The following is a 55,796-nucleotide window of genomic DNA, read 5'->3' as shown; positions in this document are numbered from 1 at the left end:
CGGCCGCGCGCTGCACCTGTGGAACCCGCAGGCCACCGCGGGGGAGCTGCAGAACCAGGCGTACGGCTACCTGTTCCCGATGGGCCCGTTCTTCGCGTTGTGCCAGGCCGCCGGCGTGCCGGCGTGGATCGCGCAGCGGCTGTGGGGCGCGATCCTGTTGTCGGCCGCGTTCGGCGGCGCGCTGCTGCTGGCGCGGGCGATGAAGATCGGCTCCGAGCGCACCCGGCTGGCCGGCGCCCTCGGCTACGCGCTCGCGCCGCGCATGCTGACCGAAATCGGCGGTCTGTCCGCGGAAATGCTGCCCGCGGTGCTGCTGCCGTGGGTGCTGGTGCCGCTGGTGCGGGCCGGCGTGACCGGTTCGCCGCGGCGGGCCGCCGGGCTGTCCGCGCTGGCCGTGCTGTGCATGGGCGGCGTCAACGGCGCGATGGTGGTGATGGCGCTCGTCCTGCCGGGACTGTGGCTGCTGACCCGCCGGTGGACGCGGGCGCACGTCGAGCTCGTCCTGTGGTGGTTCGTCTTCGTCATCGGCGCGACCCTGTGGTGGATCCTGCCGCTGCTGCTGCTCGGCGAGTACAGCCTGCCGTTCCTGGACTACATCGAGTCCGCGACGAACACGACCGCGCCGATGTCGCTGTTCGAGGTGCTGCGCGGGACGAACCAGTGGGTCGCCTACGTCGTGCAGGGCACGCCGTGGTGGCCCGGCGGCTGGTCGCTGATCGACAACCCGGTGCTGATGCTCGCCACCGGGCTCGTCGCCGGTGTCGGCCTGCTCGGGCTGACCCGCCGCGGCCTGCCGGAACGCCGGTTCCTCGTGCTGGGCGTGCTGACCGGGCTGACCCTGCTGACCGTCGGGTACGTCGGCACGCTCGACAGCCCGCTGGCCGAGCAGGTCCGGCACCTGCTCGACGGGCCGCTGGCCCCGCTGCGCAACGTGCACAAGTTCGAGCCGGTGCTGCGGCTGCCGCTGATGCTGGCGTTCGTGCACGGCATCGCGAGCCCGGCCGGGCTGAAGTCCGCGCGCCGGTTCCTGCGGCCCGCACTGGGCCTGCTGCTGGTGCTGGTGATGGCGGCCCCGGCGTGGCTGCTGAACCTGCGGTCCGGTCCGGGCTGGGACGCGGTGCCCGGCTACTGGTACGACGCGATGGGCTACGTCGCCAAGGCCGATCCGGACGCGCGGACCCTGCTGCTGCCGGCCACCGGGTTCGGCGAGTACGGCTGGGGCCGCACGGTCGACGAGCCCGCGCAGGCCATCGCGCGGAGCCCGTGGGCGGTCCGCAACCAGGTGCCGCTGGGGTCCGAAGGAAACACGCGGCTGATGGACTCGGTGGACGCGGCGCTGGCCGACGGCCGCGGCGATCCCGGGCTCGCCGCGCTGCTCGCCCGCTCCGGCTACCGGTTCCTGCTGCTTCGCAACGACATCGACCGCGAGCGGACGGCGGCGCCGCCGGTCGCGACCCTGCGCGCCGGCCTGGCCGGGTCGCCGGGGATCGCCAAGGCGGCGCAGTTCGGGCCGCTCGAGGTCTACGAGGTGGGCAAGCCGGTGCCGCTCGCCACCGCGACGTCCACAAAGGACGTCCCGACGGTGAGCGGCGGCCCGGAGAACCTGCTGCCGCTGCTCGACTCGGGCCAGCTCGACCCGGCAACGCCGACGGTGCTGACCGGCGACGGCGGGTCGCCCGGCGGCCCGCGCCTGGTGACCGACGGCCTGCGCCGCGCCGAGCGGAACGTCGGCGGCGTCCGCGACAACCTCAGCCAGACGCTGACCGCCGGCGAGGCCTACCGCCAGCAGCGCGCGGCGGGGGACCTGCTGCCGTTCCCGGGGCAGGAGCACCAGACCGTGGCCGCCTACCGGGGCATCCGCTCGGTGACGGCGTCGACGGCGGCGTCGTTCGCCGACGCCTTCGGCGGGTCCGATCCTTCGCACCAGCCGTTCGCCGCGATCGACGGCGACCCGCGCACGGCGTGGCAGTCCTCGACGTTCACCGGGCCGATCGGCCAGTGGCTCGAGGTCGAACTGGACACCCCGCGGCTGGTGAACTCGGTGGCCCTGCAGCTCGTGGACGACATCCGGGTGGGCTGGCCGGCCACCCGGATCCGGATCACCACGGACAACGGCTCGGTCGACCAGCAGGTGATCCGCGGCACCGGGCCGCACGACTACCCGGTGGCCGCCGGCCTGACCCGCAAGGTGCGGATCACGCTGCTGTCGCTGGTGGTGGGCCGTCAGGACGGCAACTTCGGCGTCGCGGAGCTGAACATCCCGGGCACCGAGCCGCAGCGTGCGCTGGAGGTGCCGGCCGACCTGCCCGCCGGACCGGCGCCCGGGTTCGCGTTCACCCGCGGCGCGCAGCCGCGGTACGCGTGCCTGCCGGTGGGTGACGCCGTGCGGTGCGACGCCGCGACCGCCCGCGACGGCGAGGAACCCGACGGCCTCCGGCGGTTGTTCAGCACCCCGGCCGACGAGACGTACGTGGTCGGCGGCTCGGTGCTGCCGGCGGGCGGCGGCCAGAACCCGGTGACGCTGCCGGGTGTCACGGTGTCTTCGACGTCGCAGCTGGGCGGCGACCCCGCGGCCGGCGGCTTCGCGGCGGTGGACGGCGACGCGGGCACGACGTGGCGGCCCGACGTCACGGACCTGCGCCCGGCGCTGACCCTCGGCTGGCCGTCGCCGAAGCGGATTTCCGGGCTGCACATCGGGGTTTCGGCGGCCGGCGGGGCCCGCGCGCCGCGGGAAGTGCAGCTGGTCGGCCGGTCGGTGACCCGGGACGTGCAGCTCGACGCGGGCGGGTCGGCGTCGTTCGAGCCACTGGACACCGACCAGCTGCAGATCGTGCTGCCGGGCGACGACGACGATCCCACGGCCCGGTCGGTGGTGGGCATCGGCAGCCTGGCGCTGTCCGGCAGCCCCGACCTGCTGCCGGGGCCGGACCCGGCGTTCACGGTGCCGTGCGGTTCGGGCCCGAACGTCCACCTCGACGGGCTCGACTACCGGACGTCGGTGCAGGGGACGCTGGCCGACATCACCGCGCACCGGCCGCTGGAGCTGCGGATGTGCCGCGATTCCGAGGGTGGCATCGCGTTGCCGGCCGGCGGGCACGAGCTGCGCACGGACCGGTCGGAGTCGTTCGTGGTCCAGGACCTGTGGCTGCGCCCGGGGGGTCCGTCTTCGCCGCCGGGGCACCGCGCGGTGCAGGTGGGCGCCTGGGACGCGACGTCGCGGTCGGTGACGGTGGCGCCGGGCGAGGAAGCCGTGCTGGCGGTCCCGGAGAACGCGAACGCGGGCTGGGTGGCCACTTTGGACGGCCGGCAGCTGACCCGCACCCGCGTGGACGGCTGGCAGCAGGCGTGGATCGTCCCGGCAGGCCCGGGCGGCGTGGTGTCGCTGTCGTTCACCCCGGACGAGCACTACCGCCTGAGCCTCCTGATCGGCGCGGCGGCGGTCCTGGCCCTGCTGGCAGGCGTGTTCTGGCCGGCCCGCCGCCGGCGCTTCACGGTGTCACCGGGCGGCGGGGTGGTGGTGCCGGTGGTGCTGATCGGGCTGCTGGTGGCGCTGGGCGGGATGCTGCCGGTGGTGCTGCTGATCGCCTGCCTGCTGGCCCGCCAGTTCTCGGAGCGGGCCCCGAGGTACGTGGCGTTCGGCGGCATGGCCCTGGCGGCGGCGGTGTCGGTGGTGGGCCGGGTACTGGGCCACGGCCAGGAGTGGGCCTACGGCCCGGTCACCCAGGCCGCCCTCCTCCTGGCCGCGGCAGCCATGGTGGCAACCTGCGTGGACTGGTTCACCCGCAAGGAAACCCCCACCCAACCCACAACATAGCGGCTCACACCCGAACCACAACCCGCGTGCCTGAACCCGTAACTCGCGTGTCTGAACCCGTAACTCGTGTGTCTGAACCCGTAACTCGCGTGATCGGGGCCGGAACACGCGAGTTCCGACTTCAATCACGCGAGTTCCGGCTTGGATCACGCGAGTTCCGGGTCTGGTCACGTCGGTTCCGGGTCTGGTCACGTGAGTTGCGGGCTCGCGGAACTGTCGGTGGTTGGTGGTAGCGTCGAAAACGGGGGCCTGCTCAGGCCGGTTTGCGGGGCCGGAGCTCCAGTACCGCGCCCGCCGCGGCCAGCGCGCCGGCGGTGACGGCGGCCGCCGTCACCACCTGGGTGGCCGAGCCGTGCAGCCACGTCGTGATCAGCACCGCCTCCACCGCGACCGCCGACCACATCAGCACCGTCACGCGGCGGTCGCCGTCCGCGAGACGGGCGTACAGCAGGATCTGGACCAGCGCCAGCATCGAGCCCGCCAGGGCGAACGGCCACACCGGCATCGTGGCGCCCGCGTACCTCACCCCGCCGATCAAGGTCAGCAGCGAAGGGCCGAGCACCAGCGAAACCAGCAGCACCACCGCGTCCAGGCCGGCGCACACAGCCAGCGCCACCGGCAGCACACGGCGACGACGGGAGGACACGGCGAACCGCGGCAGGACCAGCACGCCCACGCCTGCGGCAGCCAGTACGCGATCTTCGTGACGATCGCCCCGAGCGCGTATTCCCCGGCCGAAGCCGACGGCAGCGTGTGGCGCGCCAGGACCAGGTCCAGGTTCACCAGCAGGACCAGCGCCAGCATCGCCTGGGCCGTGTGCAGCACCTCGCCGCCGTGGCGGTCGGCCCAGCGGGGACGCGGGCGGCCGCACACCTGCCAGCCCGCCACCACCGCCGCCAGCGAACCGATCGCCGCCCCGGCCAGCGCGCCGGTGGGGGACTTCGCGACCACCAGCCCCACCACCGAACCGCCGACCTTGCCCAGCCCCTCCAGCGCGATCAGCCCGGCCAGCAGGGCGAACCGGTGGCTGCCCTGCAGCAGGCCGTGGAACACGCCCAGCAGCGTCAACGGCCCGAGCGCGGCCGTCACCAGCAGCGCCGGGGTCAGCGAACCCAGGTGCAGCAACAGCACCAGCAGCGGGCTCAGCGTCAACGCCGCCGTCGCGACGATCGCGCTCGTCACCAGCCCGAGCGCGAACAACGAATCCCGCGCCAGCGACGGCGACCGCGCCACCCGCAGGGCCACCACGGTCTGCAGGCCCATCGCCGGCACGACGCCGACCACCAGCACCGCCAGCAGCGAGCTCAGCTCCCCGAACGCGCCCGGCGCGAGGATCCGCGCCGCCGCCAGGCTCAGCACGTAACTGGCCGCGTTGTTGCCCGCGAGCGCGAGCGAGACGAGGATCGCCGCGACCCGGTTGCCGGTCCGGGCCGGGACTTCGGTGTCTACGCTCAACGGCGGGCTCCCATTACCGGCGGGTAATGACCTGGGACCCTAACCGCGCCGGCAACGGAAAGGAAGGCCCGTGGACGCACCGAGCAGGCGGCTGGCCCTGCCCGTGCTGTCCGCCGCGCTGGCGTTCGCCGTCTGCGCGCCGCTGCTCGGGCGCGGGTTCGTCCTGAGCTACGACATGGTCTTCGCGCCACGGCAGTACTTCGTGCCGGACGCCTTCGGGGCCGGCAGCACGCTGCCGCGGTCCGTGCCCGCCGACGCCGCCGTCGCGCTCGCCACCACCGTCCTGCCGGGGGACGTCGTCCAGAAGATCGTCCTGCTCCTGGCCGTCTTCGGCGCCGCGCTGGGTGCCGGCCGGCTCGTGCCGACCGAGCACACCGGGACCCGGCTCGTCGCCGCGACCGCCTACGCCTGGACGCCGTACGTGGCCGAACGGCTCTTCATCGGGCACTGGCCGCTGCTGCTGACGTACGCGTGCCTGCCCTGGATCGCCGCCGCCGGGCTCGCCGCCCGCGAGCACGCGCCGAATTCCCTGCCCCGGCTGGTGATCGCGGGCGCGCCCGCCGTGCTGACGCCGCCGGGCGGGGTGCTCGCCGCCGCCGTCATGGTCGCCGCCGCCGGGTCCCGCCGGCTCGGGCAGACCGTCCCCATCGCCGTCCTGCTCAACCTGCCGTGGCTGGTGCCGACGTTGCTCAACGCCGGCGGGACGTTCTCCGATCCCACCGGCGTCACGGCGTTCAGCGCCCGCGCCGAAAGCTGGGCGCCGGCGCTGGTCAGCGTGCTCGGGCTGGGTGGCATCTGGAACGCCGAAACCGTGCCCGGCAGCCGGGCCATGCCGCTGGTGCCGGTGCTGACGCTGGTCGTCGCGGCCGTCGCGGTCGCCGGGCTGTGGCCGCTCGCGAAGCGGTGGGGCAAGGCGCCGGCGCGTTCCCTTTCCCTGCTCGGCTTGCTGGGCGTGCTGCTGGCGTCGCTGGCGACGTTGCCGGGCGGCGACGCGCTGCTCACCGCGGCGACGCGGCACCTGCCCGGCGCCGGACTGCTGCGGGACGCCCAGAAATGGGTGGCGTGGTGGGCCCTGCCGCTTGCGCTGGGGCTCGCCTTGGCCGCCGAAACCGCCGCCGCGCAGCTGAAAACCGCGACGGGACGCGCCGCGCTGGTGGCCGCGGTGGCCGTCTTCCCGCTCGTGACGATGCCCGATTTGGCGTGGGGCGGCTGGGGACGGCTCGGCACCGCGCAGTACCCGGCCGACTGGCGGACCGTGTCCGAAAAGCTCGGTGACCGGCCCGGCGACGTGCTGGCGTTGCCGCTCTCGGCGTTCCGCGGGTTCGCCTGGAACGACGACCGCACCCAGCTCGACCCGGCGCCGCGGGCCCTGCCGAGACCGGTGCTGGTGGACGACACCCTGCAGGTCGGCACCGAACGCATCGCCGGCGAGGACCCGCGGATCGGCGACGTCCGCGCCGCGACATCGGCGCGGGAGCTCACCGACGCGGGCATCGGCTGGATCCTCGTCGAACACGGCACACCCGGTGACGTCGACCCGCGGTTGCTCGCCGACGCGACACCGGTGTGGTCGGGTGAATGGCTGACGCTGTACCGGACCCCGGGTGTGCCGGCGGTGAAAGCGGTTGCGTGGGCGCCGGTCTTGCTGGCGAACGGAGTAGCGCTGACGTTGCTGTGCGTCGCACTGTTGTGCCGCATGTTACCGATGCGTACATTGGGCCGCGGCAGGAATTCCCCGCCGCGGAAGGAGTGACACGTGGGCACGGTCATCGGCGCGGTCGTCGCCGTCATCATCGGCGGCGGGGTGGCGACCGGGGCGGGGTTCGCCCTCATCAAGGGCGCGGACCCGGACACGTCCGCCCCGGTGCAGGAAAAACTCAACGCGCAGGTGAAGTACAACCCGGCGGACCACCCCCTCAAGCTCTACGGGGACCGCTGAGGCGCGTGACCCGGCTCGCCTCCGACCACGCGCACCGCGTCGTCGGGCTCTACGGCGACCCCACCGTTTCGTGGAGCATCCTCCTCGAAGCGGGCCTCGGCGTGGCCGCACCGGAACCGGAAAAGCTTCGCGCGCGGCTGGCCGCCGCCGTCCAGCAGTACCCCCATCTCGGCGCCCTGCCGGAGATCGAGCGGATCACCGACCTGCCCGCCGTCCGGGACCGGTTCGCGTCGGCGCCCTACGAACGCGCCGCGCCGCTCGTGCGCGTCGCCGCCGGCGACGCGACGCTCCTGATCGCCGCGCACCACGGCGCCCTCGACGGCCTCGGCCTGCTGGCCCTGCTCGGCATCCTCCTCGACGTCCCGGTTTCCTCGGCGGCGACCGGGATCGGCGCGCGGCCGGGCGGCACATCCTTTGCCCGGTCGGCCGTCCAGCGGCTCGCTGAGGCGCTTTTGGCGCCACCGGCCCGGATCACCCCCGATCGCGGGCGCGAAGCGTCGGGAGACGTCTTCGTGGCTTCGCACGAACCCGGGCTGCGGCTGGGCGCCGCGGGGTTCGTGACGGCGGCCGCCCACGCGACCGGGCGCTGGAACCGCGCGCACGGCGCCCGAACGGCCCGCGTGGTGGCGGCGCTGGGCGCGTCACGCCGGTCGGGCGCGGCGCCGGAACCGGTGCACGACAGCGCGTTCTTCCGCCTGCGCCTGAGCCCGGCGGCCGACGTCGCCGCGCTGCTCGGTGCACAGCCACCGGAACCGGATTTCCCGGCCCGCAGCAGCCGCCTCGCCCGCCTGGCGACGCGGCTGCTGGCGAGCCGGCTCGGATCGACGTTCCTGGTCTCGAACCTCGGGCTGGTGTCCACCGGGGACACGGTGCGCTCGCTGGCGTTCTACCCGGCGGCGAGCGGCCGGTCAGGCGTGGCGTTCGGCGCGGCCACCACCGGCGGCACCACCACGATCACCGTGCGCGCCCGCCGCAAGGACTTCGACGCGCCCGCCGCGGCCCGGTTGCTGGGCGAGTTCCGGGATGCGGTACGGGACCAGGCGGCGCGGCCTCGGCGCGGGCAGCCCCGAGACGTCCCGCACCAATGACTCGAACTGCCCCACGCTCGCGTCCCAGCTGAACCGGCCCGCCCGATCCGCGCCCGCCAGGCCCATCTCCGCGCGCCGCAGCCCGTCGGCGAGCAAGCCGTCGACCCGGTCGGTGAAATCCTCGAAACCGTCCGCCAGCAGGCCGGTCCGGCCTTCCACAATGGACTCCGTCACGCCACCGGCCGCGCGGTAGGCGATCGAAGGCACGCCGTGGGCCGCGGCCTCCATGATCACGATGCCCCAGCCCTCCTTCACCGAGGGGCACAGGTGCAGCCACGAGCGCGCCAGGATCTCGTGCTTGGCCTGCTCGTCCACCCAGCCGTGCAGGACGACGCGGTCCGCGACGCCGCGCGAGGCCGCGTGGTCGCGCAGCACCTGCTCCCACGGTCCCTGGCCGACGACCTCCAGCCGCAGGGACGGCCAGCGCCGCGCCAGGCGCGCCACCACGTCGATCGCGTGCTCGATCCGCTTGTGGGGCACCAGCCTGCTCACCGCGACCAGCGTCGGCTCGCTGTCCCGCTCGGACGTGCACGGCGGCGGCGCGTCGAGGCCGTTCGGGACCACCGTGACGCGCTCGCCGCCGACGCCCAGCTCCGCCAGTTCCGCCTTGGTGACCTCGGAAACCGTGACGTAGCGGCAGTGGCGGAACAGCCACGGCGCCAGCCGCGACTCGATCCACCAGCCGATCCGGCCCAGCGTCTCGCCGAGCGCGCTGATCCACTGTTCCTTGTGGACGTGGTGCACGAGCACCAGCACCGGGCAGCCGGCCACCAGCCGGGCGAAGAACGGCATCCCGTTCTGCACGTCCACCACCAGGTCGGCGCGGGCCCGGCGGATCGCGCGCAGCGCGTGCGCGTAGACGCCGAACTTGTTGCCCCGCCGCCGGTAGCGGACGCCGTCGCGCCACTCGCCGGGCGCCGCGCCCGGGTACTCGGCGCACCGGATCTCGACCCGGTAGCCCGCTCTGGCCAGGCCTTCGGCCATGCGCTCGACGTACCGCTCCGAGCCGCCGCCTTCGGGGTGGCCGGTGTCGCGCCAGTTGACGAGGAGCACACGAGGACGTTCCATCGGGTTATCCAAACTGTAGCGACGATGCTAGGTTACCGGTGCGTACACAGTAGATGAACGTATTCGGGAAAGCGACGGTTCAATGGTAGGTAATCCGGTCATCGAGCGCCCGCACCGGGCCACGCTCGGCCGTTCCGTGACGCTGTTCCGGACATTCCTCACCGAGCAGGCGGATCCGGACGGCTTCTATTCCGCGCTGGCCGCCGACTCGGTCCGGCAACTGGCGGCGCACACTCCGCTGTCCGGGTGCACGGTGCTCGACGTCGGCGGGGGTCCCGGTTATTTCTCCGACGCGTTCCGCGCGGCCGGCGCGGTCTACCTCGGCCTCGACCCGGACGTCGGCGAACTGTCCGCGCGCGGCGAGCCGGGGGAGAACATGATCCGCGCCAGTGGCACGGAACTGCCGGTGCGCAGCGGTTCCGTGGACGTCTGCTACTCGTCCAACGTGCTGGAGCACGTCGCCGAGCCGTGGGTGATGCTCGACGAGATGTGCCGGGTGACCAAGCCCGGCGGCACGGTCTTCGCGTCGTTCACGCCGTGGTATTCCCCGTGGGGCGGTCACGAGACCGCGCCCTGGCATTTCCTCGGCGGCCACTACGCCCGGCAGCGGTATGCGCGGAAACTCGGGAAGCAGCCGAAGAACAAATTCGGCGAAAGCCTGTTCCCGGTTTCCGTCGGCGCCGCTCTCCGCTGGGCGAAAACGACACCGCTGGCCGAGCTGGTGGCCGGGTATCCGCGTTACCACCCGAGCTGGGCGATGTGGATCGTGCGGATTCCCGGCCTTCGCGAAATAGCGTCCTGGAACCTCGTCCTGGTGCTGAAGCGGCGCTGATGCTCAGCGGTCGGCGCCGACCGGCACCCGGTGCCGCCGCTGCGGCGGGGCCGGCGGCTCGGCCGGGCGGCGGCGGATCAGCAGGAAGATCGCGGCGACGATCAGCACGCCACCGCCGATGCCCAGCCAGAGCGGGCCGGTGCTGGAGAGGAACTTCAACCGGCCGCGGTTTTCGTCGATCTGGTCGACCATCCGCGCGATCGTGTTGCCGTTGAAGGCCAGCGTCCCGTCGAACACGACGACCGGTGCGGTGGTGGCCGACCGCAGCTCCTGGTGCTGTTGTTGCTGCTGCTTCACCTCGATCCCGGTGACCGGCTCGACCCACATCGTGGTGACACCGCGGTAGTACAGGTCCGCCTCGACCGTCGGCTCGGTGGAGCCGAGGAGTGAACCGGGGACCGGCTTCTTCGTGGCGATCCGGGTGTCCGGGATGTTCTGGACGAACTTGTAGGTCTCGACCCCGCTGACCGTCTCGGTTCCGGCGTACCGGGCGGTGACGGCCTTGCCGGTGTTGTCGTCGTAGACCGGGTAGTCCTTCTGCTCGGTGCCGAACGGGAACTTGAAGTTCAGGCCGGGCTGGGGCTTGTAGTCGTTGACCTCGGGCGGCTTCTGGTTCGCCTTCTCGGCCTTGTCGCCGAGTTCGGTGACGTAGCTGCTTTCCCGGGTGCACTTCGGGTCGGTCGCGCCCCGCGGGTCGTAGCCCTCGGCGGTACGCCGGTCGAAGCAGACCTGCCGCTTGCTCGCGCTGAGCACGGTGTCGTCGGCGTCGTCCTTGACCTGCACCGCGAGCAGCCAGACCGCGTAGTCGGTGTCCTGGTGCATCTCGGGCCGGGCGAAGTTCGCTTGGACGCGCGCGGTCGCGGTGAGCTTCCGGTTCTCGCGGATCTCGGTGACCGGGCCGGTGCCCTGGTCGGTGACGGCGAGGACCTTGCTCGCGGTGCCTTCGAGCACCGACGTCGAGTCCTGGTCGAGGGGCACCTTGGCGAGCTTCGGGTACACGTACGTGGGGAGGAGCACCGCCCCGGCGACGGCGAAGACGCCCAGTGCCAGCAAGATCAGGCCGAAAGCACGTCGCAACGGTCCTCCTGGGTCGGTTTCGCCGCCACGCAAATTACCCGGCGGTAATCAAGGTGCCCGGATAGTGGCCCGCGCCACGCCGCGCGTCAAAGTGTGACCTCGGGTCACAGACACCCGGTGCGCCCGGAAGGCCGCATGCGCACCGCCGTTCGGCCCAGGCGACCAAACATGTTTGTTCCCGGGCACAACGGGCGCAGGCCCACCATCGGACGATCCCCCCCGCCGCCGCGCCGGAGCCGCAGAGGAGAAAATCCCTTTTGCCCCAGGACTCTTCGATGGTCGCCATCGCGGCGACCGCGCGCTGGCGGGCCCGGATCGTGGCGGCCGCCGCGAGCGCGGGAATCAGCATCGCCGACCCGCAGGCGGGCGTGCCCGGCATCCGGGTTCTCACCTGCGCCCCGGGCCACCTCGGCGCGATCGTGCCGCGGCTGGCCCGCGACGCCGAGCCGCCCCGCCCGGCGATCGGCGCGCACTCGGACTCGATCGCCGACCGCGAGCTGCGAGACGCGGTGGCGGACGTCGCCGCCCTGCTTTCCCTGCACGGCAACGTGGTCCTGGACCTGGACGCCGGCGGCCGCAAGCACCGCCCGGCGCGCCCGGACGTGGTGGTTTCGGCCGGTGTGGACCGTCCGCAGTGGACGGAACCGGCGGTCCGCCTGCCGATGGGCAGGGACCGCCGCGGCGGCCCGCTGACGGTGGCCCTGACGGCCGGCCCGGGCTTCGAGGGCACGCTCCTGGACCTGGCCCGCCTGGTCACCATCGACGCGGCTTAAGCCCCCAATGTGGCGTTGGGTGCGCTGGATGCACCGAACGCCACATTGGGTGCGTTGGATGCACCGAACGCCACATTGGGTGCGTTGGATGCACCGAACGCCACATTGGGGCGCTTGGGCCCGCTGGCGCGGCTTGGCGCCGGCTCGGTCAGAGGTCGTCTTCGACCCACTCGAGCAGGTCGCCGGGCTGGCAGCCGAGGACCCGGCACATCGCCTCCAGGGTGCTGAACCGCACCGCCTTCGCGCGGCCGTTCTTCAGGACCGCCACGTTGGCCGGTGTCAGGCCGACCTTCTCCGCGAACTCCCCGACGCTCATCTTCCGCTTGGCCAGTTCGACGTCGATGCGCACGACGATCGGCATCAGATGACCGCTTCCAGGTCGGACCGCAGCGCCGTCGCCTGCCGCAGGAGGGCGCGCATCACCAGCATCACCAGGCCCAGCACGGTGACCGACACCGTCACCAGGAACAGCAGCATCGGCATGCCCGGGTCGTCCGCGTTGAAGCCGACGAACAGCAGCATTCCGCCGAGTACCAGCCACGCCGCGCCGATCGCCCAGACGATCGCGTCGACCCACTTCAGGGACGCGGTGGTGAAGATCCGGTCCTTCTTGACCAGCGTCAGGAGCTTCCAGGTCGCGACGAGCACCACCTGGACGCACAGCACGAGGAAGACCGCGATGGCGGTCAACGGCCAGCGCAGCGGCGCGTCGTGCGGGTTCTGCTGCGCGTGGTAGGCGATCCCGCCCGGGAGCGAGAGCGTCTGGAACACGACGAGGACGCCGAACAGCACCACGAGGAACACCCGGAGCGCGGCGACGGCCCACTTCTCGGTAACCATGCGCCGACTATCGCGCGCTGCCTATCGAAAGTCAATCGATGGTGATCGAAAAGCGATCATTCCGGTTCCAGGCGCACCGACTCCAGCGCGACGTACAGCTCGCCGATGTCGACCGGGTCGGTGAGGTCGCGCTTGGTCAGCTCCTGCACCCGGCGCAGCCGGTAGCGGACCGTGTTGGGGTGCACGAACAGCCGGTCCGCGGCCTCCTTCGCCGAGCCGTGGCCGGCGAACCACGCGAGCAGCGTGTCGAGCAGGACCTTCCGTTCCGCGGCCGGCAGCGCGAGCACCCCGGCCAGCGCCGCCCGCACGACGTCGCGGGCCATCCCCGGCGCGGCGGCGACCAGAGTCGTGACCGGCGAGTCGCCGAACACGACGACACCCGCAATCGCCGACGGCAGTGAGCGGCGGGCGATCCGGGCCCGGTGCAGGGCGTCCGGGACGTCCGGGAAACCGCTGAACGGCCGGCTCATCCCGGCCGCCACGGGCAGCGAACCCAGCACTTCGCGCAGCCGCCGGACGTCCTCGATCCGGTCGATCGCGACCAGGCCCGCCTCGCCGCCGGGCCGCCACGCCGACCGCCAGCGCCGCGCCCGCAGCAGCGCCTCGACGCTGTCGTGCTCGTCGGGCTCGACGCGTTCGGTGACCACGGCGACGAACATGCCGGCGGTCGGCAAACCCAGCTCGCGAGCCGCGGCTTCCATGTCCGCCTGGCCGGTGAGCCGCCCGCGCAGCAGATCGTCCAGCAGCCGCGCGTTCGCGTGCGACGGCTCGGCCGCGACCTGGTCGTACGCCGTGGTCAGGGCGTCGGAGTAGAGGTCGATCGCCTTCCAGACGTAGGAGTTGATCTCGATCGTCCGGGTCGGGTTGAGGAATTCGGGGCCGGCGAGCTCGAGGAGCCCTTCGTAGACGAAGGTGCCGCCGATCCGGAACGCGCGCAGCACGGCGGGCAGCGGGATGCCCTGGCGCGCCTGGGCCAGCCCGGTCTTGCGGGCGGCGTCGAGCGCGAGGCCGCGCCCTTCGGCCAGCGCGGTCAGCGCGCGTTCGAGGTTGGCCCGGCAGACCTGCCGGAGTTCCCCGGGGGCGACGTCCTCGACCTGCCGGTAGAACTCGTCCTGCTCGCCGAGCAGCCGGGCCAGCCGGTCGGCGAACTCGGGCAGCCGGGCCAGCATCTCGCGCACGAGCTCGCGGTGTTCGCGAGGTACCGGCCTGGCCAGAGCGTCGATGCCCATCCCTCACTTTAGCTCGGGTCCGCCGCGCGGGACATGCACGAAGTTGAGCAAAATTCAGGTCCGTCGGGTGATCGACGCCGGGAGGTCTTGACGGCTCAGCCCGGCTTGCGGGCGGTGAGGTAGACGTGCGGTTCCGGCCCGGCGCCGGGGTGGTCGGGGACGAACTCGGCCTCCTCCACGCGGACGACCTCGAGCCCCGCGGCCCGCAGCAGCTCCTTGAGCGCGCCGGCCGCGAAGCTGCTCGCCCGGACCGGGTGGCCCATGAACACGATGTCGACCCCGTCGACGTCGGCCGGCACGGTGGCGAACACCAGCACGCCGCCGGGTTTCAGCCAGGCCGCCACGCGGGCGAGCATCGTCTCCTGCTCGGCCCGCGGGAGCTGGAGCATCGAGAAGAACGCCGTGATCGTGTCCCAGGTGCCGTCCGGGAAGGACAGTTCGCGCATGTCGCCGAGCTCGAAGCGGGCGGCCGGCACCTGGCTCCGGGCGATCTCGACCATCTTCGGCGCGACGTCGTAGCCGGTGACGTCGTGGCCGGCCGCGACCAGCAGCTCCGCCGTCGGCCGTCCGGTGCCGGAACCGAGGTCGAGGACCCGGGCCTCCGGTGGCAGCGCGTCGAGCAGGTCGGTGAGCGCGGCCCGGTGGGCGGTCGCGGTGCGGAACGCGTGCTCGTAGGAGAGGCCGAGCGCGTCGAAGACCTCGGCGGCGGTTTCGGGGCGGATCATGCCCGGCACCTTGCCAGACCTAGGATCACGCCGTGGCCGGTTTACGGGGTGTCTTCGCCGGGTTCGGCAAGAGCCGGGCGTTCGCGGTGCTCGGGCGCGCGCTCGTGCCCGCGGACCGGGTACTGCTGCGGGTCAGCGGCGGCCGGGTCGGCGTCGGCGCGGCGGTCGGGCTGCGGACGTTGCTGCTCACGACCATCGGCCGGCGCAGCGGCGAGCCCCGCCAGGTGCCGCTGCTGTACGTCGAGCGCGCCGGCGGGTACGTCGTGATCGGCTCGAACTGGGGCGGCGAGGCGCATCCGGCGTGGTCGGCGAACCTGCTGGCCCGCCCGGGAGCGACGGTCGCCGTGCACGGGCGGACCGTCGACGTCACCGGGCGGCTCCTGACCGGGGACGAGCGTCGGGAGATGTGGGACGCGGTGGCGGCGTACTGGCCCGCCTACGACCGGTACGCCGTGCGGGCCGGGCACCGCGAGATCCGCGTCTTCCTGCTGGAGCCGGTCAGCCGATGAGGTCGGTGTGCCGGATCCGGTACACCTGCAGCCGCAGGTTGTAGTACTTGTCGGTCTCGCCGACCCACTGCATGCCGAGCCGCTTGGCGACGGCGATCGCCCGCGTGTTGTTCGGCCGTGCGACCGCGAACAGCTCCTCGGTGTCCTGGGTGAACGCCCATTCGATCAGCGCGGTCGCCGCCTCGGACGCGTAGCCCTTGCCCCAGACGCCGGGGGTGAGCTGCCAGCTCAGTTCGAGGTCCTCTTCGAACGGCGGCAGCAGCCGGATGCCGAGCCCGCCGATCACCACGCCGTCTTCCTTGCGTTCGACGGCCCACCGCCCACGCGGCGGCGGCAGGTTCGGCTGGGCCTCCTGCCAGGCGTGCAGCACTGCGCGCATCGCGTCGACGTCGCCAACGCGGTTCATGGCCGGGGTCAGCCAGTGCGTGACGTCTTCCGCGCCGTAGATGGCGAACGCGGCTTCGGCGTCGGCAGGCGTCCAGTCCCGGATCACGAGCCGGTCGGTGCTCAACGGGGTCTCCATACCAGGACGTTACGCCGGGAGGACGCCGGTTGTTCCCGCCGGAAAGGATCGCGGTGCTGGAGGTCACGTCGGCCGGTGAGTGGCGAGCGTGGCTGGCGGCGCTGTGTTTCGGGTGGATCCACAGCAAGGCGCTGCGGCGTGACGCGGAGAGCACGTACTTGTGCTGCACGCCGCGGAAGCCGGCGAGCACGTGGAGCCGGGTGAACCGCGACCGGGTGGCCCGGCTGACCGAGGCCGGGCTGATGACCCCGGCGGGGCAGGCGGCGGTGGACCTGGCCCGGCGGACGGGGACGGGGGATGTACTGGCTGAGGCCCAGGACGGAGTGGTACCGGCGGATCGCGGCGACGGTCGAGCTGGCGCGGGAGAACCGCCGGGCCGCCCACCCGTCCGTCGTGAGCGGCAAGGCGGGTCAGAACCGGCGTTCCACCCGCCCGTCGTGAGTGGCAACGCGAGTCAGCACCGGCCTTAGCACTCACGACCACCGCAGGAGAGCCGGCGGAAGCCCGGATGAAATTCCGCCGTACCCCTCGGCGGAACCGGCCTACAGTCGGCGCGTGGACGAACTGCACGCTCTCCTCGCCCGCGCCGCCGAGCTGGCCGCCGGGTACCGGGCCTCCCTTGCGGACCGGCCCGTCGCCCGGCCCGTCGATCCCGCCGCCCTGCGGGCCGGGTTCGGCGGTTCGCTTCCCGCGCACCCGACGCCACCGTCCGAAGTGCTCGAACACCTCGCGCGCGCCGCCGAGCCCGGGCTTGTCGCCAGTGCCGGGCCGCGGTTCTTCGGCTTCGTCGTCGGCGGTGCGCTGCCCGCCGCCACCGCCGCCGACGTGCTCGCCGCCGGCTGGGACCAGAACGGCTTCAACGCCGTCCTCTCGCCCGCCGCGGCCGCCGCCGAGGACGTCGCCGGAACGTGGCTGAAGGACCTGCTCGGCATCCCGGCCACCGCCTCCACCGGGTTCGTCACCGGCGGCCAGGCCGCGAACACCGCCGGGCTCGCCGCGGCCCGCCACCACGTGCTCGCCGAAGCGGGCTGGGACGTCGAACGCGACGGCCTCGCCGGTGCTCCGCGCGTCCGCGTCGTCGCGAGCGAAGAACGGCACGCCACCATCGACCGCGCCCTGCGGCTGCTCGGCTTCGGCACGCGGGCCGTCGAGCCGGTCAAAACCGGCCCGCAGGGGGCGATCGACGTCGAAGACCTCCGAAGGGTGTGCGAAGCCGGGAGCGGGCCGCTGATCGTCTGCCTGCAGGCGGGAAACGTCAACACCGGCGCGTGCGACGATCTGCGCGCCGCCCGGGAAGCCGCCGGCCGCGCCTGGCTCCACGTCGACGGCGCCTTCGGGCTCTGGGCCGCCGCCGGCCCGGCCACCAGAGCGCTCCTCGACGGCGTCGAACTCGCCGATTCCTGGGCCTGCGACGGGCACAAGTGGCTCAACGTGCCGTATGACTCCGGGTTCGTCTTCTGCGCGCGCCCGGACGTCCACGCCGCGGCGATCGCCTACCGGGCCGCCTACCTCACCGGCGCCGGGGAGGTGTCCGGCATGGGCGACCTGACGCTGGAGTCGTCGCGCCGCGCCCGCGGGTTCGCGGTCTGGGCGGCCCTGCGGGAGCTCGGCCGCGACGGCGTCGCCGAGCTCGTCGGCCGCTGCTGCCGGCTGGCCCGCCGCTTCGCCGGGAAACTCGCCGACGGTGACGCGGAAATCGGCAACGACGTCGTCCTCAACCAGGTCCTGGTGTCCTTCGGCGACGACACCGACGAGGTCATCCGGAAGGTCCAGGACGACGGCACCTGCTGGCTGGGCGGCACGACCTGGCGCGGCCGCCGGTACCTGCGGATCTCGGTGTCCGGCTGGTCGACGACGGAGGCCGACGTCGACCGCAGCGCCGAGGCGATCCTCCGCCTGACCGGTCACTGACCTTCGCGCACCGAGAGCGAGTCCGTCCGCCAGGCGATTTCCTTCTCGCCGCCGGTCGGCCAGCTCGACGACAGCCGCCGCCGGACACTGCCCAGCGCGCCCAGTCCGGCCAGGTCGACGCGGGGACCCTGCGCCGCCAAAGCGGACACTTCGGCGGTGGTGAGCGGGACGAAGTCGAAGTACTGCGCGTCTTCGCCGCCGGCGTGGTCGACGAACTCGGTGAAGATCGCGGCGAACGACTGGCCGCATTCCGGGCACCGGCGCAGGGAGATGCTGAAGTGCGACCGATCGACCAGGCGATGGGTCCGGTTCAGCCGGGTCGTGCAGAAGGCCAGCGCGGTCAGGGCGTCTTCGCCGGAGCAGCGGGCGCAGCCGAACTCGGTCATCGCCCGATCATCGCACGCGTGAATCCGGACCGGGCTGCGGAGGTATCGAGAAACCCGCTGACCACACGATTCGCTCTGGTCCGCAGTGGTCTGGACCTGTTAGCCTCGGCACGTCCACCCGGCCGGCCCGCGAAGGGAAACCCGTGCTCCGCATGAGAAAAAGCATCGCCGTCGCCGCGCTCGCGCTGGCCGGTGCCGCCGTCGTGGCGCCGCCCGCGGAAGCCGGGCAGGCGCCGGGCAAGGTGATGGCCTACTTCGCCGACTGGGACGTCTACGCCCGCGGCTACCACGTCAAGGACATCGAGACGTCCGGGTCGGCCGCGAAGCTGACCCACATCAACTACGCCTTCGGGAACGTGACCGGCGGCGGGTGCGCGGTCGGCGATCCGTGGGCCGACCACGACATGCCCTACGACGCCGCCACCAGCGTCAGCGGCCAGGCCGACAGCGCCGAACCCGGTGCGCTGCACGGGAGCTTCAACCAGATCCTCGAACTCAAGAAGCTGAACCCGAAGCTCAAGGTGCTGTGGTCCTTCGGCGGCTGGACCTGGTCGGCCGGGTTCACCGAGGCGGCGAAGAACCCGGCCGCGTTCGCCGAGTCCTGCTACAACCTGGTGAACGACCCACGCTGGGCGGGGGTCTTCGACGGCATCGACATCGACTGGGAGTACCCGAACGCCTGCGGCAACACCTGCGACACGAGCGGGCCGAAGGCGTTCACCGGGCTGGTCAAGGCGTTGCGCGCGAAATTCGGGCGCCAGCTGGTCACCGCCGCGATCACCGCCGACGGCTCGAAGGGCGGCAAGATCGACGCCACCGAGTACGGCGCCGCGAGCCGGTACCTCGACTGGTACAACGTGATGACCTACGACTACTTCGTCGCCGGTGCCGGCCCGACCGGGCCCACCGCGCCGCACTCGCCGCTGCGTGCCTACCCGGGTCTCCCGACCGCCGGCTTCTACGCCGACGCGGCGATCCAGAAACTGCGCCACCAGGGCGTGCCGTCGTCGAAGCTGCTGCTGGGCCTCGGGTTCTACGGCCGCGGCTGGGACGGCGTGACGCAGAAGCAGCCCGGCGGCACGGCCACCGGCCCGGCACCCGGCACGTACGAAGCCGGGGTCGAGGACTACAAGGTGCTCAAGACCAAGTGCCCGGCCAACGGCCGCGTCGCCGGTACGGCGTACGCGAAGTGCGGTTCGCAGTGGTGGAGCTACGACACGCCCGAGACGGCGTCGGCGAAGGCCGGTTACGCGAAGTCGCAGGGGCTCGGCGGCGTGTTCGCCTGGGAGCTGTCCGGCGACACCGCGAACGCGGAACTGCTGCGGGCCATCGCGGGCCCCTGCTGAAAAAAGCTGGAGGGCCCGGGCGTGAGCGCGCCCGGGCCCTTCGTCCACTCAGGAACGGCCCGGGAACCCGTGCCGCCGCGCGCCGAGCACCACGGCGAGCACCGGCAGCAGGAGCACGAGCAGCGTCCACGGGAAGGCCGCCGGCCCGGCGGCGTCGAGCAGGACCCCGCCGGCCACCCCGCCCGCGGCCATCGCGGCGTTCCACAGCGTGACGAGCATGGCCTGGGCGTTGTCCGCTTCCGCGCCGCCGGCGTTCCCGGCGGCCGTCTGCAGCAGCGTCGGGACGCCGCCCCAGCCGAGCCCCCACAGCGCCACGGCGACGTAGACCAGCACCGGGCTGCCCGCGGACACCGCCAGCAGCGCGGCCGCCACCGCGACCAGCAGGGTGCTCGCCACCATCAGGGTCCGCAGCGCGCGGCCGATCCGGGCGCCGACGAGCCCGATGCCCGCCATCGACGCGACGCCGAACACGAGCAGGACGACGTCCACCGCGCCGCCTAGCCCGGCGGCGCCGAGGAAGGTGGCGACGTAGGTGTAGAGCACGGTGTGCGCCAGCACGAACACGAGCGTCACGGCCAGTACGGGGACGACACCGGGGACGGTGAGCGTCCGCAGGACCGGTGTCCGGCCGGTGGTCTGCCCCGGCTGGTCGGGTACCGCGACGGCGATCCAGGCGAGCAGGGCGACCGCGATCGCCGACATGACGCCGAACGCCGAGCGCCAGCCGAACAGGCCGCCGAGGAACGTCCCGGCCGGGATGCCGAGCGACAGCGCCAGCGGGATGCCGGCCATCACGATCGCGATGGCCTTGCCCCGGTCGTCCGGGACGAGCCGGCGCGCGTAGCCGGCCAGCAGGGCCCAGACGACGCCCGCGGCCACCCCGGCGACGAACCGCGCCACCATCGTCACCGCGTAGTCCGCCGACAGCGTCGTCACGGTGTTGGCCACGGCGAACCCGGCCACCCCGGTCAGCAGCAGGCGTTTGCGGGACCACCGCGCGGTGGCCGAGGAGAGCGGGATCGCGGTGAGCGCGGTGCCGAGCGCGTAGACGGTCACGGCCTGGCCGGCCGCGGCTTCGCCGACGCCCAGGCCGGCGCTCATCCCGGGCAGCACGCCGGCCGGCAGCGCCTCGGTGAGCACGGTGACGAACGCGGCGGTGGTCAGGGCGAGCAGGGCGGTCAGGGGTCGCGTGCGGGTGCTGGAGTTCGTCATGCCGCTATGCTCGAACCCTCACACCGGTGTGAAGGTCTACGTGAGGTGGGGCACATGCGGATCGGCGAGCTCTCGGAGCGCACGGGCACGTCCCGCCGGCTGCTGCGCTACTACGAAGAGCAGGGCCTGATCATCGCCGGTCGCGGCCCGAACGGCTACCGCGACTACGACGAGCCGACGGTCGACCGGGTGATCCAGGTCCGCGGCCTGCTCGACGCCGGCCTGCCGACCCGGATCATCAAACAGATCTTGCCGTGCCTGGACAAGCCCCGGACGATCTACTTCCCCGACGCCACCCCGGAGATGATCGCCACCCTGGAGGACGAGCGCGACCGCATGACCCGCCGCGCGGAATGCCTGCTGCGCAACCGCGACGCGATCGCGGAGTACCTGGACGCGGTCCGCGAGTACGACAGCGCCCAGCCGGCCGGCTGAAGCCCTCAGCCGTCGAGCGCGAGCAGGCACGCTTCGAGTTCCTGGAACCGCACACCTTCCGGGTGGGTCCGGTAGCGGTCGAGCGCCTCGGTGAGTACCCGCCGGGCGTCTTCCTGCCGGCCTGTCGCGCGGTAGCAGTCGCCGAGCGCGACGAGGAAGAAGTTCGCGTGCCGCAGGTTGCCGGTGGTGCGCATGGCTTCGACGGCCCACTCGAAGTGCTCGATGGCCGTGCTCCAGTCCCCGCCGCGGAGGGAGACGTAGCCCAGGTTGCCGATGGCGTGGGCTTCGCCGTCGAGGTCGTGGTGCGCCCGGGCCACCGCGGCGGCTCGCTCCAGCCAATGCCGTGCCTGCGCCGGCTCGCCCCACTGGATGTGGCAGAACCCGATCAGGTCGAGCGCTTTCACGTAGAGCCGCGGGTCGTCTTCCGGCTCGATCAGCCTCAGGATGTGCTCGCACTGCTCGCGTTCGGCGTGGTAGTTCGCGGAGTGGTACTCCCAGGCACCGGCGAGCACGTAGTGCAGGTGCGCCTGCTGCACCCGGTCTCCGCACTCCTCGGCCAGCGCCAGGGCCCTGGGCAGGCTTTCGAGCGCGACTTCGGGCCGGCCCGCGAAGATGCTGGCGCTGGCGAACAGGCGGTGGGCGATCAGCTGGGCGGTGACCTCGCCGAGCTGCTCCGCGGCGGCGAGGGCGAGGCGGGCCGCGGTTTCCCGTTCGGGCAGCAGGCCCTGCCGGGAACGGAACTCGTTCATGAGCGCGGCCAGCTGCCAGACCTCGGTCAGCCAGCCGTGCTTCACGGCCAGCTCGGTGGTGGCGGTCAGGCACGCGTGCTCGGTGCCGAACCACGCCAGGGCCTCGGGCTGGCCGGCGAACCGCCGGCTCCCGGTGCCGGGCAACGGCGGGGCGATCCGGAACGACGTTCCCGCCGGTCCGAGCACGTGGTTGCCGTGCCAGGACGTATGGAGGTAGAAGTCCGTGACGCGCCGCAGAGCGTCGTCGCGAGCGGCTTCCGGTAGTGTCCGTTCGGCCTCTTCGGACGCGTAGAGCCGGACGAGGTCGTGCATCCGGTACCTCCCGCTCGCCGTCCGCGTCACCAGGTGCGCGTCCGCCAGCGCCCGCAGCACCTTCCGCGCCGCGGCGAGCGGGACGCCGGCCAGCGCGGCCGCGGCCGGCAGGCCGATGTCCGGCCCCGGGGCCAGCGCGAGCAGGCCGAACAACGCCGACGCCTCCGGCGTGAGGTGGCGCCGGGACCAGGAAAACACCGTGCGCAGGCTCAGCCCGGCCTCGCCGGTGTCGAGCCCGTCCAGCCGGGCGGCGTGGTCGCGCAGCTCCTCGGCGAGCAGGTCCAGCGGCAGTTCCGGCGAGGTGACCGCGCGGGCGGCGACGATCCCCAGCGCCAGCGGCAGCCCGGCGCAGAGCCGGACCAGCTCGTCGACGGTGGCGGTCTCGGCGGCGAGCCGGTCCCGGCCCAGGTGCCGCTCCAGGAGTTCCCGTGCCTCCTGCGCGGACAGCACGTCCAGGGACAGCGGCCGTGCCCCGTGCGTCGCGACGAGCCCGCCGAGCCGGTGGCGGCTGGTCACGAGCACCCGGCAGGTCGGGCTGCCGGGCAGCAGCGGGACCACCTGCCCGGTGCCGGCGGCGTTGTCGAGCACGACCAGCACGCGCTTTCCGGCGAGGAGGCTGCGGTAGAGCGCGAGCTGCGCGTCGGGATCCGGCGGCACGGCGGAGCCGTCGACGCCGAGGGCGTGCAGGAACCCGCGCACGGCCACGGAAACCGGCAGCGGCTCGGCGACCGGGTCGAAGCCGCGCAGGTTGACGTAGAGCTGCCCGTCGGGGAACGCGGCGAGCTTCCCGGCCGCCCAGTGCAGCGCCAGGGACGTCTTGCCGATGCCGCCCGCGCCGCCGATGGCCGAGATCACCACCGGGCCCGCGGCTTCGCCGGCCCGGTCGAGCGCGGCCAGCAGCTCGGCCCGCCCGACGAACGACGCCGGCGCCGCCGGGAGCTGCTGCGGGACCGGCGTCCGGGGGCCCGGCCCGGGATCGCCGTGCAGGATCCGTTCGTGCACCTGCCGGAGCTCGGTGCCGGGATCGGTGCCGAGCTCCTCGGCGAGCAGGCGGCGCATCCGGTCGAACTCGCGCAGCGCGTCCCCCTGCCGGCCGGCCCGGGCCAGCGCCCGCATCAGCTGGCCGCGCAGCCGCTCGTCCAGAGGGTGGGCTTCGGCCAGCGCGGTCAGTTCGGGGACCAGCTCGCCGGCCCGATCGCCGCGAAGCCGGATGTCGGCGAGGTCCAGCTGCGCGCCCAGGCGCCGGCTCTCGAGCGTCTCGCGCAGGCCGGCGAACCACGGCGTGTCGAGGCCGGCGAACGGCTCGCCGCCCCACTGGGCCAGGGCCCGGTCCAGCAGGACGGCCTTTTCGCGGTCGTCTCCGGTGGCCGCGGCCTCGCCGAGGAGCCGCAGGAAGACGTGGAGGTCGACCGCATCGGGGTCGGCCGTCAGCAGGTAGCCGCCCGAGCGCTGGACGAGCGTGGTTTCGCCGAGCGCGGTCCGCAGCCGGGAAACGTAGCTGTACAAGGCGTTGCGGGGGTTGACGGGCAGCTGCTCGCCCCAGATCCGGTCGGCCAGGACGTCCGCGGGCACGACCTTGTTCAGGTCCGTCAGCAGCGCGGTGAGCAGGCCGCGCAGGCGGGGACGGCGGATCTCCACGGGCTGGTCGCCGACGCGGGCATCGAGTTCACCCAGCAGCCTGAACCGCACGGCGCCGTCCGCCCCCCGTTCCATCGTGTCCGCCCGGCTGCCCACTGTAACCGATGGCCGGAAAGGCGCCGGAAAGCTTTTTGCAGGGCCCGCCCGGCAAGGTGGATCCGGTCGGCGGTGCCGCCACGAATCGTCGAGGGGGCGGTTCGTGGCCCGGCGCCACGACCGCGGGCTGGATCGCTTCCCTGCCACGGCCGTCGCCCCGAGGCGGCTTCCCGGCGATCCGGCGGGTGGCGGGGCGGTCCGGCTCCCTCGAACGGCCGGGTCGTCTCGTCACTTCACCAGCGGCGGGACGGGTCGATCACGTGGACGGCCGCTTCCTCCGCCGAAGCCGCGCCGCCGTCGATGCCGGCGTCCGAGGCGTACAGCTCTTCGTCGGTGTCCTCGCCGAACCCTTCGTCCGACGCGACCAGGCGGCCCGCGCGGACGTCGCCGACCTCGTCGTCGATCAGCTCGCCGTCGGAGTCTTCGCTGTCGCCGAGCCCGTCGTCGTCGACGTCGTCGGCCAGGTCGGGCACCTCACGGGCGAGCCGGCCCGCCCAGCTTTCGCCTTCGGCGGTTTCGCGGGCGGTGGTGCCCCAGCCTTCGGTCGCCTGGGCGCGTTCCGGCGGTGAATAACCCTCCGACAGTTCGTCGCGGTCGTCCAAAGTGTCCTCGGGGTCGAGAATGCCGTTGTCGGCGTTGTCTTCGATGTCGTCGTCCACGAACCCATCTTCCCGCAACCCTATGGCCGCTCCGGGTCCGGGTGATATGACCGTGCCCAGCCGGGGGCTTGGCCCGGCACGGTGAAAGGTGATCACTCATGCCGATGAGACGCAGGGTGCTGGCCGCGGGCCTGGCCGGGGTGTTCGGTGCCGCGCTGTCCGGGCGGACCGCGCAGGCCGCGCCGTCCGTCCCGCCGGTGCGGCTCGACCAGCTGAACCTGGTCAACCTGTCGCACGTCAACGATCCCGCCACGACCAACGTCTTCCCCGGCGACCCGGCCTTCGAGCTGGAGACCATCGCCACCATCCCGGACGACGGCTACTACCTGCAGTTCGTCCGCGAGGGCGAGCACACCGGAACGCACTGGGGCGCGCCCGGCCACTTCACCACCGGCGAGCCCCTCGCCGACGACATGGACCCGGCGGATCTATTCCGGCCGGCGGTGAAGATCGACGTGCGGGCGAAGGCGGCCGCGAACCCGGACTACGCGGTCACCGTCGACGACCTCAAGGGGTGGGAAAAGCGCCACGGCCGCATCCCGGACGAATCGGTCGTGGTGCTGTGGACCGGCTGGGACGCGAAGTGGGGCACGCCGGCGTACCCGAACACCGGCGCGGACGGCGTGCTGCACCAGCCCGGGTTCTCGATCCCGGCGGTCCGCTGGCTGATCGACACCGGCCGGCTGGGCCGCCGCGGCGGCACGGGCACCGACACGTTCAGCCCGGACGTCGGCACGGACGAGACGTACACGGTGTCCAAGCTGGTCTACCGGCGCCACCGGATCAGCCTGGAGATCCTGGCGAACCTGAAGGCCCTGCCCACGACGGGCGCGTGGGTACTGGCGGGCGGCCCGATCAACCGCCGGGGCGCGGGTTCGACGGCGACGATCTTCGGCGTGCTGCCCCCGGGCGTGACGGCAGGCTAGCGCGCCCCCAATGTGGCGTTCGGTGCGTCGGATGCCCCCATTGTGGCGTTCGGTGCGTTGGATGCCCCCAATGTGGCGTTCGGTGCGTCAGACGCAACCAACGCCACATTGGGGCGCTCGGCTAACCGGCGGACAGCGTCGAGAGGCGGAGTGAGGCGAGGGCGGCCGGGTGGCCGAACCGGTAGCCCTGGGCGGTGGTGCAGCCCGCGCGGGTGACCAGTTCGGCCTGCTCGGCCGTCTCGATGCCTTCCGCGACCACCGCCACCTCGAGGTCGGCGCACAGCCCGACCAGGGAGCGGCACAGCGCCGCGTCGCGGTCCGGGCGGACGCCGGTCGTCAGCGCGCGGTCCAGTTTGATCAGGTCGACCGGCAGCGCGTGCAGGACCGTCAGGGAGCTGTACCCCGCCCCGAAGTCGTCGAGCGCCACCCGGACGCCGAGGTCCTGCAGGCGGCGGATCGCCGCGGCGCCCGCGGCCAGGTCCGGCACCGGCACGGTCTCGGTGATCTCGACGATCAGCCGGTCCGCCGGCAGGCCGTAGCGGTCCAGCGCGGCCCCGACGCTCTCTTCGAGCGAGGCGGCCCCCAGCCGGCTCGCGCACACGTTCACGTGCACCGTCAGGTCCACGCCGGCCGCCGTGATCTCGCGGCAGGCCAGGTCCAGCACCAGCGCGTCCAGCTCCGCGCCGAGGCCGGCGCCTTCGGCGGCCCGGACGAACGTCTCGGGCGACACCGAGGTGCCGTCCCGCGCGGTCCAGCGGGCCAGCGCCTCCACCGCCACCGGCGTCTCGTCGGGCAGCCGGACGATCGGCTGGAACACCAGCGCGAACCCCTCCGGCAGGCCGCCCTCCGCGCGGCGCAGAGCCGACGGGAAGTCGGGCGGCCCGTCCGGCGACGGGTGGTAGACGACCGTCGTGTCCTTGCCCAGCCGCTTGCCCGCGTACATCGAGGTGTCCGCGCGGCCCAGCAGCACGTCCGACGTCACCAGCGGCTCGGCCGGGTCCGGCACCACCAGGCCCATGCTCGCCCGGACCGGCACCAGCGTCCCGTGCACCGCGAACGGCCGCCGCAGCGCGCTCTGGATCCGGTCGGCGACGGCCTGCGGGGCGTCGACCTCGCCCTCCAGCAGGATCGCGAACTCGTCGCCGCCGAGGCGCGCGACCGTGTCGCCCGCGCGCACGCAGCTCAGCAGCCGCTGGGCGACCGCGTGCAGCAGGACGTCGCCGCCCGCGTGCCCGAACCGGTCGTTGACCTCCTTGAAGTCGTCCAGGTCGACGAAGATCAGCACGAGCGGCCCGTGCCCGCCCTCGGCGCTCTGCTCGACGGCCCGGTCCAGCCGGTCGGCGAACAGGGCGCGGTTGGCCAGCCCGGTCAGCGGGTCGTGGTAGGCCTGGTGGGTCAGCTGCTGCTGGCCCTCGTACACCCGGCGCAGCAGCAACCGGTTGTCCAGCAACGAAAGCAGCTGCCGGGCGAGCACCAGGAACACCACCAGCGCGCCGACGGACACCTCGACGCCGTCGGGGCCCGCGCCGGCCACGACCTGCACGGTGATCAGCAGCGCGACGGCGGTGACCGGCACGTACGGCAGCGCCAGCTGCCACCAGTCGACGCCGACCGGCTGGCCCGCGTCGTCGCGCCGCCGCTGGCCGGGGGTGACCAGCAGGGCGTAGGCGATGAACAGCGGCCCGAGCACGAACCCGCCGTCCGACCACGGCTTCATGCTCTCCGCGCCGATGCTGACCAGGTAGGCGAACACGCTGTCCGAGCAGGCCAGCGCGACGATCCCGACGGCGGCCAGCAGCAGGTTCGCGCGGTACGGGCGGTCCACCCGGTCGAACACGACCAGCAGCACGGCGACGACCACGATCACCAGGTCCGACAGCGGGTAGGCGATGGCCACGGCCCAGGTCAGCGCGTCCGGCCCGGTGGCCCGCACCAGCTGCCCGAGCGCCGCGGTCCAGGTCAGGATGAACAGCGAGCCGGTGACGACCAGGCCGTCCAGGACCACCGCGACGCCGAAGTGCGCCGTCCACTGCGCGGGCTGCCAGCGTTCGCGGTCCGGCCGGACCCGGGCCCGGGCGAGGACGAAGAGGGCGGCGAGGGCGAACACCGGGAAGCTCAGGTAGCCGACGTCGGCCAGCGACGGCGACGGCAGCCCGCGCCCGTCGATCAGCTGGTACCACGACCAGGCGCACTGGCCGAGCGACCAGCCGGTCATGCCGATCGCGACCAGCACGCGCCACCAGCGCTGGTGCCCGCGGACCCGGCGGGCGACCACCACGCCGCAGACCACCGCGCCGACCCCGGCACTGAGCTGCATGGCGTCGTCGACCCAGAGGGCGAAGGTGTCGCCCCAGAACGCGAACCCGTTGACCACGACCAGGGTCACCGCGACGAAGACGAGCAGGATCGCCCCTGGGTACCGCCGCACTGTCATGGCACCTCACGCGGTCACGCACGCCGGTCGGACCGGCAAACACTACACCGGGCGTGATCGCGCACAAGCGCACCGCACCGGCTGTCACAACCCGCCGCGCCGGCTCGTCATGCGGGCGGGGACCGCCGACCGAAGGAGCCCGGGTGACCGTGATCGTGCAGGAGCGGCAGCAGCTGATCGCCCTCGCCTACCGGCTGCTGGGTTCGGTGAGCGACGCCGAAGACGTCGTCCAGGAGGCGTACGGCCGGTGGTACGCCTTGACCGGGCCGCAGCGGGACGCGATCGAGTCCCCGGGCGCGTGGCTGACCACGGTCGCCGGCCGGATCTGCCTGGACCTGCTCGGCTCGGCCCGCGTCCGGCGGGAGCGGTACGTGGGCGAGTGGCTGCCCGAGCCGGTGCCCGCGCAGGTGGGGCGGCTCACCGACCCGGCCGACCACGTCACCCTGGACGAGTCGGTCACGATGGCGTTCCTGGTCGTGCTGGACGCGATGACGCCGGCCGAGCGGGTGGCGTTCGTCCTGCACGACGTCTTCGGCTACCCGTTCGCCGAGGTGGCGGCGGTCCTCGGCCGGACACCGGCGGCCTGCCGCCAGCTGGCGAGCGCCGCGCGGCGCCGGGTCGCCGCGTCCCGGCCGCAGGCGCCCGCGGACGGCCGCGCGGACGTCGTCCGGGCGTTCAAGCTGGCTTGGGAGGCGAAGGACATCCGGGGGCTGGTCGGCCTCCTCGACCCCGGGGCGACGGCGGTCGCCGACGGCGGTGGCCTGGCCGGCGCCGTCCGCCACCCGGTCGAGGGCGGCGAGCTGGTGGCGCAGTACGCGGTGCGCCTCCTCGACCGGATCCCGGCGCTGGAGCTGGCGGAGAGCACGGTCAACGGCCGCCCGGGCCTGGTCGCCCGGCGGGACGGAACCGTCGCGGCCGTCGTGGCGTTCGACGTGGCGGGCGGGCTGATCCGGCGGATCTGGGCGGTGCGGAACCCCGAGAAGCTCCTTCTCTGGCAGGAGTAGCGGTACTGACCCCGGAGAGAGGCATCCCGGACGGAACGGCTAGCGGAGGGTGGCGATCCCGGCCAGGAAGATGTCGATGCCGGCGAGGAACTGCTCGCGGTCGTCGTGGTCGCGCAGCTGTGCCGCCGCCTGGTGCACGAACGGGTACCGCTGGGGGTCCAGCTGCGCCCACTGGCCGGCGATGGCGCCGAGGAACGCCTCGCGGTCGGCGTCGCCGGGGAGGCGGGCGCGGGCGTTCGCGGCGTTCTGCCCGGCGACGCCGAGGACGTAGTTCACCAGCGCGCCCGCGGCGTCGAACAGTGCCCGCCCGGGGACGCCGAGCGCGGTGAGCAGGCCGCCGATGCGCTCGTAGACCTCCAGCAGCGCCGGGCGCCAGGGCTCCCGGGCGAGCTGGGCGCCGACCCAGGGGTGGGCGTCGATCGCGTCGAACAGGCCGAGAGCCACGGTCCGCAGCTCTTCCCGAGGCGGCACGTCGGGGACGGCACCGGTGACGACCCGGTCGATGACGGCGTCGGTGGCCGCCGCGAGCAGGTCGCTCTTGTTCGCGACGCGGTGGTAGATCGCCCCGTATCCGGTGCTCAGGCGGGTGGTCAGGGCGCGGAAGGTCAGCGCGGCCTCGCCGCCTTCGTCGAGCAGCTCGGTCGCCGCCGCGACGATCACGTCCTTCGACAGCTCGTCCGTGCGCCGGGCCCTGTTCGCCATGGGAGCAGTATCGCACACCGTTGGATCGCCGATCCAAAGTCGTGCTAGCTTGGGTTTGGATCGACAATCCAAACTATTCGGGAGGAACCATGACGAACTCGGTCACGATCATCGGCGCCGGCCTCGGCGGCCTGGTGCTGGCGCGCGTCCTGCACGTCCACGGCATCGATGTCACCGTCTACGAAGGAGAGCCTTCGCCGGACGCGCGCCGCCAGGGCGGGCTGCTCGACATCCACCCCTGGAACGGCCAGCTCGCGCTCGAAGCGGCCGGCCTGACCGCCGGGTTCCGCGAGCTGATCCTCGCGGGCCGCGAGTCCTACCGGGTCCTGGACCGGACCGGGGCCGTGCTGCTCGACCGGCCCGACGACGGCACCGGCGACCGGCCCGAGGTGCCGCGCGGCGACCTGCGGCAGCTGCTGCTGGACTCGCTGCCGGCCGGCACCGTCCGGTGGGGACACAAGGTCACCGGGGTGCGGCCGCTCGGCGACGGCGGCCACGAGGTGAGCTTCGCCGGCGGTGCCACCGTCGTCGCGCGCCTGCTCGTCGGCGCGGACGGCGCCTGGTCACGGGTCCGCCCGGTGCTCTCGGAAGCCACCCCCGAGTACGTCGGCATCTCGGTCGTCGAAACCTTCCTGTTCGACGGCGACACCCGGCACCCGGCGGTGGCGAAGGCGGTCGGCGCCGGCTCGATGTACGCGCTGGCGCCGGGCAAGGGGATCGTCGCGCACCGGGAAGGCGGCGGGACCCTGCACACCTACGCCCAGCTGGTGAAACCGCAGGACTGGCTGGCCGGTCTCGAGCCCGCCGCGGTGACCGCGGGCGTGTTCGGGGAGTTCGAAGGCTGGGCGCCCGAGCTGACCACGCTGATCGCCGCCAGCGATGTCCCGCCCGTCCTGCGCCGGCTCTGCACGTTGCCCGCCGGGCACCGCTGGGACCGCGTGCCGGGGGTGACCCTGCTCGGCGACGCCGCCCACCTGATGCCGCCGAACGGCGAAGGCGCCAACCTGGCCATGCTGGACGGTGCCGAACTCGGCCAGGCGATCGCCGCGCACCCGGGCGACGCCGAGGCGGCGCTGGCGGCGTACGAACAGCGCCTGTTCCCGCGCGCCGCGGCCGAAGCGGCGGACGACGACCTGTACGACGTCATGTTCGGGCCGGACGCGCCCGCCAGCATGGTGGCCATGATGACCGTCTAGCCGGGGCCGCCGGGTTCGTGCCTGCTGCGCGGGGCCGGCACGACGAACGCGATCACCGTCGCCGCCAGGCCGGCGAGCACGGAAACGTGCACGGCGGCCGGTACGGCGCTGATGAGGAACAGCCGCAACGTCCCCGAGATCAGCAGGCGCCACATCTTCGGGCTCATGATCAACAAGTACCCGCGGCGGATGGCGGCCAACCGGGGCCGGGCCACGGTCACCCGGCGGGGTGGGGTGCGCCGCCGTGCGCCGGAAAGGCGGAGACGCGACCACCGATTCGACAGCTTCGACGCCCCGGATGCGCGCCTGATCGGTTTCGCCGGGGAATCCGCCGGGAGTTTCCCGATTTGCGCGCCAAGAGGAAAGGAAACCGCGGGATAACGATCCGTTTCGCGCCCCGTGATCGACTGGACATCGGCGGTGACGCTGGCGAACATTGACCTCCGTGCGTGGGAACGGGAGGAACGGTGAGCCTCAGTGCGGCGGACGTGGTCGGCGAGCTCAAGGCCCTGCGCAAAGGCAGGGCAATTTTCACGACACCGCTCGCCGACCGGATCGGCCCCGCATTGCGCAGCACTTGTGGCATTTTGGAAGATGACGGAACGGTCGAGATGCGGCGTAAGCTGTCGGACCGATTGCGCCCGCTGGTCGAGTCGCTGCCGGACGACCTGAAGATCGCCCTGCTGGCCGCGTTCGCGCTGGACGAGCGGGCCCGGAAACCGTTCTACCAGGAACGGGTCCACTGGGCGGCGATCACCCTCGACCGCGACGACCGGACGGTCCGGCGGCGGATCGACGAAGGAATCGAGCAGATCGCCGCACTCGCCGTCGCGGCGGCGGGCCCGGAAACGCGGCCGCGCTATCCGAGCCGCAGTTGGCACACCGAAGAACTGCGCGTCACGCTGGCTCTCGATCAACCGGTACCGGAGGCGTTCGAATTCCGGCGGGTGATCGCCGACGCCGACGAAATCGCCGTGCTCGACCTCGCGTTGACGTTGCCGCTGTCCGCGGAATCGGGCGAATCGGTGCACGAGTCCGATCTCGGCGTCGACGTGTTCCACGGCGGCGTACTGGCCGGCCGCGCCATGGAATCGAGCGACCGGATCGGCTTCGCGCTGCGCCTCCCGGACCCGTTGCCGAGGGGCGCTCGTCACGAGGTCGGGCTGCGCTTCCGGGCGAACCTGCGCGAGCCGCGGTACGTCTGCGTGCCGAGGCACCCGTGCGACCTGTTCGACCTCCACGTCCGCTTCGGCCACCGCGTACCGGAGCGGATCGTGCGGTTGGACAAGGTCATCCCGGACGACCGGCCACGCGGAGGCGCGGTCCTGCCGGCGGACGACGCCGGGGAGGTGCACGTGCTGTTCCGGCACCTCGCGCCGGGCTTCGCGTACGGGATCCGGTGGGGCTGAGGTGCCGGTTACCGGACAATATCTGGACAACCGCCTCCGCGCTGCAACGTTGCTGGTCAGCGCCTCGATTACTCCAGATGTCGGACCGGGAACCGTCCACGCACCGTAATGTCCACTGTGGACGACAAGGGTCCCGGTCGCCGGACGTGAGGAGGGCCCGTGGAAACCATGATCTCGGAGGTTGCGCCGCTCGACGGCTACACCTGGCCGGCGGATTCGCCGCGGCCGGAGGGCGGCCTGGTCAAGGAGCGGATCGACCCGGTGGTCGCCGCGGCCCGTGGGGGTGACCCCGATGCGGTCCAGGCGTTGCTGCTGCTGATCAAGCCGACCGTCGTGCGGTACTGCCGGGCCCGGATCGGGGGCCGCGACCTGTCCTACCTCTCGGCCGACGACGTCGCGCAGGAGGTCTGCCTCGCGGTGCTGAAGGTGCTGCCGAACTACCAGGACCGCGGCGGTTCGTTCCTGTACCTCGTGCGCGCCATTGCGGCGAACAAGGTGGCCGACGCCTTCCGCTCGGTGGCCCGGGACCGCTCGAAGCCGGTGCCCGAGCTGCCGGACCGGCCGCTGAGCGGCAACGAGCCGGAGAACCACGTCCTCGAGCTCGACCTCGGTGCCCGGCTGGGCCGGCTGCTCGCGGTGCTGCCGCCGCTGCACCAGGAAATCCTGTCGCTGCGGATCGTCGCCGGCCTGTCGGCGAACGAGACGGCGGAGGCGCTCGGCATCTCCGCCGGCAACGTCCGCATCACGCAGTTCCGCGCGCTGACGAAGCTGCGCGGCATGATCGGGGAACGCGGGCTCTGAGCACGGCGAACGTTCCGAAGCAGGGGTGCCGCTCAGCTCGTGACCGCCTTGCGCAGCAGGCCGAGCGCCCGGTGCTGCGCCACCCGCACCGCCCCCGGTGTCGAGCCGACGGCCGTCGCGGTTTCCTCGGCCGACAGGCCCACCAGCACGCGCAGCACCACGATCTCCCGCTGCTTCCGGGACAGCACCCGCAGCAGCTTGGCCATCCGCTCGCCCAGTTCGCGGCGCAGGACGTGGTGTTCCGGGTCGGGCGACGCGTCGATCCCGTCCGGCAGTTCGGCCACCGGCTCGGCCCGCTGCCGGGCGGCGGCCCGCCGCGCCGCCGCCACCTGGTGGCGCGCGATGCCGTGGACGAACTCGGGGAACGGCCGCCCCGGCGGCCGCAGCGGCAGGGCTTCGAGCAGTTCCAGGCAGGCGTCCTGGGCGACGTCGTCGGCCGCGTCCGGGTCGAGCCGGGCCCGGCAGTAGCGCACCACCAGCGGCCGGGCCGCGACCAGCAGGGTGTCCCGGGCTGCGCTCGTCGTCATGGCGGGCAACTACCCGCATTGCCCGCCGGCGGACCGGGTTCGCGCGGATTCCCGGCTATTTCCGGACGAGCCCCGCAACCGGCGACGATCCGGTGCCGGAACGCGGAAATGACCTAGTCCTGCGCGACGGATCGGTCGGCCTCCGCGGACTTCACGCCTGAGGCCGGCGACCGCCATGCTGCCCGGAGTGTCGCGGTCGGGTTGCTCTGCGGTGACGCCGCTGGTGGCGTCGTTCGGGCCGGCTTGACCGTGTCCGGGCCGGCCTCCCCGAACTCACTCCTGGGGTTCCTGCCGGGTCCGGAACGCGTCGAGCACCCGGCGCTCCCGTTTGGTCGGCCGCCCGGCGCCGCGGTCGCGGCGGGCGACCTGGATCGCCGTCTCCGGGGGTGGCTTCGGCGTCCGGTCCACGTAGCAGGTCGCCGCGTCCGGGGCGCCCACGCGCTTCTGGATCACGCGGACCACGTCGAGGACCTTCGTCGTCCCGCCGACGCGCAGGCGCACCTCGTCGCCCGGGACGACCGTCGTCGCCGGCTTGGCGGGCTTGTCGTTGACGCGCACGTGGCCGCCCCGGCACGCCGCCGCGGCGTCCGGGCGGGTCTTCGTCAGCCGGACCGCCCAGAGCCAGCGGTCCACTCGGGTGGACTCCACAGTCAGCCATCATGGCCCATTCAGCGGCACGCCCCGCAACCCCGCCAGGTTACTCGTGGGTACATGTCGACTTGTCTGCACCCCGCAGCTATAACTTGTTCTAAATACCTCAACGGTGAGGAACAAAGCATGAGCGACGAACCCGTGTGGAGAACAAGTTCTGGCGCTGTTTCCCGTCGTCTCTTCATTGCTGGAACCGGTTCTATCTTGGCCGGTGCCGCGCTGGCCGGCCGGGCCGCCGCCGCGTCGGCGCGGCCGGCCACGGCCGCCGCCATCTCCGACGGCGCCCGCGTGTCCGCGCTGGTCGTCGGGACCGGCTACGGCGGCTCGGTCGCCGCCCTCCGGCTCGCCCAGGCCGGTGTCGACGTGCAGATGGTCGAGATGGGCATGGCCTGGGACACCCCGGGCCCGGACGGCAAGATCTTCTGCGCCACGCCCAACCCGGACCAGCGGTCGTTCTGGTTGCGCACCAGGACGAAGCAGCCGTTCTCCAACTTCCTCGGGTTCCCGATCGACAAGGACATCCCGCGCTACACGGGCATCCTCGACGCCGAGGAGTTCAGCGGGATCACCGTGTACCAGGGCCGCGGCGTCGGCGGCGGCTCGCTCGTCAACGGCGGCATGGCCGTCACGCCGAAGCGGGAGAACTTCGGCGCCATCCTGCCCACGGTCGACGCGAACGAGATGTACGACGTCTACTACCCGCGCGCCAACGCCGGCCTCGGGGTCGCCAGTATCCGGCCGGCCTGGTTCGACTCCACCGACTGGTACCAGTTCGCCCGTGTCGGCCGGAAACAGGCCCAGCGGTCCGGTTTCCCGTTCGTGTTCGTGCCGGACGTGTACGACTGGGACTACATGGAGCGGGAGGCGGCGGGCACGGCCACGAAGTCGGCGCTGGCTGGGGAGATCCTGTTCGGCAACAACTACGGCAAGAAGTCGCTGCAGAAGACCTACCTGCCGAAGATCGCCGCGACCGGCCGGGTCACCATCTCGCCGCTGCACCGCGTGACGCAGGTGGTGCCCGCCGCGGGCGGCGGCTACACCGTGACGATCGAACAGCTCACCACCGCGGGCGCGGTGTCCACGATCAAGACCGTCACGGCGGACAAGGTGTTCTTCGCCGCGGGCAGCGTCGGCACCAGCAAGCTGCTGGTGAAGCTGAAGGCGACCGGCGCGCTGCCGAACCTGAACGGCGAGATCGGCCGGAACTGGGGCGACAACGGGAACGTGATGGTCGGGCGGGCCAACCAGATCTGGGACCCGACCGGGGCGTCGCAGTCGACCATCCCGTGCGGCGGCATCGACAACTGGAACGCGGGCGGCGCCTTCGCGGAGGTCGCGCCGCTGCCGACCGGGATCGAGACGTGGGCGTCGTTCTACCTGTCGATCACGAAGAACCCGAACCGCGCGCAGTTCACCTGGAATCCGGCGACCCGCGCGGTCGAGCTGAACTGGCAGAAGGCGTGGAAGCAGCCGTCGATCGACATGGCGAAGACCATCTTCGACAAGATCAACTCGACCGAGGGCACGATCTACCGGACCGACCTGTTCGGCACGTACAAGATCTGGGGCGACCATCTCACCTACCACCCGCTCGGCGGCGCGGTGCTGGGCAAGGCGACCGACAACTACGGCAGGCTCGTCGGCCACCCGGGCCTGTACGCGATCGACGGCTCGCTGATCCCGGGCAACACCAGCGTCAACCCGTTCGTCACCATCACCGCACTGGCGGAACGCAACATCGAGAAGATCATCGCGCAGGACTTCTAGCCCACCGGTCGTGAGGGGCGCCGCCCCCGCCCCTCACGACCGGTGGGACGGGAGGACGCAGGCGGTGTCGAGGCCGAGGACGTGGTTCAGCCGTCCGAACGCCAGCCACGCGCCGAGGCTCATGCTGAGCTCGACGATCTCCTGCTGCGTGTAGGACGCGGACATCCGCTTCCAGAACTCGTCGTCGAGGTTGTGGTGGTCCAGGCTGTACCGCTCGGCGTACTCCGCCGCCAGCCGCGTCCGCTCGTCGAACCGGTCGGTGGTGCGCCATTCCGACACCGCGTCGGCGAACTCCGGCTCGACCTTGACGCCGTCGCGTTCGGTGCGCCAGTCGAGGCAGAAGACGCAGCCGTTGAGCTGCGCGATCCGCAGCCGCGCGGCCTCGAACTCCCGCAGCTCCAGCGTCGTGTGCTCGTACACCGCCAGCGAGAACTTCGACGCGGCGATCCCGATGCCGGGGACCATTTCGCCCCAGACGTACCCGATCGGGTCCTTGCCCGCGGGGATGTCGATGTTCACGGACGGCTCCTTCCGAGCTTGCCGGCTGCCGGGCGCAGCGGGACGTCGAGTGCGTCGTAGAGGCCGGGCCCGGCCGCGGCCAGCCAGTCGATCGCGCCGACCAGGCGGCCGACGGCGGTGGCGTTGCCGCCCGCCGACCGGTTCTCGCCTTCGTCGGTCGCCTCGACGGTGACCTCGATGCGCGGCCGGCCTTCGATGATCACGCGGTGGGCGCCGTCGCCGCTGGGCGGCGCGGGCCAGCCGGGGGCGCACGACGGGTGGATGCGCGTGACGTGCTCGATCACGATCCGCGGCTCGCCGCCGACGATGCCCTGCACCTCGAACCGCACCGCGCCCTGCGTGCCCTTTTCGAACTCGCCCATGGTCCGGGTGGACACGGTGTCGTCGAGCGGACGCCGGTCCAGGGTCTCGCGCAGCTCGTCCACCTCGACGCCGAGGCCGCGCGCGATCAGCCGGACCTGGCCGCCCCACACCATCGACGGCACGCCGGTCATCAGCATCGGCGGGTCGTAGTCCATCGGCTGGCCCATCCCGACCAGGTACCGGACGGACTCGGGCTGCTCGTAGGTCGAGTAATCGAAGATCTCCTGGCAGCGGACGACGTCGACGTCGGTGCCGAGGCCGCTGATCAGCAGCGGCAGTACGTCGTTGCCCCAGCCGGGGTCCACGCCGGAGACGAACAGCGAGCCGCCGCCGTCCTCGATCGCCGCCAGGACCGGGTCGCGCAGCTCCGGGGGCGCGTTGCGCTGGTCGTAGAGCGGGTACAGGGCCGGGGTCACGACGACCGCGCCCGCCCGGACGGCCCGCACGATATCGGCGAGCGCGTCGTCGAACCGGACGTCACCCGAAGCGGCGTACACGACCGCGCGCGGACTCGCCGCCAGGACGGCCTCGATGTCGTCGGTGGCCGCGACCCCCAGCGCCTCGACGCCGGCCAGCTCGCCGGCGTCCTTGCCGACCTTCGCCGGGTCGTGGACGAGCACCGCGGTCAGCTTCAGCGCCGGGTGGGCGTCGACGGCCCGGATTGCCGCACGGCCCACGTTGCCCGTGCCCCACACCACCGTGGAGATCATGGCGCCGAGTTTTCGCCGGGGGTTCCGCGCGCGGGTAGGAAATCGTTCCGGCCAGCGGACCGCGCGTCCGTTGGTAACATGCTTGCGCGCCCGAACGTCGTAACGGAGGCCCGCGATGACGATCGACCCGAAGCCCCGCAGCCGCACGGTGACCGACGGCATCGAGGCCGCGCCCGCCAGAGGCATGCTGCGCGCGGTCGGGATGGGGGACGGCGACTGGACGAAGCCGATCATCGGCGTCGCCAGCTCGTGGAACGAGATCACGCCGTGCAACCTCTCGCTGGACAGGCTGGCCCAGGCGGCCAAGGAGGGCGTCCACGCCGGCGGCGGCTACCCGCTGCAGTTCGGCACCATCTCGGTGTCCGACGGCATCTCCATGGGCCACGACGGCATGCACTTCTCGCTGGTCTCCCGCGAGGTCATCGCCGACTCGGTCGAGACGGTGATGCAGGCCGAGCGGCTCGACGGCTCGATCCTCCTGGCCGGCTGCGACAAGTCGCTGCCGGGCATGCTGATGGCCGCCGCGCGCCTCGACCTGGCGTCGGTGTTCCTCTACGCGGGCACGATCGCCCCCGGCTGGGTGAAGCTCACCGACGGCACCGAGAAGGACGTCACGCTGATCGACGCCTTCGAGGCGGTCGGCGCCTGCCGGGCGGGGCGGCTCAAGACCGACGACCTCGACCGCATCGAACGCGCCATCTGCCCCGGCGAGGGCGCCTGCGGCGGGATGTACACCGCGAACACGATGGCGTCGGCCGCCGAGGCGATGGGGATGAGCATGCCGGGCTCGGCCGCGCCGCCGTCCGCGGACCGCCGCCGCGACCACTACGCCCGCCTGTCCGGGGAAGCCGTCGTCAACCTGCTCGAAAAGGGCATCACCGCGCGGGACATCCTCACCCGGGAGGCGTTCGAGAACGCCATCACCGTCGTGATGGCCCTCGGTGGTTCGACCAATGCCGTGCTGCACCTGCTGGCCATCGCGCACGAGGCGAAGGTGCCGCTGACCCTGGACGACTTCAACGCCGTCGGCGACCGCGTCCCGCACCTGGGCGACCTGAAGCCGTTCGGCAAGTACGTCATGAACGACATCGACCGCCACGGCGGCATCCCGGTACTGATGAAGGCCCTGCTGGACGAAGGCCTGATCCACGGCGACGCGCTCACCGTCACCGGCCGGACGGTCGCCGAGAACCTCGCCGAGCTCGACCCCGGCCCGATCGACGGCGAGGTCCTGCGCGGTCTGGACAACCCGCTGCACCCGACCGGCGGCATCACCATCCTGCACGGCTCGCTCGCCCCCGAGGGCGCGGTCGTGAAGTCCGCGGGCTTCGACACGGCCAACTTCGAAGGCCCGGCGCGGGTGTTCGAACGCGAGCAGGAGGCGATGGCGGCGCTGAACGAGGGCCGGATCGAAGCGGGCGACGTCGTGGTCATCCGCTACGAGGGCCCCAAGGGCGGCCCGGGCATGCGCGAGATGCTGGCCATCACGGCGGCGATCAAGGGCGCCGGCCTCGGTCGCGAAGTGCTGTTGCTGACCGACGGGCGGTTCTCCGGCGGCACCACCGGCCTGTGCATCGGCCACGTCGCCCCCGAAGCGGCCGACGGCGGCCCGATCGCCTTCGTCCGGACCGGCGACCGGATCGCCGTCGACATCAAGGCGCGCAGCATCGACCTGCTGGTCGACGCCGCCGAGCTGGCCCGCCGCCGCGAGGGCTGGGAGCCGCTGCCGAACAAGTTCGGGGAAGGCGTGCTGGGCAAGTACGTGAAGCTGGTGCGGTCGTCGTCCTACGGGGCCGTCACGAGCTGAGCGAGGGCGCGCTTGTCCACTTTGCCCACGTCGGTGAGCGGCAGCGCGTCGGCGAAGTCCACGGCCGCCGGGACGTAGTGCTCCTGGCCGAAGGTTTCCCAGGCGTGCGCCTTCAGGTCGGCTGCCGTGACCGCGCCCGTCGCGACGACGACCGCGCGCAGCAGGCCGCCACGACCGAAGACGGCCGCGGCCCGCACCGCCGGATGCGTCTCCAGCGCGTGTTCGACGACGGTGGTCGGGACCTTCGTGCCGTGCTCGCCCACCACGACGACGTCGTCGGCGCGGTCGAGCAGGTAGAGGTAGCCCTCGTCGTCGAACCGGCCGAGGTCGCCGGTGCGCAGCCAGCCCGCGCCGATCTCCGGGCCGCCGAGGTAACCGTCCATCATGGCCAGCCCGCGGACCTCGACCTCGCCGTCGGCGGTAATGCGTGCCTCCATGCCCGGCACGATGCGGCCGACGGAACCCAGCCGCTCCGGGTGGCCGATCAGCTCGGCGGCGGAGATGCTCGCGATCATCGGCGCCTCGGTGAGGCCATAGCCCTGGCCCACGACCGGCCCGAAGACGTCGAGGGCCTGGACGAGCCGGTGCGGCGGCAGCGGCGCGGCGCCGAGGGAAAGCGAGCGGACGCTGGTCAAGTCCGTTTCCGGCCGCTGCGGGTGGTCGAGGAGCGCGGCCAGGCGCGGCGGAGTGAGCGACAGCGTGTCGATGCGGTGCGTCTGGATCGCGTCGAGGACGGCCGCTGCGTCGAAACCGTCGTGGAGCACCACGGTGTCGTGCCGCAGCAGCGCGCCGAGCACGGTCGCGTTGCCGGTCATGTGCGTCATGGGGGCCACCAGCAGCGTGCGGCCCGGGCCGTCCGGTGCCGGCGTGAAGATGTACGCCATGCCGTCGTAGATGCCGCTGTGGCGGATCAGCTTCGGGGTGCCGGTGGTGCCGCCGGTGGGGAAGAGGAGACGCACGGTCTCCGGCGGGTTCAGCGGCTCGGGTTCGCCGTCGAGGTCGGCGAGGGTCCGGACGTCGCCGGCGGGCCAGTCCTGCGGGCGGTCGGTGACGACGGTGGTGCCGCTCGCCGCGGCGAGCCGGTCCGCGGCCGGCGCCGAGGCGGGGACCATGAGCACGGTCGCGCCGCGGAGGAGGGCCGCCAGCTGGACCAGGACCGTCTCGGGCCGGTTGCGCAGGTCGACGGCGAGGGTCCCGACGTCGCCGAGCCCGCCGTGCAGCCGGCGCAAGCGGTCGCGGGCCCGGTGGTAGGTGGTGGCGCCGTCACCGGAGTGGAACAGGACGCGGTCGCCGCCTTCGTCGAGCGCGGCGAGGACCTTCGTCAGGAAGAAGCTCACCCCCCGGGACCGTACTCAGTCCTGGTAGGAAAGCTTCTCGAATTCCTCGTCGAAGTCGAACCAGTCGCTCTCGCTGCCGGCCGGGATGACGTCGTAGGTCCGGTCGAGGAAGGCCGCGATTTCCTTCGCGGGCGCCTCCAGCACGGCGGCGCCGTCCGGGGAGGTCAGCTCCACCACGACCAGCGCGGGGTCGCCGGCGGGCCCGATCCGCACGTCGCCGTCGCCGCAGCGGGCGAGCAGGCCGTCGGCGAGCAGGTCGCGGCCGAACAGCCACCGGACCGCGCTCGGGCCGGCGTGCAGCACCACGGCGACCGCGTACGGGTCGCGGGTGTCGTACTCCAGCTCGGCCGGCACCGGTCGCGGCCCGGCCCCGAAGGTGCGCAGGGCGAAGTCGATGCGGGCGTTGGTCACGCTGTACGGGTCGGTCATCGGACCGCCTTTGCTACTCGTCGGTTAACTTCGTCTGGTTCCAGGGATAACCCATAGTCAGTTCAACGCCCAGCGTTCCGAATAACTTTCACACTCTGGGGTGATCAAGAAGTGTCCGAGGTCACCGCGAGCGTGGCCGAACGGGCAACTTGCTCACCCAGAGTCATCGCCGGTGACGCAACCTCGGCGGCACCCCCGATTCGGAGCCGCGGGCTCGTCGGATGGGTCCCGCCGCCGGATTTGCGCCGTCCGGGTGGGAAGGGCCACTCCCCACCAGTCCGGCCCGCCGTCCGGCCGCGAACCCAGCACGGAGGCGGGTGGACATGGGTGACGTGGAAGGTGCCGGGGATGGGTGAGCGTGGGCGGTTGCGGCTGCAACCGGACGAGGCGCCGGCGCCCGCGCCGGGCGCCGAAGAACTGCTTCGGCGGGTGGCGGCGGGCGACGAACCGGCGTTCGCGGCGCTGTACGACCTCGTCGCGGGCCCGGTGCTCGGCCTGGCGACGCGCGTGCTGCGCAGCCACGCGCAAGCCGAAGAAGTGGCGCAGGAGGTGCTGGTGGAGGTGTGGCGCAAGGCCGCCAGGTACGAGCCGGAGCGGGGCAGCGCGCTGTCGTGGGTGCTGACCATCGCCCACCGGCGGGCCGTGGACCGCGTGCGCTCGCACCAGGCCGGCGTCGACCGGGAGGAGCGGGCCGGGCTGATGGACGTGCGGCGGCCGTTCGACGAGGTCACCGAGTCCACGCTGGCCGGTCTGGAGCAGCAGCGGGTGCGGCAGTGCCTGGCCGCGCTGACCGACCTGCAGCGCGAGTCGATCGTGCTGGCCTACTACAACGGCTACACCTACCCCGAGGTCGCCGAGGTGCTGAAGGTCGCGCCGGGGACCGTGAAGACCCGCATCCGGGACGGCCTGATCCGGTTGCGCGACTGCCTGGGGGTGGACCGGTGACCGCCGAACTGCACACACTGACCGGGGCCTATGCCCTCGACGCCGTTTCCGACGCCGAACGCGGCGAGTTCGAACGGCACCTCGAGGCGTGCGCCGCCTGCCGCCAGGAGGTGGCGGAGCTGCGGGCGACCGGCGCGCGGCTCGGCGTGGCCGCCGCGGTGGAGCCGCCGCCCTCGCTGAAGCTGCTGGTGCTCGCCGACGCGGCCCGCACCCGCCAGCTGCCGCCGAAGGTGCCGGTGGTCCGCCGGCTGAGCCGGGCCAAGACGTGGCAGCTGCGCGTCTCGCTGTTCGGCGCGGCCGCCGCGGCCGTGGCGGCGGTCGTCTTCGGCGTCACGACGACCCCGGCGCCGGTCGACTCGGTGCTGTCCGCGCCGGACGCGGCCGCGATTCAGGGCGTCGGCGAGGGGCACGCCACGCTCGTCGTGTCGCGCAGCCGGAACCAGGCCGTGCTGCTGGCCTCGGACCTGCCCGCGCTCGACGCCGGGCACGACTACCAGGTGTGGCTCATCGGCAGCGCCGGCGCGCGGTCGGCCGGGCTGATGACGCGCCAGGCGTCGCAGCGGATGCTCGTGGCCGACCTGCCGGCGGACGTCGACCGGATCGGGATCACCGTCGAGCCGGCCGGCGGCTCGGCCGGCCCGACGACCCCCGCCGTCACCAGAATTTCCCTTGTCTAGGGGATGTGCGCCGGGGGCCGGCCGCCCTGCTGGGCGTCCTGGCCCTCGTCGCGGCCCTCACGGCGGGTCACCTGGTGGCCGGGTTCGTCGGCGTCAACGCGTCGCCGTACCTCGCGGTCGGCAACGGCGCCATCGACCTGACCTCGGTGTGGCTCAGGGACTTCGCGGTCCGCACGTTCGGCACGTACGACAAGCTCGTCCTGCTGTCCGGGATGGCCGTGGTGCTGGTGCTGGTGGCGGGCCTGCTGTCCCGCCGCACGCCGGTGCCGGGGCCGGTGGTGATCACCGGGTTCGGCGTGGTCGGGCTCGTCGCCGTGTACGCGCGCCCCGACCTGGGCTCGCTCGCGCTGCTCGCCCCGGCGGCGAGCCTGGTCACCGGGGTGGCGACGTTCGCGTTCCTGCGTCGGCTCGACGTCGCCCCGGACGCTTCGCGCCGGACCGTGCTGCCGGCGAGCGCCGGCGTCGTCGCCGGGGCGGGCGTCGCGGGCCTCGGCGGGCAGCTGCTCGCCGGCCGCCGGGACGCGGCGGCGTCACGGGAAGCGTCGGGCGGCTCGTCCCGGCCCGGACCGCGCCGATGATCCCGGCGGACGCCGACTTCGCGAAGCTCGGCACGCCGTCGTTCCTGACCGGCAACGACCGCTTCTACCGCGTGGACACCGCGCTGACCGTGCCGCAGGTGCGGGCCGAGACTGGAGCCTGCGGCTGCACGGGCTGGTCGACCGCGAGGTCCGGTAGCGCTACGGCGACATCCGCAAGCGGCCGCCGGTGGAACGCACGATGACCTGCGTCTCCAACGAGGTCGGCGGCACCTACGTGTTCACCGCGAACTTCGTCGGCGTCGACTTGGCCGACCTGCTGAAGGAGGCCGGGGTGCGCCCGGTGCCGAGCAGCTCTGCTCGTCCCGTGTGGACGGCTGGACGTCCGGCAGCCCGGTCGCCGCGGCGCTGGACCGGGCGCGCGGGGCCATGCTCGCCATCGGGATGAACGGCGAGCCGCTGCCGATCGAGCACGGTTTCCCGGCCCGGCTCGTCATTCCCGGGCTGTACGGGTACGTGTCGGCGACGAAATGGGTGACCGACCTCGAAGTGACGACCTGGCGGGCGCGGCAGGTGTATTGGCTGAAACGCGGCTGGGCGCAGGAGGCACCGATCAAGACGGAATCGCGGATCGAGACGCCGTAGGGTTTCGAAACCGTGCCGGCGGGGAAGGTGCGCGTCGCCGGGATCGCCTGGGCGCAGCACACCGGCATCGCGAAGGTCGAAGTGCGCCTGGACAACGGGCCGTGGCGGGAAGCCGTGCTGTCCCACGAAGTCAACGTGAACACCGGGCGCATGTGGTGGCTCGGGTTCGACGTCGCACCCGGCGGTCACCAGGTCGTCTGCCGGGCGACCGGCAAAAGCGGGTACGTGCAGCCGGAAACGCGGGCCGGAACCGTTCCCGGCGGTGCCACCGGGTGGGACAGCCTCGCGTTCACGACCAGGTGACCCGGATCACCCGAACGGTGGCAAGCCGATTTTCGGGCCGCTCCGAATACCGGGCAAAGAAGTTCTCAGCCGCTTAGGAGTGATTTTCGTGACCAAGCTTCGTGTCGCCGGAATCGGCGTCGCCGCTGTCGCCGCCCTGTCGCTGACCGCGTGCAGCGGCAGCGACACCGCTTCGTCGGGCAGCTCCAGCGCCCCCGCTCCCGCCCCCTCCTCGTCGATGGCCGCGCCGTCGTCCAGCATGGCCTCCGGGGCCGGCAACGGCGTGACCACCAACGCCGACGTGTTCGGCCCGGCCTGTTCGCAGCTGCCGCAGGGCTCCGCGCCCGGTTCGCTGGACTCGATGGGCCCGCAGCCGGTCGCCTCGGCCGCGTCGACGAACCCGCTGCTGACCAAGCTGGTGGCGGCGGTCAAGGCCACCAACCTGGTCGACACGCTCAACAGCCAGGAGGCCATCACGGTGTTCGCGCCGGCCGACCCGGCGTTCGCCGCGCTGGGTGACGCCAAGTTCGCCGAGCTGGCCGGCAAGCCCGCCGAGCTGGCGCCGATCCTGCAGTACCACGTGGTCGGCAAGCGTTACGACGCCAAGGGTCTCGCGAGCGCGGGTTCGGTCGACACGCTCAACACCGCCGGCGGCCCGGTGAAGATCGAGGGTTCCGGCGAGAACATGACGATCAACGGCGCGAAGATCCTGTGCGGCAACATCCCCACGAAGAACGCCACCGTCTTCGTCATCGACAAGGTGCTGACGCCGGGCACCAACAAGTGATCTAGCGTCCGAGCAGGGGACCCAGGCGTTCCGCGATGTCGGTGAGGATCTGCACGTAGTCTTCGTGTCCGAAGGTGAACGGCAGGGCGAAAGCCACCTCGTCGATCTCGCGGAACGCCTGGTGCGCGTGCAGCCGCTCGGCGATTTCCGCGGACGTGCCGACGAAGTCGGGGGAGAACAGCATCCGCGCCGGACCCTGGGGTTCCGCGGTGCGTGGCAGCCGCTTTTCGGCATAGGCCTCGTACTTCGCCCGCTGTTCCGGCGTCGCGCTGTCGGTCGGGATGACGACCAGGCCCTGCGAAATGCGGCCGGCGGGGTGGTGCTCGCGGAACGCGCGGATGTGCGAGACCTGGATTTCGGCGAAGTCCGTGCTCTCGCCTTCGGCCTTGACCACGCTGCTGGTCAGGAAGTTCATCCGGTGCTTGCCCGCCCACTCCGCCGAGCGCAGGCTCGCGCCGCCGTACCAGAGGCGGTCGCCCAGCCCCGGGGCCTGCGGCTGGACCCGGTCGGAGAAGACTTCGAACCCCGCGGTCCCGCTGAACCCGGTCGCCGGCTCGCCGCGCACGAAGCCCAGCAGCCGCTCGACGCGGTCGTAGGAGAAGTCCTCGACGTCGGCGGTGTCCGGGTAGAGGGCATGCTTGACCTCGTCCCAGCGCATCGGCGGGCCGACGCTGAGCCCCGGGTTGAGCCGGCCGCCGGAGAGCAGGTCGACGGTGGCGAGGTCCTCGGCCAGCCGCAGCGGGTTTTCCCAGCCGAGTGGGATCACCGCGGTGCCGAGCTCGATCCGGCTGGTCCGCTGCGACGCGGCGGCCAGCACGGCGACCGGCGAGGAGATGCCGTACTGGAGGTGCCGGTGGCGCACCCAGGCGCTGTCGAACCCGAGCCGTTCGCCCAGCTCGATGATCTCCAGCGTGGACTCGTGGCCCCGCCGCGGGTCGTCCGCGTCGAACAGGCCGATGGTCAGGAAGCCGAGCTTCCGCAGAGGTCGTGGCACGGTGCCGATTCTGCCCCCGGTGCCGGGGTGTTCCAGCTGGTGGACTACCGCCCCTTCAGCCGGTCCAGGCCGTCGAGGATGACGTCCAGGCCGAATTCGAACTCCGCCTGGTCGTCGCACCAGCCCAGGGTCGAGTCCGGGTCGTCGTGGGCGATTTCGCTGAGCATCCCGACCAGGTTCGGCAGCTGCCAGGTGACGTCGACCGGCAGGTCCGCCGCGTTGCCGGCGTTCGGGTCGAACAGCTCCTGGCTGAAGCCGAGCGCGCGGCTGCCGAGGGCGTGCAGCGCGTGGTGGACGAGGTGGTAGGTGAAGCCGCCGGCGCGCATCAGCCCGACCAGTGCGTCGTAGTAGCGCAGGACTTCGGCGCTCGTCGACGACCGCGTCTCGAACAGCTCCGGGGCCCAGCGGTGCCGGAGGAACACCTGGCGCGCGGCCAGGATCCGCTGCCGCACCGACGTCTTCCAGTCCGGGTCCGGTTCGACCCGGCCGACCGCGGCGTTGACCTCGCCGGCCACCACGTCGACGATGCCGTCGAGCACGTCTTCCTTCTTGGCCACGTGGTAGTAGAGCGACATCGCCTCGGCACCGAGCTCTTCGGCGAGGCGGCGCATCGTCAGGGCCCGCAGGCCGTGTTCGTCCGCGAGGTCGACTGCGGCGCGCAGGACGCGCTCGCGGCTGAGGGGCATCCGCGCGTCGGTGGTCACCCACAAGATCGTACAAGGTAAGGGAGCGTTGACGGCCTTACGTTGTACGGCGTACCTTACGGGGTACGACTTACGGCGTAAGAATCGTGGGAGGCGATGTGAAAGCCCTGGTCCAGCACGTGTACGGTCCTGCGGACAGCTTGAGCTTCGAAGACGTGCCCGATCCGGTGCCCGGTGAAGGCGAGGTGCTGGTCCGGGTGCGGGCGAGCTCGGTCAACCCGTACGACTGGCACTTCATGAGAGGCGAGCCGTACGTGGCGCGCCTGATGACCGGCGGGTTCGGCCTGCGCCGGCCACCCGTGGGCGTCCTGGGGTGCGATCTGGCCGGCCGGGTCGAGACCGCCGGTTCCCGGTTCGGTCCGGGTGACGACGTCTACGCGATCCTGCCGAGGGGTGCCCACGCGGAGTACGTCTGCGTGCCCGAAGACCTGCTCGCGCCGATGCCGGTGAACCTCACCCACGAGCAGGCGGCGGCGATGCCGATGGCGGCCGTGACGGCGCTGCTGGCCCTGCGGGGGGTCGAAGCCGGGCAGCGGGTGCTGGTGAACGGCGCTTCCGGTGGCGTCGGCACGTTCGCCGTGCAGCTGGCCACGGCGCTCGGGGCGCGGGTCGATGCGGTGTGCCGCGCGGGGAACGCTTCGATGGCCCGTTCACTCGGGGCGGAGCACGTCTTCGACTACCGCGCGGAGGACTTCACGCGCAGCGGCCGCCGCTACGACGTCGTGCTGGACGTCGCGGGCAGCCGGTCGGTGTTCGCGTGCCGGCGGGTGCTGGCGCGCGACGGCACCTTCGTCGCCGTCGGCGGGCCGGCCGGGCGCTGGGTGCAGCCCGCGGGGCACGTTTTCGCGGCGTTGGTGTCGGGGTGGTTCGCGCGGCGCCGGGTCGTTCTCGCGGACGCGGTGGCCTGCCGGGACAAGGCGGCGGTGCTGCGGGAGCTGACCGCGTTGGTGGAGTCCGGTGCGGTCACGCCGGTCGTCGACCGGACTTATCCGTTCGACGACCTGCGTGCCGCGTTCGGTTACCAGGAAGCCGGGCACGCCCGGGGGAAGGTGGTGGTCACCTTGGGCGCGGTTTCCTGAGAGGTGCCTCCTGGCCGGTGCGGATGCCGGCACCCGCACCGGCCAGGAGACCTTTCTTGCCTCAGCCGTTGTGCGGGCAGTTGCCGCGGTAGTCCGAAATGGACAGGCTGGTGCTCGGGATCGGGCAGAGGAACTGCTCGTAGCGGGTGTCGTTGTCGATGAAGCGCTTGAGCCAGGACAGCGTGTACTTCGCGATCGTCGTGTTCGGCGAGTTCGGGGCGAAGTGGCTCGCCCCGCGCAGCTCGAGGTACGCGCGGTCCAGAGTGGAGGGAAGACTCGTGTAGAACGGGATGGAGTGCGACGCCACCGGCGCGACGGTGTCCGACTGCGCCCCGACGACCAGCGTCGGCACGCGCAGCGTCGACCAGTTCTTGGTCAGGTTCCAGCCGGTTAGCGGCACCGCGGCCTGCAGGGACGGCCGTGAGCGCGCCGCTTCCAGGGTGCCGCCGCCACCCATCGAGTGCCCGACGACGCCGAGCCTGCTGCTGTCGATGCGCGAGCGCACCGAGCTCTGCTGGGTCAGGTAGTCGAGCGAGGACAGCAGTTGCCGGCCCCGGCTGTCGGGCTGGTCGGAGGTGGTCAGGGTGTCGATGGTGAACACCACGAAACCCTGCGAGGCCAGCCGCGGGCCCAGCCAGGCGATGCTCGACTGCGTGGCCGTGAAGCCGGGGGCGATCGAGATCGCCCCGAACGTGCCGGCGGTCGTGGTCGTCGGGTAGTAGATGGTGCCGCCGCCGAAGCCGGAAACGGCCAGCCGCGACACCGTGGCGGTGCTCGTCGCGAAGGAGCCGCGGGTGGCTTCGATGCTCGCGGTGGTCGGGTCAGGACCCCGCTCGTAGGGGTTCGCGGCGGCGGGCGCCGGCGCGGCGACCCCGGCGGTCAGCGCCAGGGCGGCCAGCACGACGCCGGCGGCCTTGGCGCGCCACGGGCGACGGCGGGAAATTTTCTCACCCTGGCCAGGCGACGTCGGCGGGCTGGTGAGTGCGGACATGGATCGCTCTCTTTCCCCGGGCAGGCGAAAGCGCGCCCGGACACAGACGGGCGGATCGGCGGAACTGGTGCACGGCAACGGAAACGTGTGCCGCAGGGGGGACGCGGGGTAACCGCTTTCCTGCCGCCTATGAAACACCTCGCCGAAATGTTCCACATCCTCCAGATGGGTGAGTGGTTGACGGACTGGGCGGTCGCTCAGTGGGTGGCGACCGGTTCCAGCGCGCCCCGCACGAGGGTGTCGACCAGGGTGGTGGCGACCGTGAGGTCGACCGAACGCGCGGCCAGGACGTCCGAGTACAGGAACGACTCGCCGAGCCGGACCACCGCGAACGCGAGGTCGGGCAGGCCGACGAGCGGCGTCAGCGCGGCCGCGGCGGTGTCGGCCCGGAACAGCTCGACGTGCGCGTCGACCAGCCCGGGCTGCACGGCGCCGCGCGGATCGGTCAGCACGCGCAGGGCGACGTTGGACTCCGCCTCGATCAGCTTGCGCATGCCGTCGCTGGCGGCGACCTCGCGGCGGTACTCCTCCATGACCCACAGGCAGCGCAGCCGGCCCGCCGGCGTGCGGACGGCGTCGCCGTGTCCGGCGCGCCAGCCGTCGAGGGCGCGCTGCCAGGTCCGGTCGGAGAGCATCCGCAGCCCGGCGCCCATCAAGTCGTCGCGGTTGCCGACGCGCCGGAAGAAGGTGGTGCGCGAGATCCCCAGATCGGCGGCCATCCGGCCGAGGTCGAGTCGGGTGCCGGCCATGAGCAGCCGCGCGGCGTGCCGGACGATGTCCTCGGTCGAGACGGTCACCGGCCCACCCTAGCTTCGCAGGGCCGCGAGGCGGCGCCCCGGATGAGGCAGTGCGCAGGTGGCCGCCGGTTACCTTGAGGTGCGCGGTGCCCCTTCGGTTAGCGTGGTTTCGTGCGCGTAGACATCTGGTCCGATCTGGTCTGTCCCTGGTGCTATCTCGGCAAGCGCCGCTTCGAGCAGGCGGTGGCCGAGCTCGGCGCCGACGTCGAGGTGGTGCACCACTCGTTCCAGCTGGACCCGTCGTTCCCGCGCGGAACTTCGCGGCCGACGCGCGAGGTGCTGGCCGAGAAGTACGGCCGCACACTGGAAGAAGCCGACGCGATGGAAGCGCAGATGGAGGAGCGCGCGGCCGCCGACGGTCTCGAGTACCACCTCGACGGCGTCCACATGGGCAACACCGTCGACGGCCACCGCCTGGTCCACCTCGCCGCGGAGCACGGCCTGGCTGACGCGGTCGTCGACCGGTTCTACCGAGCCCACTTCACCGAGCGGCGGTCGTTGTTCGACCGCGATTCCCTGGTGGAGCTGGCGGCCGAAGCCGGCCTCGACGCCGAAGAGGCCCGGGCGGTGCTCGAGTCCGACCGCTACGAAGCCGAGGTCGCGGCGGACGGCGAGCAGGCCCGGGCCCTGGGGGCGACCGGCGTGCCGTTCTTCGTAATCGACGAGCGGTTCGGCGTCGCCGGCGCCCAGTCACCCGAGGTGTTCGCGCAGGTCCTGCGCCGGGTCACCGACGGCGCCGCCGCCGGGTGAACCGCGACCGGTCGGTGGCGATCCCGGCCAGGTGCAGGGCAACGCAGAGCAGCCCGGCCGTGGTGAGCGTCCCGGCGGTGATGACCGGGCCGAGCCCGAACCCGAACAGCTCCATCAGCAGGGCCAGCCCGAACAGCACGGCGGCGAGAATGGCGAGCATTGACGTCCTCTTTCCGTGGGATGCGGCCAACTGGTCCACACCACTGCAACGTTCGCCGGACCGGCAATTCCGGTCCGGTGGCCCCTAATGCCCCCACCTCCCGCCCCTGAAACAGCGGGCTGTGGGTACTTTTCCGGTGGACCCCGGCCGGGCTGCCCGCGCTAGAGTCGCGCGGCGAAAAGCGGCCGACCGAGGGGGAAGATGCGCGTAGTCATCGGAGCAGCGGTCGTGACGTTGGCGGCGGCGTGCGGCACCACCCCCGGCGCCCCGGCCACTGTCGAACCGGGCGCGATAGGCACAAGCCAGAACGAAGCCGGCCTACGCGAAGCGGCCCGCGCATACCTGGACGCCTGGAGCGCAGGCAACACGGCGGTGATCTGCGGCCTCTTGGAAGCCCGCACGGCAACGGAGTTCACGGCCAAGGTCCACGCCCCGGACTGCCCGGCCGCGGTCCACGTCCTGTACGACCGCATGTCACCCGAGATCCGCGCCGGCTTCCACGAGGTACAGTTCACGGAGGTGACGCTGCAGCCAGGCGAAACCCAGGGCCACGTGGTGGTGGGTTCGAAGGTCCCGGTACTGGGCAACGACCCGAGCACGTCCTGGAGCTACAAGTCAGGCCGCTGGCAGATCCGCGAGCGCCCGCGCGCCTAGCTCTCCACCATTCGCCGGGAGCTCGCTGCAATCCGCCGCGGGTGGTTCCGAGCGCCCCGGGGCCAGCGCTCGACCATCCGCTGGCAGGTCGCCGGAAGCCAGGCCGCCGGCGGTTCTGCGGGCGTTCCCGCGATCAGCACCGCCGCCGCCGGGAGGTCGCCGGAAGCCAGTCCGCCGGCATGCACCCCGGCCGCGAGCGGTCAAGCCCGCGGTCTGCCGGCAACTTCGCGAACACCCGCGAGAGCGCCCCCCCCCATCTTCCACGCTACCCGCAAGCACCGACAGTTTCGCGCATCACGCCGGTGGGGGAGCGGTGCTGGAGCGGATGACCAGTTCCGTCGGGAGCAGTACCGGCTCCCCGGCCTCCGTTCCCGTCTCGATCTCCGTCAGCAGGGCCTCCACCGCGTGGCGGCCCACCGCTTCGAACGACTGGCGGATCGTCGTGAGCGGGGGCCAGAAGTGGGCCGACTCCTCCATGTCGTCGAAGCCGACCACGCTCACCTCTGCCGGTACCCGGCGGCCCGTTTCGTGCAGTGCGCGCAACAGACCCAGGGCCATCTGGTCGTTCGCCGCGAACACCGCCGTCACCTCCGGGTTCGCCGCCAGGCGCAGGCCGGCCTGGTAACCCGACTCCGGTGACCAGTCGCCGACCGGGGCCGGGGGTACCGGGCGGCCGGCACGCTCCAACGTGGCCTGCCAGGACTTCCGGCGCCTCTCGGCCGAATACGACTGCGGGGGGCCCGCGATGTGCCACACCGTCGAATGCCCCAGTGACAGCAGGTGGCTGGTCGCCCGGGCGGCTCCGTCGGCCTGGTCGTTGTCCACCACCGGGTAGTCGTAGCGGGCGCTGGAGTCGATCACCACCACCGGGAGGCCGTGCGGCAGTTCGATTTCGCTTTGGTCAAGCTGGTGTTGCTCGATCAGGATGATGACGCCGTCCACGGCCTGCTCGTTCAGCGTGCTGAACGCGCCCGTCACCTCGCCCTGGGTCGGGCGCGTGACCGGCATCAGGATGATCGAAAACCCCTCCGTCACGACCGCCGCCGCGATGGCGTCGAGGGTGCGGCTGTTGCCGAACGTCGGGAGGGCCGAAATGATCACGCCGATGCTGCGGAACTGGCCGTTGCGCAGGGCGCGGGCGGCGCTGTTGGGCCGGTAGCCGACCCGGCGCATCGCGGCGAGGACCCGCTCGCGCGTGGCGTCGTCCACATTGGTCTTCCCGTTGGCCACCCGGGAAACCGTCTGGCCCGACACGCCCGCCTCGCGGGCCACGTCCGCCATCGACGGGCCCCGGCGCCGGGCGGGGCCGGGTGCGGATGACGTCGCTGTCTGGCGGGGCACGGTCACTCCTCGGTGTCCTGGACATGTTTACGTCAACACGTTACTCTGCGGCCGTCCATGTTGACGTAAACATCACGCCGGGTCCAGAGCCCGGCGCACGCGATCACTCGGAGAGACGATGACGTCCACAGCGGCTCCGCCCGCGCCGGTGCCGGCGCGCCGGGCGCCCGCGGCCCGCCGGCCGCGGCGGAAATGGCGGGGCTGGCTCTTCGTCGCCCCCTTCATGCTGGTGTTCGCGCTGGTCTTCATCGCGCCGGTCGGGTACGCCTTCGTGCTCAGCCTCTTCCGCGACCAGGCTTTCTTCGGCGGCACGGTCTTCGTCGGCACCGACAACTACGCCCAGGTCTTCGGCGACCCGAAGTTCTGGGACGCCTTCCGGCGGGTGCTGGTGTTCCTCGCCGTGCAGGTGCCGATCATGCTGGTGCTCGCGCTGATCGCCGCGCTGGCGATCGACAGCGCCCGGCTGCACGCCGCCGGGTTCTTCCGGATCGTGATCTTCCTGCCGTACGCGGTCCCCGCCGTCGTCGCCGCCCTGATGTGGGGCTTCATCTACGGTGACCATTTCGGGCTCGCCGCCGACCTGAACCACCTGCTGGGCACCGATTCGATCAAACCGCTGTCGCAGAACTGGCTGCTCACGTCGATCGGCAACATCGTCACGTGGGAGTTCGTGGGCTACAACATGCTCATCTTCTACTCCGCGCTGAAGGTGATCCCGAAGGAACTGTTCGAGGCGGCCGCGATCGACGGCGCCGGCACGTTCCGCACGATCCGGTCCGTCAAGCTCCCCGCCATCCGGGGCGCCATCGTGGTCGCGACGATCTTCTCGATCATCGGCAGCTTCCAGCTGTTCAACGAGCCGAACATCATGCGCAACCTGGTGCCGAACATGATCGTCACCAACTACACGCCGAACATGTACGCCTACAACCTTTCCTTCAACGGGCAGCAGTACAACTACTCGGCCGCCGTCGCGATCGTGATGGGCGTCATCACCGCCGTCATCGCCTACGTCGTGCAGCTGCGCGGCTCCCGGAAGGAGATGTGACGTGGCTGTTCTTCCGAAGACGCCGTTCTCCGTGACCAAACCCCGCAAGTCGCGTGTCCTCACCGGCTTCATGGCGCTGTATCTGCTCTACACCCTGGTTCCCCTGGTGTGGTTGATCATCAACGCCACGAAGACCCAGCCGGCGCTGTTCTCGACGTCGGGACTGTCCTTCGGGGACTCGTTCGCGCTCTTCGACAACATCGGCAAGACGTTCAGCTACAACGACGGCATCTTCTTCCGCTGGCTCGGGAACACCCTGCTGTACGTCGTGGTCGGCGCCGGCGGCGCGACGATCCTCGCCACGGCGGCGGGCTACGGGCTGGCCAAGTACCGCTTCCCCGGCCGCCGCGCGGTGTTCGCCGTCGTGCTCGGGGCCGTGGCCGTGCCGCCGACCGCGCTGGCCGTGCCGACGTTCCTGATGTTCAGCAAGCTCGGGCTGACCAACACGCCGCTGGCGGTCATCATCCCGTCGCTGATCAGCCCGTTCGGCCTGTACCTGATCTGGGTCTACGCCGCCGACGCCATCCCCGACGAACTCCTCGAGGCGGCGCGGATCGACGGCGCGGGCGAAATCCGGATCTTCCTCACCGTGACGCTGCGCCAGCTCGTTCCCGGGATCATCACCGTCACGCTGTTCACGGTGGTGCAGACGTGGAACAACTACTTCCTGCCGCTGATCATGCTCAGCGAGCCGAAGTGGTACCCGCTGACCGTCGGGCTCAACCAGTGGAGCGCCCAGGCCAACGGCGCCGGTGCCCAGCCGATCTTCAACCTGGTCCTGACCGGGTCGTTGCTCACCATCATTCCCCTCGTCGTCGCTTTCCTGCTCATGCAACGGTTCTGGCAATCGGGCCTGAGCGCGGGCAGCGTCAAGCAGTAGCAGCGTCAGCACCGAACTCGCCGTCACACCGCCGTGAAGGGACACCCGATGTCAAGAATTCGCACCCGCGCCAAGGCGTTCGCCGCCGTCGCGCTGGCCGCCGCGCTCGCGGCCGGCTGTTCGTCCGGGGGCGGCTCGTCCACCGCGCCCGCCGCCGCCACCGGCAACCAGGACTCCGTCGACGCCGCGCTCAAGGCCGGCGGCGAGATCACGTACTGGAGCTGGACGCCGTCGGCCAAGGACCAGGTGGCCGCGTTCCAGAAGGAATACCCGAACGTCAAGGTCAACTACGTCAACGCGGGCACCAACAAGGACGAGTACACCAAGCTGCAGAACGCGATCAAGGCCGGCTCGGGTGCCCCCGACGTCGCCCAGATCGAGTACTACGCCCTCCCGCAGTTCGCGCTGACCGACTCGCTGGCCGACCTCAACTCCTACGGCTTCGGCTCGTTCGAGAAGGACTACAGCGCCTCGACGTGGGCGCAGGTGAAGAACGGCAACGGGCTCTACGGCCTCCCGCAGGACTCCGGCCCGATGGCGATGTTCTACAACAAGGAAGTCTTCGCCAAGAACAACATCGCCGTGCCGAAGACCTGGGCCGAGTACGTCGACGCGGCCAAGAAGATCCACGCGGCCGACCCGACCGAGTACATCACCGCCGACACCGGTGACGCCGGGTTCACGCTGAGCATGATCTGGCAGGCGGGCGGGCACCCGTTCTCCGTCGACGGCCGGAACGTGAAGATCAACCTGGGCGACGCGGGCACCAAGAAGTGGACGTCGGTCTGGAACCAGCTGGTCGAGGGCAAGCTGCTCTCGCCCATCGCGGGCTGGTCCGACGACTGGTTCCGCGCCCTCGGTGACGGCACCATCGCGACCCTGCCCACCGGCGCCTGGATGCCCGGCAACTTCATCTCCTCGGTGGCCGCGGGCAGCGGCAAGTGGGCCGTGGCGCCGATGCCGACCTACGACGGGCAGAAGGCGGTGACCGCGGAGAACGGCGGCAGCGCCCAGTCCGTGGTCAAGCAGAGCAAGAACCCGGCGCTGGCCGCGGGCTTCGTGCGCTGGCTCAACCACGGCGGCGGCGTCCAGCCGTTCATCAAGAGCGGCGGCTTCCCGTCCACCACGGCCGACCTGACCTCGCCCGCGTTCGTCGACGAGGCCATGCCGTACTTCGGCGGCCAGAAGGTCAACCAGGTGCTGACCCAGGCGTCCAAGGACGTCGCGCCGGGCTGGGCGTACCTGCCGTACCAGACCTACGCCAACAGCATCTACAGCGACACCGTCGGCAAGGCCTACCTCGCCAACACCGGGCTCGACGCCGGTCT

General features: G+C 72.2%; 55 protein-coding genes and 2 pseudogenes (2 of these 57 cut by a window edge). 30 read left to right on the top strand and 27 right to left on the bottom strand.

What is annotated here, in order from left to right; all coding sequences use genetic code 11:
• On the top strand, positions 1–3,814 hold the 3' portion of the coding sequence (locus C2L59_RS19195) for an alpha-(1->3)-arabinofuranosyltransferase (protein WP_103350863.1). The gene continues 200 nt to the left of window position 1, outside the view; the window shows 3,814 of its 4,014 coding nt (coding positions 201–4,014); its start codon lies off the left edge, out of view; it ends in the stop codon at positions 3,812–3,814.
• A gap of 253 nt (positions 3,815–4,067) precedes the next feature.
• On the opposite strand, the pseudogene C2L59_RS19190 reads toward C2L59_RS19195, so the two are convergent.
• Positions 4,068–5,269: pseudogene (locus C2L59_RS19190) on the bottom strand (polysaccharide biosynthesis protein).
• Between the two features lie 70 nt (positions 5,270–5,339).
• On the opposite strand from C2L59_RS19190, the gene C2L59_RS19185 reads away from it, so the two are divergent.
• Together C2L59_RS19185 and C2L59_RS19180 are read left to right on the top strand one after the other, a co-directional pair.
• Positions 5,340–7,022 (top strand): hypothetical protein, encoded by a 1,683-nt coding sequence (locus C2L59_RS19185; protein WP_103350862.1) that lies wholly within the window; start codon positions 5,340–5,342, stop codon positions 7,020–7,022.
• Positions 7,023–7,025: 3 nt separating this feature from the next.
• Positions 7,026–7,208, top strand: a complete 183-nt coding sequence (locus C2L59_RS19180; RefSeq protein ID WP_103350861.1) for a hypothetical protein — start codon at positions 7,026–7,028, stop codon at positions 7,206–7,208.
• A 908-nt stretch (positions 7,209–8,116) separates the two neighbouring features.
• On the opposite strand, the gene C2L59_RS19170 is transcribed toward C2L59_RS19180, so the two are convergent.
• Positions 8,117–9,349, bottom strand: coding sequence for a glycosyltransferase family 4 protein (locus C2L59_RS19170; RefSeq protein WP_103350860.1), 1,233 nt, complete (start codon positions 9,347–9,349; stop codon positions 8,117–8,119).
• Between the two features lie 151 nt (positions 9,350–9,500).
• Here C2L59_RS19170 and C2L59_RS19165 point away from each other — a divergent pair, with 151 nt between their 5' ends.
• Positions 9,501–10,196 carry a bifunctional 2-polyprenyl-6-hydroxyphenol methylase/3-demethylubiquinol 3-O-methyltransferase UbiG gene (locus C2L59_RS19165; protein WP_103350912.1) on the top strand — a complete coding sequence of 232 codons (696 nt, stop codon included), beginning with the start codon at positions 9,501–9,503 and terminating at the stop codon, positions 10,194–10,196.
• 3 nt (positions 10,197–10,199) lie between these two features.
• On the opposite strand, the gene C2L59_RS19160 is transcribed toward C2L59_RS19165, so the two are convergent.
• Entirely contained in the window at positions 10,200–11,273 is a 1,074-nt protein-coding gene (locus C2L59_RS19160) for a DUF3068 domain-containing protein (RefSeq protein WP_103350859.1), read from the bottom strand.
• A gap of 275 nt (positions 11,274–11,548) precedes the next feature.
• Between C2L59_RS19160 and C2L59_RS19155 the strand changes: the two genes are divergently transcribed.
• A complete protein-coding gene (locus C2L59_RS19155; RefSeq protein WP_103350858.1) occupies positions 11,549–12,046 on the top strand; it encodes a hypothetical protein in 498 nt (165 codons plus the stop codon).
• 148 nt (positions 12,047–12,194) lie between these two features.
• Here C2L59_RS19155 and C2L59_RS19145 read toward each other — a convergent pair whose 3' ends face one another.
• The 4 genes from C2L59_RS19145 to C2L59_RS19130 form a co-directional block, all read right to left on the bottom strand.
• Positions 12,195–12,407 carry a helix-turn-helix transcriptional regulator gene (locus tag C2L59_RS19145; RefSeq protein WP_103350856.1) on the bottom strand — a complete coding sequence of 71 codons (213 nt, stop codon included), beginning with the start codon at positions 12,405–12,407 and terminating at the stop codon, positions 12,195–12,197.
• A complete protein-coding gene (locus tag C2L59_RS19140) occupies positions 12,407–12,886 on the bottom strand; it encodes a DUF2975 domain-containing protein (protein ID WP_103350855.1) in 480 nt (159 codons plus the stop codon). The genes C2L59_RS19145 and C2L59_RS19140 overlap by 1 nt, the downstream gene beginning before the upstream one ends.
• A 56-nt stretch (positions 12,887–12,942) precedes the next feature.
• Positions 12,943–14,115, bottom strand: a complete 1,173-nt coding sequence (locus C2L59_RS19135) for a CdaR family transcriptional regulator (protein WP_103350854.1) — start codon at positions 14,113–14,115, stop codon at positions 12,943–12,945.
• A gap of 95 nt (positions 14,116–14,210) precedes the next feature.
• On the bottom strand, positions 14,211–14,840 hold the full coding sequence (locus tag C2L59_RS19130; RefSeq protein WP_103350853.1) for a class I SAM-dependent methyltransferase: 630 nt from the start codon (positions 14,838–14,840) through the stop codon (positions 14,211–14,213).
• Between the two features lie 32 nt (positions 14,841–14,872).
• Between C2L59_RS19130 and C2L59_RS19125 the strand changes: the two genes are divergently transcribed.
• Positions 14,873–15,349 carry a nitroreductase family deazaflavin-dependent oxidoreductase gene (locus tag C2L59_RS19125; protein WP_103350852.1) on the top strand — a complete coding sequence of 159 codons (477 nt, stop codon included), beginning with the start codon at positions 14,873–14,875 and terminating at the stop codon, positions 15,347–15,349.
• On the opposite strand, the gene C2L59_RS19120 is transcribed toward C2L59_RS19125, so the two are convergent.
• Positions 15,339–15,872: a GNAT family N-acetyltransferase gene (locus C2L59_RS19120; protein ID WP_103350851.1), complete on the bottom strand. Its 534-nt coding sequence runs from the start codon at positions 15,870–15,872 to the stop codon at positions 15,339–15,341. The genes C2L59_RS19125 and C2L59_RS19120 overlap by 11 nt on opposite strands.
• A 297-nt stretch (positions 15,873–16,169) precedes the next feature.
• Here C2L59_RS19120 and C2L59_RS47510 point away from each other — a divergent pair, with 297 nt between their 5' ends.
• Positions 16,170–16,313: a hypothetical protein gene (locus tag C2L59_RS47510; RefSeq protein ID WP_158263092.1), complete on the top strand. Its 144-nt coding sequence runs from the start codon at positions 16,170–16,172 to the stop codon at positions 16,311–16,313.
• 123 nt (positions 16,314–16,436) lie between these two features.
• Complete coding sequence (locus C2L59_RS19110; protein WP_103350911.1) at positions 16,437–17,783, top strand: pyridoxal-dependent decarboxylase; 1,347 nt, start codon at positions 16,437–16,439, stop codon at positions 17,781–17,783.
• Here C2L59_RS19110 and C2L59_RS19105 read toward each other — a convergent pair.
• Positions 17,777–18,169, bottom strand: a complete 393-nt coding sequence (locus C2L59_RS19105) for a hypothetical protein (protein WP_103350850.1) — start codon at positions 18,167–18,169, stop codon at positions 17,777–17,779. The two genes, C2L59_RS19110 and C2L59_RS19105, sit on opposite strands and share 7 nt — an antisense overlap.
• 152 nt (positions 18,170–18,321) lie before the next feature.
• On the opposite strand from C2L59_RS19105, the gene C2L59_RS19100 reads away from it, so the two are divergent.
• A complete protein-coding gene (locus tag C2L59_RS19100) occupies positions 18,322–19,515 on the top strand; it encodes a glycoside hydrolase family 18 protein (RefSeq protein ID WP_370444753.1) in 1,194 nt (397 codons plus the stop codon).
• A gap of 48 nt (positions 19,516–19,563) precedes the next feature.
• On the opposite strand, the gene C2L59_RS19095 is transcribed toward C2L59_RS19100, so the two are convergent.
• The gene (locus C2L59_RS19095; protein ID WP_103350848.1) at positions 19,564–20,727 is read right to left on the bottom strand and encodes an MFS transporter; all 1,164 of its coding nucleotides are present in this window, start codon (positions 20,725–20,727) and stop codon (positions 19,564–19,566) included.
• A gap of 54 nt (positions 20,728–20,781) precedes the next feature.
• Here C2L59_RS19095 and C2L59_RS19090 point away from each other — a divergent pair, with 54 nt between their 5' ends.
• Positions 20,782–21,162 (top strand): MerR family transcriptional regulator, encoded by a 381-nt coding sequence (locus tag C2L59_RS19090; protein ID WP_103350847.1) that lies wholly within the window; start codon positions 20,782–20,784, stop codon positions 21,160–21,162.
• 5 nt (positions 21,163–21,167) lie between these two features.
• On the opposite strand, the gene C2L59_RS19085 is transcribed toward C2L59_RS19090, so the two are convergent.
• Both C2L59_RS19085 and C2L59_RS19080 read right to left on the bottom strand, forming a co-directional pair.
• On the bottom strand, positions 21,168–23,912 hold the full coding sequence (locus C2L59_RS19085; RefSeq protein WP_158263091.1) for a BTAD domain-containing putative transcriptional regulator: 2,745 nt from the start codon (positions 23,910–23,912) through the stop codon (positions 21,168–21,170).
• 278 nt (positions 23,913–24,190) lie between these two features.
• Positions 24,191–24,616: a DUF5709 domain-containing protein gene (locus tag C2L59_RS19080; RefSeq protein ID WP_103350845.1), complete on the bottom strand. Its 426-nt coding sequence runs from the start codon at positions 24,614–24,616 to the stop codon at positions 24,191–24,193.
• Between the two features lie 98 nt (positions 24,617–24,714).
• On the opposite strand from C2L59_RS19080, the gene C2L59_RS19075 reads away from it, so the two are divergent.
• Positions 24,715–25,542, top strand: coding sequence for a cyclase family protein (locus C2L59_RS19075; RefSeq protein WP_103350844.1), 828 nt, complete (start codon positions 24,715–24,717; stop codon positions 25,540–25,542).
• A 121-nt stretch (positions 25,543–25,663) separates the two neighbouring features.
• On the opposite strand, the gene C2L59_RS19070 is transcribed toward C2L59_RS19075, so the two are convergent.
• The gene (locus tag C2L59_RS19070; RefSeq protein ID WP_103350843.1) at positions 25,664–27,976 is read right to left on the bottom strand and encodes a bifunctional diguanylate cyclase/phosphodiesterase; all 2,313 of its coding nucleotides are present in this window, start codon (positions 27,974–27,976) and stop codon (positions 25,664–25,666) included.
• Between the two features lie 143 nt (positions 27,977–28,119).
• Between C2L59_RS19070 and sigJ the strand changes: the two genes are divergently transcribed.
• Positions 28,120–28,980 (top strand): RNA polymerase sigma factor SigJ, encoded by an 861-nt coding sequence (gene sigJ, locus C2L59_RS19065; protein WP_233223572.1) that lies wholly within the window; start codon positions 28,120–28,122, stop codon positions 28,978–28,980.
• Positions 28,981–29,019: 39 nt separating this feature from the next.
• On the opposite strand, the gene C2L59_RS19060 is transcribed toward sigJ, so the two are convergent.
• Positions 29,020–29,682 (bottom strand): TetR/AcrR family transcriptional regulator, encoded by a 663-nt coding sequence (locus tag C2L59_RS19060; RefSeq protein WP_103350842.1) that lies wholly within the window; start codon positions 29,680–29,682, stop codon positions 29,020–29,022.
• A gap of 89 nt (positions 29,683–29,771) precedes the next feature.
• Here C2L59_RS19060 and C2L59_RS19055 point away from each other — a divergent pair, with 89 nt between their 5' ends.
• Positions 29,772–30,878, top strand: a complete 1,107-nt coding sequence (locus tag C2L59_RS19055) for an NAD(P)/FAD-dependent oxidoreductase (RefSeq protein WP_103350841.1) — start codon at positions 29,772–29,774, stop codon at positions 30,876–30,878.
• Here C2L59_RS19055 and C2L59_RS47505 read toward each other — a convergent pair.
• Entirely contained in the window at positions 30,875–31,045 is a 171-nt protein-coding gene (locus tag C2L59_RS47505; protein ID WP_156081318.1) for a hypothetical protein, read from the bottom strand. The genes C2L59_RS19055 and C2L59_RS47505 overlap by 4 nt on opposite strands.
• 300 nt (positions 31,046–31,345) lie before the next feature.
• Here C2L59_RS47505 and C2L59_RS19045 point away from each other — a divergent pair, with 300 nt between their 5' ends.
• Positions 31,346–32,287, top strand: coding sequence for a hypothetical protein (locus C2L59_RS19045; RefSeq protein WP_233223571.1), 942 nt, complete (start codon positions 31,346–31,348; stop codon positions 32,285–32,287).
• Between the two features lie 168 nt (positions 32,288–32,455).
• Entirely contained in the window at positions 32,456–33,088 is a 633-nt protein-coding gene (gene shbA, locus C2L59_RS19040) for an RNA polymerase sigma factor ShbA (RefSeq protein WP_233223585.1), read from the top strand.
• Between the two features lie 32 nt (positions 33,089–33,120).
• Here the strand turns inward: shbA and C2L59_RS19035 are convergent, their stop codons facing one another.
• Both C2L59_RS19035 and C2L59_RS19030 read right to left on the bottom strand, forming a co-directional pair.
• Positions 33,121–33,615 (bottom strand): sigma-70 family RNA polymerase sigma factor, encoded by a 495-nt coding sequence (locus C2L59_RS19035; RefSeq protein ID WP_103350837.1) that lies wholly within the window; start codon positions 33,613–33,615, stop codon positions 33,121–33,123.
• A gap of 273 nt (positions 33,616–33,888) precedes the next feature.
• Positions 33,889–34,263, bottom strand: a complete 375-nt coding sequence (locus tag C2L59_RS19030; RefSeq protein ID WP_233223569.1) for an RNA-binding S4 domain-containing protein — start codon at positions 34,261–34,263, stop codon at positions 33,889–33,891.
• Between the two features lie 207 nt (positions 34,264–34,470).
• On the opposite strand from C2L59_RS19030, the gene C2L59_RS19025 reads away from it, so the two are divergent.
• Positions 34,471–36,033 carry a GMC oxidoreductase gene (locus C2L59_RS19025; protein WP_103350835.1) on the top strand — a complete coding sequence of 521 codons (1,563 nt, stop codon included), beginning with the start codon at positions 34,471–34,473 and terminating at the stop codon, positions 36,031–36,033.
• Positions 36,034–36,066: 33 nt separating this feature from the next.
• On the opposite strand, the gene C2L59_RS19020 is transcribed toward C2L59_RS19025, so the two are convergent.
• Complete coding sequence (locus C2L59_RS19020; protein WP_103350834.1) at positions 36,067–36,552, bottom strand: carboxymuconolactone decarboxylase family protein; 486 nt, start codon at positions 36,550–36,552, stop codon at positions 36,067–36,069.
• Entirely contained in the window at positions 36,549–37,625 is a 1,077-nt protein-coding gene (locus C2L59_RS19015; protein WP_103350833.1) for a dihydrodipicolinate reductase, read from the bottom strand. The genes C2L59_RS19020 and C2L59_RS19015 overlap by 4 nt, the downstream gene beginning before the upstream one ends.
• Before the next feature lie 115 nt (positions 37,626–37,740).
• On the opposite strand from C2L59_RS19015, the gene ilvD reads away from it, so the two are divergent.
• Positions 37,741–39,432: a dihydroxy-acid dehydratase gene (gene ilvD / locus C2L59_RS19010; protein WP_103350832.1), complete on the top strand. Its 1,692-nt coding sequence runs from the start codon at positions 37,741–37,743 to the stop codon at positions 39,430–39,432.
• On the opposite strand, the gene C2L59_RS19005 is transcribed toward ilvD, so the two are convergent.
• Together C2L59_RS19005 and C2L59_RS19000 are read right to left on the bottom strand one after the other, a co-directional pair.
• Positions 39,411–40,769, bottom strand: a complete 1,359-nt coding sequence (locus C2L59_RS19005) for a class I adenylate-forming enzyme family protein (protein ID WP_103350831.1) — start codon at positions 40,767–40,769, stop codon at positions 39,411–39,413. The genes ilvD and C2L59_RS19005 overlap by 22 nt on opposite strands.
• Before the next feature lie 15 nt (positions 40,770–40,784).
• A complete protein-coding gene (locus C2L59_RS19000) occupies positions 40,785–41,198 on the bottom strand; it encodes an SsgA family sporulation/cell division regulator (RefSeq protein ID WP_103350830.1) in 414 nt (137 codons plus the stop codon).
• Positions 41,199–41,546: 348 nt separating this feature from the next.
• Between C2L59_RS19000 and sigK the strand changes: the two genes are divergently transcribed.
• From sigK to C2L59_RS18980, 7 genes and pseudogenes are all read left to right on the top strand, one after another.
• The gene (sigK, locus tag C2L59_RS18995) at positions 41,547–42,143 is read left to right on the top strand and encodes an ECF RNA polymerase sigma factor SigK (RefSeq protein WP_103350829.1); all 597 of its coding nucleotides are present in this window, start codon (positions 41,547–41,549) and stop codon (positions 42,141–42,143) included.
• Positions 42,140–42,820, top strand: coding sequence for an anti-sigma factor domain-containing protein (locus C2L59_RS18990; protein WP_103350828.1), 681 nt, complete (start codon positions 42,140–42,142; stop codon positions 42,818–42,820). Before sigK ends, C2L59_RS18990 begins: the two co-directional genes overlap by 4 nt.
• 5 nt (positions 42,821–42,825) lie before the next feature.
• Complete coding sequence (locus C2L59_RS50395) at positions 42,826–43,398, top strand: hypothetical protein (RefSeq protein ID WP_370444752.1); 573 nt, start codon at positions 42,826–42,828, stop codon at positions 43,396–43,398.
• On the top strand, positions 43,395–43,601 hold the full coding sequence (locus C2L59_RS50390) for a hypothetical protein (RefSeq protein ID WP_370444751.1): 207 nt from the start codon (positions 43,395–43,397) through the stop codon (positions 43,599–43,601). The genes C2L59_RS50395 and C2L59_RS50390 overlap by 4 nt, the downstream gene beginning before the upstream one ends.
• A pseudogene (locus C2L59_RS50385) lies at positions 43,598–44,001 on the top strand (molybdopterin-dependent oxidoreductase). The gene C2L59_RS50390 and the pseudogene C2L59_RS50385 overlap by 4 nt, the downstream one beginning before the upstream one ends.
• Before the next feature lie 12 nt (positions 44,002–44,013).
• On the top strand, positions 44,014–44,304 hold the full coding sequence (locus tag C2L59_RS50380) for a hypothetical protein (protein ID WP_370444750.1): 291 nt from the start codon (positions 44,014–44,016) through the stop codon (positions 44,302–44,304).
• An 88-nt stretch (positions 44,305–44,392) separates the two neighbouring features.
• Entirely contained in the window at positions 44,393–45,070 is a 678-nt protein-coding gene (locus C2L59_RS18980) for a fasciclin domain-containing protein (protein WP_103350827.1), read from the top strand.
• 1 nt (position 45,071) lies between these two features.
• Here C2L59_RS18980 and C2L59_RS18975 read toward each other — a convergent pair whose 3' ends face one another.
• A complete protein-coding gene (locus C2L59_RS18975) occupies positions 45,072–46,064 on the bottom strand; it encodes an LLM class flavin-dependent oxidoreductase (protein ID WP_103350826.1) in 993 nt (330 codons plus the stop codon).
• Between the two features lie 44 nt (positions 46,065–46,108).
• Positions 46,109–46,768, bottom strand: a complete 660-nt coding sequence (locus tag C2L59_RS18970) for a TetR/AcrR family transcriptional regulator (RefSeq protein ID WP_103350825.1) — start codon at positions 46,766–46,768, stop codon at positions 46,109–46,111.
• Between the two features lie 98 nt (positions 46,769–46,866).
• Here C2L59_RS18970 and C2L59_RS18965 point away from each other — a divergent pair, with 98 nt between their 5' ends.
• The gene (locus C2L59_RS18965) at positions 46,867–47,847 is read left to right on the top strand and encodes an NAD(P)-dependent alcohol dehydrogenase (protein ID WP_103350824.1); all 981 of its coding nucleotides are present in this window, start codon (positions 46,867–46,869) and stop codon (positions 47,845–47,847) included.
• Positions 47,848–47,908: 61 nt separating this feature from the next.
• Here C2L59_RS18965 and C2L59_RS18960 read toward each other — a convergent pair whose 3' ends face one another.
• A complete protein-coding gene (locus C2L59_RS18960; RefSeq protein WP_103350823.1) occupies positions 47,909–48,838 on the bottom strand; it encodes a dienelactone hydrolase family protein in 930 nt (309 codons plus the stop codon).
• A gap of 197 nt (positions 48,839–49,035) precedes the next feature.
• Entirely contained in the window at positions 49,036–49,635 is a 600-nt protein-coding gene (locus C2L59_RS18955; protein WP_103350822.1) for a QsdR family transcriptional regulator, read from the bottom strand.
• Between the two features lie 123 nt (positions 49,636–49,758).
• Here C2L59_RS18955 and C2L59_RS18950 point away from each other — a divergent pair, with 123 nt between their 5' ends.
• Positions 49,759–50,385: a DsbA family oxidoreductase gene (locus tag C2L59_RS18950; protein ID WP_103350909.1), complete on the top strand. Its 627-nt coding sequence runs from the start codon at positions 49,759–49,761 to the stop codon at positions 50,383–50,385.
• On the opposite strand, the gene C2L59_RS18945 is transcribed toward C2L59_RS18950, so the two are convergent.
• Positions 50,360–50,545 (bottom strand): hypothetical protein, encoded by a 186-nt coding sequence (locus C2L59_RS18945; protein WP_103350821.1) that lies wholly within the window; start codon positions 50,543–50,545, stop codon positions 50,360–50,362. The genes C2L59_RS18950 and C2L59_RS18945 overlap by 26 nt on opposite strands.
• 228 nt (positions 50,546–50,773) lie before the next feature.
• On the opposite strand from C2L59_RS18945, the gene C2L59_RS18940 reads away from it, so the two are divergent.
• On the top strand, positions 50,774–51,199 hold the full coding sequence (locus C2L59_RS18940) for a hypothetical protein (RefSeq protein WP_103350820.1): 426 nt from the start codon (positions 50,774–50,776) through the stop codon (positions 51,197–51,199).
• A gap of 294 nt (positions 51,200–51,493) precedes the next feature.
• Here C2L59_RS18940 and C2L59_RS18935 read toward each other — a convergent pair whose 3' ends face one another.
• A complete protein-coding gene (locus C2L59_RS18935; protein WP_103350819.1) occupies positions 51,494–52,546 on the bottom strand; it encodes a LacI family DNA-binding transcriptional regulator in 1,053 nt (350 codons plus the stop codon).
• 112 nt (positions 52,547–52,658) lie between these two features.
• On the opposite strand from C2L59_RS18935, the gene C2L59_RS18930 reads away from it, so the two are divergent.
• From C2L59_RS18930 to C2L59_RS18920, 3 genes are all read left to right on the top strand, one after another.
• Positions 52,659–53,588, top strand: coding sequence for a carbohydrate ABC transporter permease (locus tag C2L59_RS18930; protein WP_199199145.1), 930 nt, complete (start codon positions 52,659–52,661; stop codon positions 53,586–53,588).
• Positions 53,589–53,658: 70 nt separating this feature from the next.
• The gene (locus C2L59_RS18925; RefSeq protein ID WP_103350907.1) at positions 53,659–54,468 is read left to right on the top strand and encodes a carbohydrate ABC transporter permease; all 810 of its coding nucleotides are present in this window, start codon (positions 53,659–53,661) and stop codon (positions 54,466–54,468) included.
• 48 nt (positions 54,469–54,516) lie between these two features.
• Positions 54,517–55,796 carry the 5' portion of a sugar ABC transporter substrate-binding protein gene (locus C2L59_RS18920; protein ID WP_103350818.1) on the top strand. Its footprint extends 67 nt past the window's final position, so only the first 1,280 of its 1,347 coding nucleotides appear in the window; its start codon is at positions 54,517–54,519; the stop codon falls past the right edge of the window.

Source organism: Amycolatopsis sp. CA-128772 (genome assembly GCF_002904295.1).
GTDB lineage: Bacteria > Actinomycetota > Actinomycetes > Mycobacteriales > Pseudonocardiaceae > Amycolatopsis.
The sequence above is the reverse complement of the archived record's forward strand: the minus strand, read 5'-3'. Positions and strand labels throughout refer to the sequence as shown.

What these genes read in the sequence shown, in the direction of transcription:
- C2L59_RS47510 (WP_158263092.1), top strand. Translation starts at nt 16,170, where the DNA reads ATGTACTGGCTGAGGCCCAGGACGGAGTGGTACCGGCGGATCGCGGCG.
- C2L59_RS18960 (WP_103350823.1), bottom strand. Translation starts at nt 48,838, where the DNA reads ATGTCCGCACTCACCAGCCCGCCGACGTCGCCTGGCCAGGGTGAGAAA.
- C2L59_RS18930 (WP_199199145.1), top strand. Translation starts at nt 52,659, where the DNA reads ATGACGTCCACAGCGGCTCCGCCCGCGCCGGTGCCGGCGCGCCGGGCG.
- C2L59_RS19060 (WP_103350842.1), bottom strand. Translation starts at nt 29,682, where the DNA reads ATGGCGAACAGGGCCCGGCGCACGGACGAGCTGTCGAAGGACGTGATC.
- ilvD (WP_103350832.1), top strand. Translation starts at nt 37,741, where the DNA reads ATGACGATCGACCCGAAGCCCCGCAGCCGCACGGTGACCGACGGCATC.
- C2L59_RS19090 (WP_103350847.1), top strand. Translation starts at nt 20,782, where the DNA reads ATGCGGATCGGCGAGCTCTCGGAGCGCACGGGCACGTCCCGCCGGCTG.
- C2L59_RS19000 (WP_103350830.1), bottom strand. Translation starts at nt 41,198, where the DNA reads ATGACCGACCCGTACAGCGTGACCAACGCCCGCATCGACTTCGCCCTG.
- C2L59_RS19015 (WP_103350833.1), bottom strand. Translation starts at nt 37,625, where the DNA reads ATGATCTCCACGGTGGTGTGGGGCACGGGCAACGTGGGCCGTGCGGCA.
- C2L59_RS19075 (WP_103350844.1), top strand. Translation starts at nt 24,715, where the DNA reads ATGCCGATGAGACGCAGGGTGCTGGCCGCGGGCCTGGCCGGGGTGTTC.
- C2L59_RS19095 (WP_103350848.1), bottom strand. Translation starts at nt 20,727, where the DNA reads ATGACGAACTCCAGCACCCGCACGCGACCCCTGACCGCCCTGCTCGCC.
- C2L59_RS19120 (WP_103350851.1), bottom strand. Translation starts at nt 15,872, where the DNA reads ATGGAGACCCCGTTGAGCACCGACCGGCTCGTGATCCGGGACTGGACG.
- C2L59_RS19035 (WP_103350837.1), bottom strand. Translation starts at nt 33,615, where the DNA reads ATGACGACGAGCGCAGCCCGGGACACCCTGCTGGTCGCGGCCCGGCCG.
- shbA (WP_233223585.1), top strand. Translation starts at nt 32,456, where the DNA reads ATGATCTCGGAGGTTGCGCCGCTCGACGGCTACACCTGGCCGGCGGAT.
- sigK (WP_103350829.1), top strand. Translation starts at nt 41,547, where the DNA reads ATGGGTGAGCGTGGGCGGTTGCGGCTGCAACCGGACGAGGCGCCGGCG.
- C2L59_RS19135 (WP_103350854.1), bottom strand. Translation starts at nt 14,115, where the DNA reads ATGGGCATCGACGCTCTGGCCAGGCCGGTACCTCGCGAACACCGCGAG.
- C2L59_RS19155 (WP_103350858.1), top strand. Translation starts at nt 11,549, where the DNA reads ATGGTCGCCATCGCGGCGACCGCGCGCTGGCGGGCCCGGATCGTGGCG.
- C2L59_RS19070 (WP_103350843.1), bottom strand. Translation starts at nt 27,976, where the DNA reads ATGACAGTGCGGCGGTACCCAGGGGCGATCCTGCTCGTCTTCGTCGCG.
- C2L59_RS19130 (WP_103350853.1), bottom strand. Translation starts at nt 14,840, where the DNA reads ATGATCCGCCCCGAAACCGCCGCCGAGGTCTTCGACGCGCTCGGCCTC.
- C2L59_RS18945 (WP_103350821.1), bottom strand. Translation starts at nt 50,545, where the DNA reads ATGCTCGCCATTCTCGCCGCCGTGCTGTTCGGGCTGGCCCTGCTGATG.
- C2L59_RS19055 (WP_103350841.1), top strand. Translation starts at nt 29,772, where the DNA reads ATGACGAACTCGGTCACGATCATCGGCGCCGGCCTCGGCGGCCTGGTG.
- C2L59_RS19100 (WP_370444753.1), top strand. Translation starts at nt 18,322, where the DNA reads ATGAGAAAAAGCATCGCCGTCGCCGCGCTCGCGCTGGCCGGTGCCGCC.
- C2L59_RS19145 (WP_103350856.1), bottom strand. Translation starts at nt 12,407, where the DNA reads ATGCCGATCGTCGTGCGCATCGACGTCGAACTGGCCAAGCGGAAGATG.
- C2L59_RS47505 (WP_156081318.1), bottom strand. Translation starts at nt 31,045, where the DNA reads ATGAGCCCGAAGATGTGGCGCCTGCTGATCTCGGGGACGTTGCGGCTG.
- C2L59_RS19140 (WP_103350855.1), bottom strand. Translation starts at nt 12,886, where the DNA reads ATGGTTACCGAGAAGTGGGCCGTCGCCGCGCTCCGGGTGTTCCTCGTG.
- C2L59_RS50390 (WP_370444751.1), top strand. Translation starts at nt 43,395, where the DNA reads ATGATCCCGGCGGACGCCGACTTCGCGAAGCTCGGCACGCCGTCGTTC.
- C2L59_RS19105 (WP_103350850.1), bottom strand. Translation starts at nt 18,169, where the DNA reads ATGACCGAGTTCGGCTGCGCCCGCTGCTCCGGCGAAGACGCCCTGACC.
- C2L59_RS18925 (WP_103350907.1), top strand. Translation starts at nt 53,659, where the DNA reads ATGGCGCTGTATCTGCTCTACACCCTGGTTCCCCTGGTGTGGTTGATC.